We start from the raw sequence: 43396 nt of genomic DNA on the forward strand, positions 1-43396 counted from the left end.
CGGATGCGATGATGGTTTTCATAATGTCTCTTCTTTCATGTGTGTAAGGGGCGTTTGAGAGGCCCGCTTGGAGTTTGTGAGGAACGGTGTGTCGTTCCGATGCAAACGAGATAGGGGCGTGGATTTCGGATTTGAACACACGAAAAAATCGCATCCGTTCACGCGTTTTTGTGCTTGAAATGAATGAATTAGATCAGGTGACTGTGCATCCCTGCAGAGCAAAAGTGCGCGTCAAGAAAACAAGGGGTTCAAGACAACGAGCCCATTCGCGCAGGTCACGCATTTCGAAAAAGCCCGTGACGAAAAAAGACGATGAACAACCGGTGTGCATTCGTGAACATGGCTTTTGTTTCAGCAGCTTCCGCTTCGCGTGACCTCAGGCAACAGGTTTTGTGAGCCAATGACACAAAACTGGGTACTTAGAATGAATTTCGCCGGTTGGATGTCCGGTCGAATGTGATGTTCCAGTCTCCGGTTGGAATGGCGTGCCCGCCCATAAGGCAGTTTTCGCTCTGGCAATTCGTCAAGATCGAGAATGCAATCCGTTTCCCGATCTCCGCATCACTCACGGATGGCTTGAACGGGCTTTTCATCGGCTGCCCCAATATGGCGATTGGCCAAGCGATGTCTCGGACCAACAAATAGCCACCCGGCAATTCCAGAACCGCGTTTTGCGGTGTGTTTATGGAATGCCCGACGCGCGCGTTAAAAGGAAATACATTCAAAAGAGAGTAGTCACCCGTTTCTGTCTGCAGGAATATCACGACGCGGGAATCAAGCTGGAAACTGTCGTGCAAAAAAATACGCATATTGGGCATAGCTATGCCGTCTATGGTAACTGATACGTCTCTTGATAAAGGGCGTAACAGGTAAGCCTCGCCCACAAGATAGCGCGAAATGGGTTCAAATTTGGTTCCGATGGTTTGGAGAGCACCAAATACGATGCCAAAGCCAAGAAAAATGACCGTTACAACAAACTTTATCATACAACATTCACAATCCCGGCGAATTCGCCGAAACAAGGTGTTTGAAGCCTTGTCACACACCAATCCCACATGTATATGCGCGCAATGTCCCGTTGGGATATTTGCGGCGGGGTGATTCCCGCCGTTTGGGTTCGATGAGGGTTTGCGATGGTCGCTTGTCCTCCTCTCAACTCCAATGCCAATAAAAGGCTGTTCAATGAACCAGAACATCCGTATCCGGCTGAAGGCGTTTGATTATCGCGTTCTTGATGCTTCCACACAGGAAATCGTCAACACCGCCAAACGTACCGGTGCCACGGTCCGCGGTCCGATCCCGCTGCCCAACAAAATCGAAAAATTCACCGTTCTGCGTGGCCCCCACGTAAACAAGAAGTCGCGTGACCAGTTCGAGATTCGTACGCACAAGCGTATGCTCGACATCGTCGACCCGACTCCTCAGACCGTTGACGCCCTGATGAAACTCGACCTCGCCGCCGGCGTTGACGTCGAGATCAAAGTATAAGGGGTTATCATGCGCTCTGGTATTATCGCAAAGAAAGTCGGGATGACTCGCGTCTTCATGGAAGATGGCAAGCAAATCCCAGTGACTGTTCTGCAACTCGAAAACCTGCAAGTTGTTGCTCAGCGCACCGCTGAGGAGCATGGCTACACAGCTGTTCAGCTGGGTGCCGGTGCAGCCAAAGCAAAACGCACCTCCAAAGCCATGCGTGGTCACTTCGCCAAGGCGAATGTTGAACCCAAGCGTAAGGTTGCGGAATTCCGCGTTGCTCCTGAAAATCTGATCGAAGTGGGTGCGGAAATCACCGCAGAACACTACAACGAGGGCCAGTACGTTGACGTATCCGGCATCTCGATCGGTAAAGGTTTTGCTGGCGGCATGAAGCGTTGGAACTTTGGCGGTCTGCGCGCGACACACGGTGTCTCGATCAGCCACCGTTCGCACGGTTCCACCGGTCAGTGTCAGAACCCCGGTAAGGTTTTCAAAGGCAAGAAAATGGCCGGTCACATGGGTGCTGCCCGTGTCACCACTCAGAACCTTCAGGTTGTGAAGACTGACGCGGATCGCGGCATCATCATGATCAAAGGCGCTGTTCCTGGCTCCAAAGGTGGCTGGGTCACTCTGAAAGACGCCGTGAAAAAGCCGCTGCCGAATGACGTGCCTACTCCGGCCGCTATTCGCGCAACCGAAGCTCCGGCAGAAGAAGCTCCTGCCGAAGGAGGTGACGCATGAAACTTGATGTGATCAAACTCGACGGCGCAACAGCTGGTTCTGTTGATCTGGACGAAGCACTGTTTGGTGTTGAGCCTCGTGCCGACATCCTGCACCGCGTCGTGCGCTGGCAGCGTAACAACGCTCAGGCCGGGACCCACAAGGTCAAGACCCGCAGCGAAGTGAGCTACTCCAAGAAGAAGATCTATCGCCAAAAAGGCACCGGTGGCGCTCGTCACGGGTCCCGTAACGCGCCGATCTTCCGCAAAGGTGGTATCTACAAGGGTCCAACACCGCGTTCGCACGGTCACGACCTGCAGAAGAAAGTCCGCGCTTTGGGCCTGAAAATGGCACTGTCCGCTAAGGCCGCAAACGGTTCGCTGGTTGTGATCGAGGACGCCGCCACAGACGGCAAAACCAAGACATTGGCCAATCAGGTCAAAGCCTTGGGCTGGAAGCGTGCGCTGGTCATCGACGGGGCTTCGGTTAACGAAGACTTCCTGAAGGCCGCTCGCAACATCGAAGGTCTGGACATTCTGCCAACCATCGGTGCCAACGTTTATGACATCCTCAAGCGTGACACCCTGGTGATCACCAAAGCAGGTGTCGAAGCACTGGAGGCTCGCCTGAAATGAGCGCGAAAGCACAACACTACGACATCGTTCGCAAGCCGATCGTAACCGAGAAAACCACAATGGCATCCGAGAACGGTGCAGTGGTTTTCGAAGTCGCCATCGACAGCAACAAGCCACAGATCAAAGAAGCTGTTGAAGCTCTCTTTGGTGTGAAGGTGAAGGCGGTTAACACCACCATCACCAAAGGTAAGGTCAAGCGTTTCAAAGGCACCACCGGTCGCCGTAAAGACGTTAAGAAAGCCTATGTCACCCTCGAAGAGGGCAACACCATCGACGTGACCACAGGTCTCTAAGCTGGTTTGACAGTTCTATTGAAAAGGCCCTCGGTGAAAACCGGGGGCCTTTTTGCATTGGGGGCACCGAGTGAGTGATCACTTGGGCAATTCCCCTTTTGTTGTCTCCCTTTAGATAAGATGTTTCCGGTCAGTATCTTTTGTGGTGAGGGACCGATGAACAAGTTAATCGCAGAATTTTTAGGGACGTTTACACTGGTTTTGATCGGCTGCGGTGCAGCTGTGATTGCCGGGGCGGACATAGGTTTGACCGGCATTAGCTTTGCCTTCGGCTTGGCTTTGGTCAGCATGGCCTATGGTATTGGCGCGGTGTCAGGGTGCCATATCAACCCGGCGGTGTCGCTCGGAATGGTTGCGGCAGGGCGGATGACCATGGGCGAGGCGGCGGGCTACATCGTTGCGCAGATCGCAGGGGGGATTGCCGGTGCTGCCGTGTTGTTGGTGATCGCATCCGGTAAGGCTGACTATTCGGTAGCGGCCAACGGCCTAGGTCAAAATGGCTGGGGTGCTGGCTATCTAGGGGAATACAGCGTCACCGCCGCTTTCGGTTTTGAAGCGGTCGCTACGTTCTTGTTTTTGATTGTTATTTTGGGCTCAACTGGCGCGGGTGCGCCAACGCAATTGGCCGGTCTGTCCATTGGCCTGTCCCTTGTTGCCATCCACTTGGTGGGCATCAACGTGACCGGGGTTTCGGTCAATCCGGCCCGCTCCATTGGCCCGGCTTTGTTCGTGGGTGCAGGGGCGATTTCACAGCTTTGGCTGTTCATTGTCGCGCCGATCTTAGGGGCGATTGCAGCGGGGCTTTTGTTTCGCAGCGGGCTGCTGTCTGGCGAAGACTGACGTGTCGCTTTGATAGGTGATATGAGAGCTGAGGCCCTTGGTATGAACCGAGGGCCTTTTTGTTTGCCCTGTTAGTCGGCAAATACTTCGTAGAGCAGTTTCAGTGAGACGACGGCTAGGGCGATCTCAATGATAAGAAAGAAGATTTTCTCTGGAAGGAGCCGTGAGACAAACGCCCCACTGCCCGCGCCAGCAAGCGCAAAGGGGGCGAGCCAGAGAGCCTGAAAGGTGCTGTCCCATGTGATCTGTCCAGCAAGGATAAAGGGCGGGACTTTCATCAGGTTGATGGCGGTAAACAGGATCGTTGTGGTGCCAAGATACACCATCTTATCAAGGCGTTGTGGCAGAACGTAGGCCTGATAAGGCGGGCCGCCCGCGTGGGAAATATAGCTGGTGAGTCCGGCAAGCGTGCCCCAAAAGACACCGCGCGGAATGTCGGCGGGTCTGGCGGGGATTTCCTGTTTGGAAAAACGCCCACGCAGAGATTTTGCGAGATAAAACAAACCGATAAGGGCGACCAAAAGTTTAACCGCATCTCCGGAGACGTAGGAAACAGAGGTGAAACCAATCACAATACCAACGACCGATGCGGGCAATAGGATTATCAAGTTTCGAACGGAAAATGCGTTGCGAAACAGATAGATAGCATAGAAGTCCGCGACGATATAGATCGGCAACAAAAGGCCTGCTGCCTGGGCTGACTCCATGAAAAGCGACATAAGCGGCACGGAGAGCATCGCGATCATCGGGACGCCGCCTTTGGAGAGCCCCATCAAGAACGCCGCCAATCCGGCCACAATCCAATATTCCATTATTTCCTTTTGCCACTTGGCTTTGATGAGGGGGGTACAGAATCCGCGCTCGAAAAATGCTGACATACCCGTGTCGGAAAGCGAAGGCAAAACCGCATGTATTTGTGCAATATGGGGTGGGGTTCAATTGGGAGTTTTGCCAACGGACGCAGTCTTAACCATGGGGCTGTCGGCGCTTTTTGATCCCCAATCGGTGCAAAACCCGGCGCATTTGGGGGAGATTGGGGAGGCCTGATCCGGGGCCCCGGATCAAAGGGATCAGCCAATCAGTCGGATTCGGGGTGAGTTTGGGGGAGATTGGTCGCCGGTGTTGATGAAGGGCAGGGTCGGGGCAGTTTCCCCCGATCACGTTTGTGTGATCCGAGGCGGGATGTCGCAGTTGGCTGCGAGTCAGCTCCGCCAAAGGACACCGCGCACCCAAACCCCGAAATTGCAGTGTGGTCCAAAATTTGGAGGGCAAGAAGGGCCGGGCGAGAACCGCCTTTGGCCGCGCCTACCTGTGGTGGGTCGCAGGCCGGTGAGAGGCCGGCCTTAGCGGCATTCGGCCCGGTCGAGAGCTTTCATGATGCGCCTTCTGGGGTGACCGTGATGAGGGGGCTACATCCCACTTGCGAGTGCAATTTGCGCCGGTCCAGTCGCCGGTCCAGTCAAGGACACAGGTTAACACCTGACCTGCTCGGCGGCCACGGTTCCCAAAGGTGTCTAGGCGCTCACTCGAATGATCAGGTTCCCCTGAAACGCATTCAACTGTTTCGTGTGCTTCTTGCCCTCAATGACATCGACCAACGCAGTCGCCATTTCCGTCAAGGGTTGGCGATATGTGGTCAACTCATAATGAGAGCTGGAGGCTTGGGGCACGTCGTCAAACCCCGTGACCGCGATGTCTTCTGGCACGCGTAGGTTAAACTCAAATCGGATCGCGTCGATGGCACCCATGGCCAGAGCGTCGTTTTCACAAACCAGCACATCGGGCAGCTCAGACTGCGCCATGCCACGGAAGCGTTCGGTGATAAGACGATAGGCGATCAGCGGGTCATAACGTTCGACCGAGGCAAATTCGGGACGCGTTCCGGTGGTTTGTTCCCATTGTGACAGGAAGGTTTCTTTGCGTTGAAGGTGGGCCGATTGCGTTTGCGGACCCGCGATGAAAAGCGGATTACGATAGCCCGACGAAAAGATGTGTTCGGTCACTGCGGTCATGGCGGCCCGATCGTCGCAATAGATCGAGATCGTGTTATCATTCTGCGATATGCGGGCAAAAACGATAAGCTTTTTGACCCGTTTGGCACCGAGCGCGGTCTCAAGGCTTTGGTCATTGAAGCTAACACCAATCAAAACAGCAGCGTCGACGCGCCTTTGGCTGGCATTGAGGAGCGCGGCTGAGGCGTCTTCCTCATCGCTCGTATTGACCAATAGGGTGTCATAGCCATGTTTGCGCAAAATGCGCGTTAGGCGTTCCATCATGACCAGTTTGTGTGGGTTGGCGAAATCGTCAACCAGAAGCGCCACCAGATTGGAGCGATCCGTGGCAAGGCTTGTCGCCAGCAAATCGGGCACATAGCCAAGCGTTTCGGCCGCTTTCATGACCTTTTCACGGGATTTTGCCGAGATAGAGGCGTCTTTCCTGAAAGCGCGATTTACGGTCCACCGGGAAACCCCCGCCAGAGCAGCGACGTCATCTGCTGTGATTGAACCGTTCGGGTCTCTCATTTTCTCATCTGCCTTTTCCCCGCTGTTCATGGAATCGCATGCAGTCCGGTTCCGCACAACCATCAATATACGTCAATTTTGCTCCCGCGTGCAGAAAATTCTTGCACGCGGGAGCAAACGCGGTAAATGTCATGGCAACGAGAATCAGGGAGGTCTCTAAATGCGAGTTGGATTGCTCGGTGCTGGGCGCATCGGAAGTGTTCATGCACAGGCCATTTCGTCGCATCCGGAAAGCGAGCTCGTCGCTGTTTCAGATGCTTTTGAGGCGAATGCACAAGCGTTGGCAAAGAGCTATGGCTGTGCGGTTTGCACATCGGATGAGATCATCGCAGACGACTCGATCGACGCGGTTCTTGTCGCAACATCCACAGACACGCATTCGGATCTGATCGAAGCTGCTGCGGCGGCTGGCAAGGCGGTTCTGTGTGAAAAGCCGGTCGATCTTAGTCTTGAGCGCGCATCAGTTTGTCTAAGCAATGTGGGTGCCAAAGCCACGAGCATCATGATCGGGTTCAATCGCCGGTTCGATCCCAGCTTTAGCACGCTTAAATCCGCGATTGATGCGGGCGAGATTGGCAAGACCGAATTGCTGTCGATTACATCGTTTGATCCTGCACCGCCGCCAGTCGAGTACATCAAGGTTTCCGGGGGCTTGTTCCGGGATATGATGATCCACGATTTCGACATGGCAAACTATATCATGGAGCAGGCACCTGTGTCCGTGTCAGCCGTGGGCACATCGGTTGTTGATCCTGCGATTGGGGCCGTTGGAGACGTTGACACGGCTGTTGTCACGCTGACCTATGCGGATGGACGCATCGCAGTGATCAAGAACTCGCGCCGCGCCGTTTACGGCTACGATCAGCGGGTCGAGGTGCTTGGCTCGGACGGGCTGCTTCAGGCGCAAAACATGCTGGAAAACTCGGTGGTCAAATCCACGACCTCCGGTGTGATCAGCGCCAAACCCACCTACTTTTTCCTAGAGCGTTACATGCCAGCCTACAAAGCCGAATGGGCCGCGTTTGTTGACGCTGTTCAGGGGAAATCGGACATGCCTGTCAATTTGCATGACGGTGTAACCGCGCTTGCGATGGCCGAGGCGGCGACGCGGTCCGTGCAAACGGGGCAGCCAGTTAAGATGTTCGAAATATTTGATAAATTGGGCCGCGGGGAGGCGGCCTAAAAGGGACACTCGTTCTGAATGGACGATGTGAAAAGCGCGATCTTATCGCGTGAAGGAGCTGCCGGTTTTGACCGGTATGAAAGAAAATCCAAGGGAGGAAACCCAAATGAAAATGTTTGTAAAAGGCGCTATCGCTGCCGGTGCAATGGCCGTTGCCATGCCCGCCATGGCTCAGGACATCTCGGTTGTTGTCCACGGTCAGGCCAATGATGCGTTTTGGTCGGTCGTAAAGGCCGGTGTTGACCAGGCGGCTGCCGATTCCGGTGCGAACGTCTCCTACAACTCACCAGAAGCCTTCGACATGGTTTTGATGTCGCAGCTGATCGACGCTGCTGTCAATGAAGAGCCCGATGGGCTGATCATCTCGTTCCCTGACCCTGATGCGCTTGGGCCATCGGTTGAGCGCGCGATTGCGGCTGGCATTCCTGTCATCACCATCAACGCCGGTGGCGCACAGGGCAAAGAGCTGGGAACAGCAATGCACGTGGGTCAAGATGAGTATGACGCAGGTGTCGCAGCGGGCAAAGCGCTTGCGAAAATGGGCGGAAGCAACGCGTTGTGCGTGAACCAAGAAGTTGGCAACATCTCTCTCGATCAGCGTTGCGCCGGTTTTGAAGAAGGTTTCGGTGGGACCGTAACCGTTCTGCCAACCACAAATGACCCCGCCGAAATCGAGTCCAAAGTTGCAGCTGCGCTGGCCTCGGACGATAGCGTTGATACGGTGATGGCGCTTGGCGCGTCCACAGCCGGTGAACCTTCGGTGGCCGCAGCTAAGGCATCTGGCCGCGACGTGAACGTTGCCACGTTCGACCTCTCCGCTGGCTTCTTGCAGTCAATTGTTGACGGCGATGCGGCGTTTGCCCTCGACCAGCAGCAGTACCTGCAAGGTTACCTGGCCGTATCCATCATGGCGCTTCAGGGTAAATTTGGCCTGATGCCGGGTGGTGACGTTGCTTCGGGTCCAAACCTGATCACCGCCGACAAGGCCGCTCAGGTGATTGATCTGTCCGCGCAAGGCATCCGCTAAGCCCTGGCAACCTAGAAAGGGAAGCGGCACTATTGGGTGCCGCTTCCGACAAAAATGGGAGAGGGCTCAATGAGCGACACCACACCAAATCCAATGACCGATGAACGGATCAAGGCTGACCCCCTGATTTCGCGCCTCATGAAAAGGCCCGAGTTGGGAGCTATCGCAGGCGTCGTCTTGGTCACGATTTTCTTTCTGATCACCGCAGATTCCGCGATGTTCACCACCTCTGGAATTATCAACTTCATGACTCCGGCTGCCCAACTCGGCATTTTGGCCATTGGGGCCGCGATGTTGATGATTGGCGGGGAGTTTGACCTCTCTATTGGGTCAATGGTCGCTTTTGCCGGGCTCTTTTTCGGGGCTTGCGTCATGGTTTGGGGCTTGCCCCTGATCGTTGCAATTCCTCTTACATTTGCATTTTCCGCCTGTGTCGGGGCCGTCAACGGAATGATCGTGATCCGCTCAGGACTGCCATCGTTTATTGTGACACTGGCCTTCCTCTTCATTCTGCGCGGCCTGTCTCTTGTTGGATTGAAATGGGCATCAGGTGGCTCGACGCAGCTTCGTGGTGTTCGCGATGCAACCGAAAACGACTGGCTTGCTCCGCTATTTTCCGGTGACGCCTTCCCAGGACTGTTCGCTTGGCTGGCAGAGCACGGAATGGTCGAAACTTTCAAGAATGGCACTCCCAAGGTTACCGGCATCCCCGTCGAAATCCTTTGGTTTATCGTTCTGGCTCTGATCGCCACCTACATTCTGTTGCGCACACCTGCGGGCAACTGGATTTTCGCCGCTGGCGGCGATTCAACGGCGGCCTCGAATTCCGGTGTCCCGGTCAATCGGGTCAAGATTTCTCTCTTCATGGTCACGGCGTGCTGCGCGGCATTGGTTGCCATCATCACAGTGATCGACGCAGGTTCGACCGATGCCCGTCGTGGCTTCCAAAAGGAATTTGAAGCCATCATCGCCGCGGTTATCGGGGGCTGCTTGCTCACCGGTGGATACGGCTCGGCGATTGGCGCCTTCTTTGGCAGCATCATCTTTGGAATGGTGGTTATCGGCCTCACGTACACTGATTTCGATCAGGATTGGTTCCAGGTGTTCCTGGGTGGCATGCTTCTGACCGCCGTTCTGTTCAACAATGCCATTCGCAAACGCGTAACTGGGGAGCGTTGATATGACCGACGACAGCAAATTCCACCACGGTGAAGTTGACGACAGCATCGCCCCGATTGTTCAGATGAAGGACATTCAGAAGCACTTTGGCAATATTATCGCGCTTGCAGGTGTCAGCTTTGACATTCGCCCCGGTGAATGCCACTGCCTTCTCGGCGACAACGGTGCCGGCAAGTCGACGTTCATCAAAACTATGTCTGGTGTTCACCAGCCGACGCACGGGGAAATCCTGTTCGAAGGCAAGCCGATGAGCTTTGCCACGCCTCGTGACTCGATGGAGGCCGGTATTGCCACCGTGTTTCAGGATCTGGCGATGATCCCACTGATGTCTGTGGCGCGCAACTTCTTCATGGGACGCGAGCCGACAAAAGGCTCAGGTTTGACCACACGTTTCGACGTGGACGAGGCCAACAACATCACCATGACGGAAATGCGCAAGATGGGGATCAACCTTCGCGGTCCAGATCAGGCGGTCGGCACGCTTTCGGGTGGCGAACGTCAGACTGTTGCGATTGCCCGCGCGGTGTATTTCGGGGCGAAGGTGCTCATCCTTGATGAGCCAACCTCGGCTCTTGGTGTGCGTCAGACCTCCAACGTGCTGGCAACCATCGACAAGGTGCGCTCGCAAGGTGTGGGTGTGGTCTTTATCAGCCACAACGTGCGACATGCGCTTGCGGTTGGCGACAGGTTCACCGTTCTCAATCGTGGCAAGACGCTTGGTACGGCGAAACGTGGTGAGATCAGCCCGGAAGAGTTGCAGGACCTCATGGCTGGGGGCCAAGAACTCGCGCAGTTGGAAGGCTCTCTGGGCGGAACTATCTAAGACAACAAACACCATTCAAACTCCTCCCTGTCGACGTGAATGGTGGTGGGGCTGGCGGACGCAATTCGGCCAGCCCCTTAAAGAAAATACTCAAAACAAATAGGCGCTGCTATGGCAAACCTCGATCTCATTACGATTGGTCGATCCTCTGTTGATCTTTATGGCGCGCAAATTGGCGGCCGTTTGGAAGATATGGGGTCTTTCGACAAATATATCGGAGGCTCTCCGACCAATATCGCCTGTGGCACGGCCCGTCTGGGCCTCAAGTCTGCGGTGATCACCGGTGTCGGTGACGAGCACATGGGACGGTTCATTTGCGAGCAATTGGAGCGTGAGGGCGTCAGCACAGATGGGGTGAAAACAGACCCCGACCGATTGACGGCGCTTGTCCTTCTGGGCATCCGCGATCAAGAGCAGTTTCCGCTGATTTTCTATCGTGAGAACTGTGCCGACATGGGGTTGACGGTCAACGATATTGACCCGGATTTCATCCGTTCGGCGCGCGCCGTGGTGGCAACTGGTACACATCTGTCTCACCCGCAAGTCGAGGCGGCAACGCTCAAAGCGCTGGAGATTGCCCGTGCGGCCGGGATGCAGACGGCGCTGGATATTGATTACCGCCCAAACCTCTGGGGCGTTGCCGGTCACGGCGATGGCGAAAGCCGATTTGTTGAGAGCGAGGCGGTGACCGCCAAGTTACAATCTACCCTGCATCTCTTTGATCTGATCGTTGGAACCGAAGAAGAATTCCACATTGCCGGTGGTTCAACCGACACCATCAAGGCGCTGCGCGCGGTTCGTGCGGTTTCGGGGGCGACTTTGGTGTGCAAACGCGGCGCGGCCGGGGCAGTTGCTTTTACGGGTGACGTGCCAGACAGCCTTGACGCAGGCGAAGCCGGACCGGGCTTTCCAATCGAGGTCTTCAATGTCTTGGGGGCGGGCGATGGCTTTATGTCGGGTCTCCTGAAGGGGTGGCTGGATGGCGAAGATTGGCCAACGGCGCTCAAATATGCCAATGGCTGCGGTGCTTTTGCGGTGAGCCGCCATGGCTGTACGCCGGCCTATCCCAGCTGGGAAGAGCTGCAGTTCTTCTTTGACCGTGGCATCACGCGGGCCGACCTTCGTAATGACGTGGAGCTTGAGCAGGTTCATTGGGCGACAAACCGGCATGGCGACTGGTCGTCGGTTAAGACGTTCGCCTTTGATCACCGGCTGCAACTGGAAGAGATGCCGGGCTATAGCTTGGAAAAGGCGGCGGCATTTAAAGAACTCTGCCTTCAGGCCGCACTTAAGGTGCAGAACGGGCAACCGGGTTACGGGATTCTTTGTGACAATCGGATCGGTCGATCCGCGCTCCACAAGGCGACCGGCACAGGTCTTTGGATCGGTCGCCCGACCGAGCTACCGGGCTCTCGTCCGATCGAGTTTGAACCGGAACTGGGCGACGATCTGGGGCGCCTGCGCGAATGGGCGCGTGAGAACGTTGTCAAGCTTTTGGTCTTTTGTCACCCGGACGATGATGAGACGATGACAAAGACACAGGTGGCGCGCGTCAAGCGTTTGTTCACTGCGGCGCGTCGCAACGGTCTTGAATTCCTTTTGGAGATTATCCCGTCCAAAGTCGGGCCCGTCGACGACGAGACATCGGCAACCCTTATCCAGTTGTTTTATGACGCTGGAGTTTACCCCGATTGGTGGAAGCTCGAGCCTTTCAAGACCGATGCGGCTTGGCACAACGCCGTGGAGGCCATTGAGCGGAACGATCCGCGCACGCGTGGTATTGTCGTGCTTGGACTCGACGCGCCAGAGGCCGAACTGGCGGCGAGTTTTGCGCTGGCGGCCAAGCAACCTTTGGTCAAAGGGTTTGCCGTCGGGCGGACGATTTTTGGTGACGCGGCGCGCGCCTGGCTTAAGAGCGAGATGGCGGATGACGCCGCGGTGGTACAGATGGCCGAACGCTATACTCGGCTCTGTGAGATTTGGGACAAGGCGCGGGCCAATGCCCGCCTGAACGCGGAGTGATCCAATGGGCAAGACAATCCGGCTGACGGCTGCGCAGGCCATGGTGCGCTATATTACGGCGCAACGAAATGATGACGGCGAGCGATTCATCGAAGGCTGTTGGGCGATTTTTGGTCATGGCAATGTGGCGGGCATTGGCGAAGCATTGCACGCCGCCAAGGACACATTCCCGACCTGGCGCGGGCACAATGAACAAACCATGGCCCATGCTGCTATTGCCTATGCAAAGCAGGCGGGACGGCGCAAAGCCATGGCCGTCACCTCCTCGATTGGTCCGGGTGCGGCCAATATGGTCACAGCTGCGGCGCTGGCCCATGTCAACCGTCTGCCGGTGTTGTTGATACCGGGCGACGTCTTTGCTGACCGTGGTCCGGACCCGGTGTTGCAACAGGTCGAAGATTGGGGAGATGGCACGGTAACCGTGAACGATGCGTTCAAGCCGGTGACACGCTATTTTGACCGAATTACGCGACCTGAGCAGTTGTTAACAGCCCTGCCACGCGCGTTCCGCATTATGACGGACCCGGCGGAATGCGGGCCTGTGTGTCTGGCATTCTGTCAGGATGTACAGGCCGAAGCCTTTGACTATCCCGAAAGCTTTTTCGAGCCGAAGGTCTGGCGTCAACGTCGGGTCCGCCCCGATGAGGGAGAACTGGCCGAGGTTGCCGACCTTATCCGCGCGGCAAAACGCCCGGTGATCGTCGCCGGCGGTGGGGTGCATTATGCACAGGCAACCGAGGCTTTGGCGCGGTTCGCCGAAACGCACAACATTCCCGTGACCGAAACGCAGGCAGGCAAGTCGGCGCTGCCTTGGGACCATCCTATGAACCTCGGTCCTATCGGCGTGACCGGCGGAGAAGCAGCCAACACGGTCTGTTCAGAAGCGGATGTGGTGATTGGCGTCGGAACCCGGTTTCAGGATTTCACCACCGGGTCATGGGGGCTTTTTGCCAATCCCAACCGGCGGCTCATTTCGCTTAATGTTGCGGCCTATGACGCAATGAAGCACGAGGCAGTTCCCCTGCAATCGGATGCTTTGGTCGGGTTGAAAGAGTTGACAGACGGTCTTGATGGCTATGTCTCTCCCGGTGCAACGGATGGCTTGAAAAGCGATTGGTTTGCCAAGGTTGATCCGCTGACGGCGGCACCAGAAGACAACAGCCAACTGCCCACCGATATGCAGGTGATCGGCGCGGTCCAACGTGGTTCCGGTGAAAACACCGTGGTTATGTGCGCTGCTGGCACCATGCCGGGCGAGCTTCATAAACTATGGAAATCGGGCAAGCCTGGCTCGTATCACATGGAATATGGCTTTTCCTGTATGGGCTATGAGATCGCCGGTGCCATGGGTATCAAGATGGCCCAGCCGGATCGCGACGTGATCTGTTTCACCGGAGATGGCACCTATATGATGGCCAACTCAGAGATGGCCACCGCGGCGATGATGGGGATTCCCTTTACCATTGTGGTGACCGACAACCGCGGCTACGGTTGCATCAACCGTCTGCAGATGGGGTGTGGCGGGGCAGAGTTTAACAACCTCCTGGATCATTCAATCGGTGGCCAAAATTCGAATATCGACTTTGCCAAACACGCAGAGGCGATGGGCGCAACCAGCCTAAAGGTGGGGTCGATTGACGCCCTGGAAGCGGCGCTGGCCAAACGCGCAGAGGCCAAGGGCCCCTATGTGATCGTTATTGATACAGACCCGTATCCCAGCACGGAACCGGGTGGTACATGGTGGGATGTCGGCGTTCCAGAAGTCAGTGAACGCGACGAAGTGATGGCGGCGCGCGCCAAGTATGAAACCAACAAGAAACTGCAGAGGGCTGACTGATGGCCGTGAAAATAGGTATTTCTTTGATTGCGTGGCAGAACGACGACCTGCCTGAGCTGACAAAGGATTACACCACCGAAGGCGCGATGGAAGATGCCGCGAAGATTGGCTATTCGGGCGTGGAACGCGGTCGCCGGATGCCTGCGGACACAGAAGGCCTTCGGGCCTATCTTGACCGTTATGGCGTGTCGCTTTGCGGTGGCTGGTGTTCAGGAAACCTTTTGGTGACCACGGTCCAAGAAGAACAGGACGCCATTCGCCAGCAGGTGCAGCAGTTCGCCGCTCTGAAAGCGCCCTGCATCGTCTATGCGGAATGCTCTAACACCATTCAGGGCAATATTGCCCAACCCGTCAGCCAACGCCCCAAGATGACCCGTGATGAGGTCATGGCCTATGCTGCGAAGCTTTCGGAGCTGGCCAAATGGGCGCGCGGTGAAGGTGTTGACCTAAGTTATCACCATCACATGGGCGCTATGGTGCAGGATGCCGAAGACATAGATTGGCTTATGGAGGGGTCCACGGAGGATCTGACGCTTTTGTATGACACTGGGCACTTGCATTTTGCCGGGGCCGATCCGGTGGCTGTGTTGGACAAATGGGGCCACCGTGTACACCATGTTCACTTCAAGGACGTCCGTCAGCCGGTTCTGGATTGGGTCAAGGCCGAGGACAAGAGTTTCCTCGATGGGGTTGCCGCCGGGGTCTATTCTGTGCCCGGAGATCCGGCAGGCTGTATTGATTTCCAAGCCATCACCGACAAGCTGAAGGCAATGGATTACGACGGGTGGATTGTTGTCGAAGCGGAACAAGATCCGGCCAAGGCCCCGCCTTATGAGTATTCCAAGCTCGGTTTTGATCACATCACACAAATCTGTGGCCTCTCCGGCCTTACAATTGAAAGGTAAACACCATGCCTGACCTTCTCAGAAAACCCTTTGGTACGCGCGGTAAAGTCCACGAGATCACACCGGAAAGCGCCGGGTGGCGCTATGTTGGCTTTTCGCTTTATCGGCTGAAAGCGGGCGATACCGCCGCCGAGATCACCGGCGACCGCGAGGTTATTTTGGTGATGGTAGAGGGCAAAGCCAAGATCAGCGGAGCTGGCCAGGATTGGGGGGTCTTGGGGGAGCGGATGAATGTCTTTGAAAAGACCCCGCCCCATTGTCTTTACCTGCCAAATGGCACCAACTGGGAGGCCGTCGCAGAAACCGATTGTGTGGTTGCGGTCTGTTCCGCGCCGGGCATAGGCGGTCACGAAGCGCGGCGCATTGGCCCCGATGGCATCACCCTGACCGAGCGCGGCAAAGGGACAAACACGCGCCACATCAACAACATCGCAATGGAAAACGAGGACTTCTGTGACTCGCTTCTTGTCACCGAGGTGTTCACACCTGCGGGCCATTGGTCGTCTTATCCAAGCCACCGCCATGACGAAGATGATTTCCCGCGCATCACCTATCTTGAAGAAACCTATTACCACCGTCTGAACCCGGCCGATGGATTCGGTATTCAGCGGGTCTATACCGACGATAGGCAGCTGGATGAAACCATGGCCGTGAGTGATGGCGAGGTTGTGTTGGTGCCGCGTGGGCACCACCCGTGCGGTGCGCCGCATGGTTTTGAGATGTACTACCTCAATGTCATGGCCGGCCCCCTGCGCAAATGGCGCTTTGTCGCGGCGCCTCCGGTGGAATGGATTATGAAGCGGGACGCTTGATATGACATCTCCCTTTCAGCTCGCTGCCTGTGCCGAAATGCTCTGGCAGGAGAAGCCGATTGCGTGGCGCGCGACAAAACTTCATGAGATGGGGTTTGGCGTTGGCCTTTGGAATTGGCCGGAATGGGATATTGATGCGCTTGAGAAAACCGGTGCGAATTTCACCATTATGAACGGCTATCTTGAAGGTCGTTTGGCGGATTCGGATGGTGCCGAGTTGCTGCTAAAATCGGCGCGGGAGACTGTGCAGATCGGCAAGCGGCTCGGTGTCGACCGGCTGAACCTGCACGGCACCGGCCTTGGCGACGGGGGCATTCCCATCTGGCAACACGATGTGATGCCCGGTGCCATGTGGTTGAAGGCCCGCGACACGCTGACTCGCATGTGCGATCTCGCTGAAGAGGAAGGCGTTGTCTTTACGCTGGAAAACCTCAACTTGATCGACCATCCGGGGTGCCCGTTTGGATCGACCCAAGACGTCTTAGCGCTTGTGTCATCAATTGACCGGCCGCAACTTCGGATCAACCTTGACCTGTACCACACCCAAATCGGTGAGGGCGATCTTATCCGCTGGTGCGAAAAATGCCTTCCTTGGATCGGTGAGGTTCAGGTCGCTGACAATCCGGGACGATGTGAGCCGGGAACCGGCGAAATCAACTATGCAGGTGTGGCCCATGCTTTGGCGAAACTGGGGTATTCCGGCCCAGTTGGCATGGAAGCCTTTGCACAGGGCGATGAAGTCGCCGCCCTAGAAGCCTTCAGAGCGGCGTTCACGCTCTAGCGGGCAGGTCGGTCAGCGCCGCAAGGCACTGGCCGTTTTTGAACCCCAGGACAAAGGTCCGCGGCCCCAGCATTCCCCGAACCTCGGCTACAATCTTTTCGATCCGACCACTGGTTATTGGCGCTTTGAAAACGGGCGTTACAACTTGGTGACGGCGCGCGTCTTGGTCATTTCTGCTCTGAACCCCGGAGACGGGCAGAGCCGCTTTGCGCAGGCCCAAAGACAGTGGCCCAATTTTGGCACTCACAACCAAACCGACCGTCGGGCGGTTTTGCTCTGAATCATCCATCGGGCAAACCGAGATTCTTAGCGATGCACGTCTGATTGGCCGGTGCGCCCCCTGCAATCAGGTTTAGGTCACGACATGACCCTTGCGCGATGCTTGTGCCGGATCGCCATTCGATACCCACAATTGTACGTGCCCCAAGTGGCACCACCATTCGGGCGGATAACGAAATTCGCTGATTTTTTTTAAAACGTCTTCACCACCTAACGTTGTTCGGACCAGCCGACAACACAGATGAGGAACGACGCAATGCAGACGATAAATGCCGTTGACATCCTGCGCCACAAGCCGCCGTTTCGGTTTGTTGAAACCGTTTATCTAACCTCGGAAACGCGTGCGATGGCTCCGGTTCCGGCCAATCCACCCGCCACAAAATGGGCGGCCTGCCCAGAGCTAAGCGTCTTGCCAGTGGAATACGCCGCGCAGGTTATGGGGGTGCTGATCCGCACCCGTTTGGGTGACAAGGGGGCCAGCGGCGTGCTGGCTGGGATCAGTGAATTCGCCTGGGACTTTATGGCCGAAAGCCTCGAAAGCGTCGAGCTGCGCCATACCGGCACCCGAGGAGCGTTTCACGATTTTAAAGCCCATTTTCTCAATTGCGACGGGTTGGTCTGTGCCCAAATGGCGGGCTTTGTGCACCTGTCCCCCGGCGAAGCAAACCGCAAACCGATCCATGTTCCTGTGCCCGAAGATGCACCGATCTATGACATCACCAGCTATGTCTGGGATGGCGACCAGATTTCTATGGGCGTTTTCATGCGCCGGGATTGCCCGGTTTATGCGGGCCACTTCCCTGATGCGCCGCTGACGCCGGGGGTGCTGATTGCGGAAATGATGTTGCAGGCTGCGTGCTGCAACCGCCCCGGCATGGGCCTGCGACGCCTGACCGATCTTGTTTTTAAATCCCCGCTTCTTCCGGGCGATACGGCCGAGCTTAGGCTCAAGCAGATCGCCTCGAACCGCTATTCTGCCACGCTGCTGCGTGACGGAAAACGATTGGCACGCGCGAAACTTGAACTCGACGACGTGCCTGTCGCCTCCTCCTCCCTCTCCTCTGACCTCATCTCATCATAAGGAAACCACTCCATGAACACTTCTGTTTTTGCTCCAGAGACAGCCGAAAAAATCCGCAATGTCGTGATTTTCGAAGGTCTTGAACTCGAAGAACTGGGCATCGAATTGGACGAAATCGAGCTGGACACCATGCTGTTTGAAGAAACCGGCCTGGATCTGGATTCGGTAGATGCGCTCGAAGTTTTGGCCGGTGTTCAGCGCGAATTCGGGGTCACATTCCCGGAAATCGACAGCGATTTCATCGAAAACAATGCATCGACCGTGCGCCAATTGGCCACCACCGTCACGCAGCATCTTGAAGAAACCGCCGCCGCGTAACCGCCGCTTTGCCACACTTCCATCACGGGACAACAGTGAATGATCTTTTTTGAAAACCTCAACCATCCCCTGGCTCGAAGCGTGGCAGATGCCTGCGCAGCCCAAGGGGACGACATCTTTGATGTCTCTGCCAGCAGCGGTGGTTTGGCCGAAGCCATCAAGGCCAATGGCACCCCGCGCGCTCTGGTTCTCACTCCGCCAGAGCGCTGTGAGGCGCTTGCCTTACGCGACGGGTTTGATGATCCGGCCAAGGCGCTGGCATTTGGTCAGGCCATTCACGCGGATGCGATGAATTTCCTGTCCGATTGCCGTCTGGCCACTCAGGCCATGATGACCGCCAAAACCGGCCATGTGCTGTTTTTGGGCATTGACGATGTTGCCGCGCGCCTCGTTGGTCTGCCAGAAAGCCCGATGGCCAACCAGTTGCGTGTTTCTGCGCTCAAATCCCTAGCCAAAGAATATGGCCGCATGGGGATCAAATATAACGCGATCCTGTCGCAACCATCAAAGGAAACTGTCGACCCCAAAACGTGGCGCAGTCAGCGTGACCAACTCAAGGTTTATACGATGCGCTTTTCGCCCAATGAGACCCGCGAATATGCCGATTTCTGTGCGCAGGCTGTGAAAGGGTCGTTGCCGTTGAACGGTGGCCTGCTTTGCCTTGGCAAAGGCGTGATGGAGATGGCGGCATGATCAATAGCTCCAAAGTTGCTCTGATCACCGGTGCGACCCGCGGTATTGGCCGCGCTATCGCCCAAAAATACGCCGATGAAGGGTGCCGTTTGGTGATCGTCTATCGGTCAAACCAGCAAGCGGCGGATGACACACAGGCCGAGCTGGAGGCAAAGGGCACCGAGGTTCTGATGTTGCAGGCGGACCTCTCTGATGCAGATGCCTGTGCCCGAGTTGTGGCCGCGGCCAAGGACCGTTTTGGCGGGATTGATACGCTTATCAACAATGCCGGCGGTGCCTATGACGGTGCCTTTGCCGCCATGAACCCCGAAGAATACGCCAATCTCATTCAGTGCAATTTGGTTGCTCCGATGTTGCTAACCATCGCCGCCAAAGAGGAACTGATTGCCTCGGCCAAAGCCGGGCGTGGCGGTGAAGTGGTGATGATGGCGTCTATGGCCGGTGTCACTGGGAAAGAGGGGCAAGTGCCCTATTCCACCACCAAAGGCGGACTGATGGGGGCCACGCGGTTGCTGGCCCGTGAATTGGGCGCGCAAGGTGTGCGTGTCAACGCGTTGGCTCCGGGTTTTATCCGTACCGAGATGGTCGAGATCCTTGAGCCGAAAATGTACGAACATGTGCTGTCGGCCTCGGCGTCACCGCGCATGGGGGAACCGTATGAAGTGGCCGATGCGGCCTGGTTCCTTGGGTCCTCCAACTCGTCCTACCTGAATGGCGTCATCCAACGGATTGACGGCGGGTTCCTTCGCTAAAGGGTTATCATGAAACATATTTCTACTGCTAACGAGGCTGCGCCTGTGGTGCGTGGCATGGGTGTCTATTGCCCACTTGGCACCAATTGTGCCCAACTTGAAACCGCGCTGCTTGACCAGCGTGACAGTATCGCAACGATCACCAGCTTTGACGCCTCGCGCTTTTTGTCCGATCAGGCATCAGCCTTTGGCAAGGACGTCGATGTCAACCTTGAGACGGGCGAAGCGGAGTGGATGGACCGCGCCACTCTCTTTACCATCGCCGCCTATCGCGAGGCTTTGGAACAGTCCGGCGTCAATCTTGACGACATTGATCCGGGTCGGATCGGCGTATGTCTTGGCTCGTCTCATTCGGGTCTTGTGCGTACCGAAGACGTCGCCCGCGGCGTGATTGATGATGCTATCGACACCATGGATCCCAAGGTGATTTCGGCGACTCTGGTGTCACATTGTACCGCCGTGATCAAACGCATGTCCGGGGCGCGGGGGCGGGTTCTGACAATCTCGTCGGCCTGTGCGAGCTCAAACTCCGCCATTGGTGTCGGGGCGGATATGATCCGCAAAGGCGAGGCGGATGTTGTGATTGCAGGCGGTGCCGACACGGTGTCCTTGTCGGTCATGGCGGGGTTCAATGCTTTGCGTGCTCTGGCCGCCGAAAAATCCGCACCTTTTGGGCAAGACATCGGTTTGTCGATTGGTGAGGGGGCGGGGATCGTCATTTTAACCCGCGCCGACGTGGCGGGTGCCGAAGATCACGGCCGTATTCTTGGCTATGGTCTGTCCGGTGATGCTCATCACGCCACCGCGCCCGATCAAGACGGGGCCGGGGCCGCCAATGCCATTGTTGCCGCGCTGAAAGACGCAGCGGTTGAGGCTGCAGAAATTGGCTATGTCAATGCGCATGGCACCGGAACGGAAGCGAACGATGGTGCCGAAAGCCGCGCCATTGCCAAACTGTTCGGCGACAGCGTGCCTGTCAGCTCGACCAAAGGCTACTACGGCCACACCCTGGGCGCGTCTGGCGTGATTGAGACGATTTCCTCAATCCTTATGGCCAAACATGGCAAAGCCCCGGCCAATTTGCGCATTGAAACCCTACGCGAGGGCGTTGAAGCGCTGAACTTTGCCAAGGCAGATAGCACGGCCGGTCCTGATACGACCTTGCTGGTGAACAATTTCGGTTTTGGTGGCAATAACTCGTCGCTTCTGGTGCGTGTCGGGCACGAGGCCGCCGAAAGCCTTTTACCTGCGTCAAACTTGGATGAGATCGTCATCACCGGGGCGGGGGCCTGTAGCGCGGCCGGTCTGGGACGGGACGTGTTTGAAAAAACCATGCTGACCAATGAACCGATTGCCGAGATCGGTGCCAGCGGCTTTGCCACGGCCAAAGTGGGGCCCCTGAAATTTAAAACTCCGGATCTCAAACCTTTTGCGCGCACGTCGCCCACCACCAAACATGCGCTGGTCGCTTTGAAAGAGGCCATGGGGGATGATGCTGACATCTTTGCGGAAAATCAGCGCTCTGGTCTCATTGGCGGCGCAGTGTTTGGGGCGCAGAAACCAACCGAAAAGTTCATGGAATCGGTGTTTCAGGGCGACCCGGCTTTGGCCAACGCCCACTATTTTCCGATGATCACCATGAATGCGACCGGTGGCGCGACGTCACTGGCCTATCAGATCAAGGGCTATACAACGACTGTGTGCGGATCTGCGGCAGCTCTGGCTTACGCGGCGGATCTTGCTGCGGTGAACCGTCAAGATCGTGTCGCCGTGGTTGCCGGAGATGAGATGACGGAACGGCTGGAACGTATCTATCACCGAACCGGCGTTGTGGCGCACCCTGACACGCCTCGCGCTGGCCGAGCTGAGGCATTGGGTGAGTTTGGCGGGGCCATTACGTTGGAACGGCGTGGCACAGCCGAGGCGCGCAACGCGCATGTCATCGCACGGCTAAGAGGCTGGGCCACCCGTCAGGACCCCGTCGATTTGTCGGTGGAAAAATCTGGCGAAGCCTTGATCCGGGCGCAAAAAGCCGCGTTGGAACAGGCCGGTCTTAGCGCCGAAAACATCACGCGTATTGTGGTGCTGGACAAGGGGTTGGCCCCAACCCACCGCGCAACGGCCAATGCGTTGAAGGCCACATTTGGCCCGAAAACACCACCGGCGATCCGCCCGGCCGATGTCTTTGGCTATGCGCCGTCCTCGGGACCTTTGATGACCGTTATCGCCGCGCTTTTGCCGGAAAAAGGCATCACCATGGCCACCGGGTACGACGTGATCGGCGACGCCTTTGCCTTTGTTCTGGAAGGTGGTGACGCATGACCATTGTGGCACGCAACACCTTTCCGATCACCCAATATCGCGTGATATTTGGCGACACGGATGCGGGGGGGATCGTGTACCACCCTCGCTATCTGGAACTGGCCGAACGCGGGCGCAATGAAATCATGCGCCATCTGGGGCTGGATGTCGGGCATTTGTTCGCCAAGGAGAACTATGGTCTCGCCCTGCGCAGTTGCGAGATGAAGTTCCACACCCCGGCGCTGTTTGACGATCTTCTGACCATTCAATCGACGCTGGGCAAGCTGAAAGCCGCCAGTTCGGTCTGGGTCACCAAGATCAAACGTGGCCCGACCGAGATTTGCACGGTCAGCGCCGAAATCATCTGCATGGACCGGATCAAACACCAACCGGCCATGTTCCCCCCCCATGTCATGGCCGCCTTTCAAGCCGCCGAACATGCCAAATCCAAACCCGTCGCAGAGGTGACACCATGAAATTGCTGCAAGGAAAAACCGCCCTGGTGACCGGAGCCTCACGCGGGATCGGACGCTCGGTTGCGGTGGAATTCGCCAAACAGGGGGCCAATTTGGTTCTGAATGCGTCGCGCACATCCGCTGCGATGGATGAAACCGTCGACTTGGTCAAAGAGACCGGCGCACAGGTCATCACCTCGATCGGGTCGGTTGATCAAGAGGCCAGCGCCCGCGCCATGGTTGGCGCAGCGGTGGACACATTCGGCAGCCTGGACATTCTGGTCAACAATGCCGGAATTACCCGCGACAAACCGCTGATGATGATGAGCGAAGAGGATTTCGACGAGGTCATTTCGGTCAATCTGCGTGGCACCTATCAGTGCTCCCGTGAAGCAGCGCGCCAGATGATGAAACAGCGGTCCGGGCGCATCATTCAGGTGAGTTCGATCTCGGCCCTGTCCGGGCGTCCGGGCCAGTGCAACTATGCGGCGTCCAAATCTGCGTTGGTCGGGTTCACCAAATCTCTGGCGCGGGAATTGGGCAAATTCAACGTCTTGGTTAACGCGCTTTATGTCGGTGTGATCGACACCGATCTGACCAAGAAAATGCCCGCTGCGGCAAAGAAAACCATCACGGCCAATATCCCCTTGGGTCGTGTTGGCACCCCCGAAGAAGTCGCGGGCCCATGCGTCTTCCTCGGCTCTGACCTGTCCACATTCGTGAACGGCACAACCATCAACATCTCTGGCGGAGGCTATGTATGACCCCCTTGACCCTTGAACAGGCGCGCGCCCAGGCGGCGGCGCGTCAGGAAACCACCCTGAAACTCAAAGAGGCGCTGATTGATTGCCTCGCGCTGGATAAGGAGCCAGCGGATATCCCTGATGACTGCCTGCTTTTTGGCGTTGGTCTGGGCTTGGACAGCGTTGATGCGCTGGAAATCGTTGTCGCGATTGAAAGCGAATTCGGCCTGCGTGTCGAAGACGAACACATGAAGGAAATCCGTTCCATCAACTCCATCGTCGATCTTGTGATCTCGGGTGGTGAATTGAAAGAAGAGGTGGCGTAAATGTCTATATCGTATGAAAAAATCCGCAATCGGGCCGGTTTGATTGATCTGGAAAACTGGGTGCGTTTCGATGTTAGCGGCGCGGATGCCGTTGACGCATTGGATAGCATCGTCGGTGGCAATGTTCTCGACCTGTTCGAAGGCAAAGCCATGAACACGCTGATCCCGACGATCGAAGGTGGTGTCGAGGCCATTTTGTGGCTTATCGCTACTGAAACCGGCTTTCTTGTTGTTGCCGAGCCAGAAGAGGCGGCACCCGTGGCTGCGGTTCTAACCGGGTTGGCCGACAGTTTTGACGTCACTGTTACCGATCAAAGTGACACGCAATTCCATATGGTTCTGACCGGCCCCGAAGCCGAAGCCATGGCCGAAGCGGCGTTTGGCGATGATATCCCTGCAATCGCTTTCCTGAACGCGTTTGAATTGCCTTCGGGCGTGTTGGCGGCGCGGATCGGTTTCTTTGGTGAATATGAATTGCACCTGTTTGGTGCCGCCGAGGCCAAGCCCGACACCGTCGCCGCCCTGACCGCAGAAGGCGGACAGGACATCATCACCGATCAAAGCGCCTTTCCGGTCATGATGGCGGAAATGCGGATCCTGAACCGGGCGCGGGACATCACCGCAGAGGCCTCTGTCTTTGATGCGGGTCTGCAATGGATGATCGACTTCCAAAAGGACACATTGCGCGGGGCCGAGGCTCTGAATGCGCGGCGTGACGACAACGGCCGTAGCTGTGTCTTGATGGTGCTTGACGGCGATGCCGCCACCGGGGCGCTGGATGTTGACGGTGAAAACGTTGGCGAAATCCGCTCGGCCTATGCCTCAGCCACGCTGGGGAAGACTGTGGCGCTGGCCTATATCGACGCCGATCTGGCGGTGCCCGGTCTGGTTTTGGGCAGTTCTCTCGGGGTGGCTGAAACCGTGTCGGCCCCGGCCTTTTTGTCCAAATCGGTCACCAACGCATTGGGTCAGGCTGCATAACCATGGCACAGGTTTCCGACGATACCACATTACATGACGGCCCGTTTCTACGGGCCGCCACACGGCTGATGTTGATTGGCCTCGCCGTTATGGTGCTGGCTCTGATGAGCCTGTATTTCGCTCCGATGGAGCTGGCACCCTTCGTATCGTTGGGCCTGTATGCCATGCTATTCGGGTTGGAGCGCCGCCATGGGGTTCTGTCCCCGGTGACGGCTTTGATGACTGGCTTTTACGCCATCTTATCGGGCGCGCGTCTTTATGCGCCCGATATCGCCTGGTCGGCCTATGCTGCACCCGCCGTTTACTTTCTCTTGGCGGCTTTGGTCTGGGGGCTTTTGCTGGCAAAACGTCCTTTCACCAAGGTTTATAGCCGGGGTGTCGGCTATGCGCCGCTGCATAGCTCTATGTCAGTCATGTGGGGCAGCCTACATGTGCTTGCGGGCTTTGCGGCGCTCTTGCTGATGCCCAATATTGCCTTTTTGATTATGCCAATGGGTCTGATGATCCTGGGTGCGGTGGGTACTCTGGTGTTGAACTTTGTCAGCATGGGCCCGACTCATGGCCGTCAAAAGGTTCACACCTCCGGAAAATTCACCTTTCGTCAGGTGCAAACCGAACAGGATCACGACCTTTTCTATGCCACGATTGCCGAAGCTTACCGGGCTGATCTGCAACGCGCGGCTGGTCCTCGTCGCAAGATCGACAAGGCCCAGATCGAAGCCGAGCACCGCGCTTCGGATGCGAAACGCGACGGTCATTCCATGCCGTTTCTGGTGTTTGATGGCGACAAGGCGGTGGGTGGGATTTGCATGTTCCTGGATCACAAGACCCTTGGCCTTCCTGTCGAACATGAGGCACATTTCAGCGCCGATGAATACCGCAAACGCGGTGGTGTCGTCGAAATGGGGCGGCTGGGCATTCTGCAACGGTACCGTCTTGAGCGCGGGTTGCTGACTGGTCTGTTCAAATGCGTGATAGAGGCCGCCGCCGAACGACGGGTTCACACGATCCTGAATGATAGCTTCACTTGGCAGATCAAATTGTATTCCAAGATCGGTTTCTCACCGATCACCGAGACCCCCTATTCCTGCGAAGATAGCTCGACTGGCTATGGTCTTTCGGCCCAACCCTTGGCGATGGATCTGGCGCGGATGGTGCGGTTGGATCAGCAAAGCACGACGGGCAGCGAAGTGCGCGACATGCTGAATGACTACGTCATTGAACGGTTCTTTAAGTTGCTGGCTGTGCAGGAGATTTTCCACCTGCGCCCGCTCGATCCCAAACCCCAACCCTATGCTCATGAGGTGGCTCATGCAGCTGAATAACCCAACATCAACCAAACCTTGGACTATAGGACGCGTATTAAAAATGACCTCTCGGACTTGGATCAGCATGGGCGTTTTGGCGGTGGTTTACGGCCTGACGGTCACCGGATGCAGCCCGGTTGCCGACCCTGACGGCACCCCGCGCATCACTGCCATCGCTGCCGAACAGCCACGTCTGACCCAAGCCAGCGCGCTGTGGTCTGACGAACGTGGCAAGTTTGGTGACCCCTTCACAGCAGGCAAAGCCGCCTATGATATTGCGCAATTGACCCATGATCCAAAGTGGGCCCGTGAGGCGATCAGCCAACTGGAGCAGGCCCGGATTGACATGCCAAGCTTTCCTTCGGCAACGGCCTACCTTGGATCAGCGCATTCGCTCATGGCGCGGGACTTTCCGCTCAAAGGTGCCTGGCAGGCGCTGCCCGGACCAGGGTTTGTGCGGATCTATCATGTCGAACGGGCCGAAGCGCTTTTGTCCGAAGCTGTTGCGATCGACCCAACCGATCCGGTCGCCCGGCTCATCCGCGCCGCCACGGTGATCAATATGCCCGGCGTCTTGGCGGATCATGATTTAGCACTGTCCGATTTCAACCAATTGGCCAAGTGGGACGCCAATCCAGAGCTAAACCCGAAACATGCGGATGTGTTGCGGTCAAAGAAATGGCGTGGGGATTTCTATAGCGCCTACGCCGAAGTGCTGCGCGCACAAGGCAAACCGGAATTGGCTGCCACCTATCAGCAGAAACTGACCGCTTTCCAGAAGGAGTTCGGATAATGACCACCGACAATACAATTGCCATTACCGGGCTTGGTCTGGTTGGCCCATGGGGCACAGGGCTTGATGCGCTTTGGGATGCCCAAACAGCGGGGACTGCTAACTTTGTCCCTTGTTCGCGCTACGAAAATGGCTTGCCTGCCGCCGAGGCGCAAAAGATCGACCTGCGCCGCATGTTGAAATCAGGGCAATTGTCCCGCGCGCCTTTGGTGTCCCAATACGCGGTCGCGGCAACCCATCTGGCGGTGAGCCAAGCCGGTATCCTTCCAGAACGCGGCGCGAAAAACGGCGGTGTCGGGATTGTGTTTGGCACGTCGAACGGGCCGGGGGCTGCGACGCAGCAGATCTATGACGATCTGATTGATACCGGCCCCTCTGGCGTCAAACCGCGGGTGTTTCAGGAAAGCGTGTTTAATGCGCCTGCATCGTTGGTTAGCATCCATTTCGGCTTTGCCGGTCCTATTCAGGTGGTTCCAGCGGCGGGCTGTTCCGGCACGGCCGTGCTGTTTCAGGCGCAGATGATGCTCGCTCAGCCGGGGATCGAAACCGTGATTGCGCTCTGTTCCGATGAAATGTGCGACGCGATCCAGAAAGGTCTACGCGATCTGAAATGGCACGCGGATTATGACGGGCAGGGCGGTTTGACCGATGGCGCGGTTGCCGGCGAGGGCGCTGTGGCGCTGATCTTGGAAAGCCGCAACCATGCCGAGGCCCGTGGCGCAACAGTATTGGCCGAATTGGCGGGGGTTGGCCTTGCCAATGACGCCGCAGCTTTGGGGCGCCCGGCCAAAGATGGGCGCGGTTTGGTGGCCGCCATCGAAACAGCACTTGAGGACGCGCAATCCGATGCGACCAGCATCGACATGATCCTAACGGGGTCTGCCGCCACCAAAGTTGAAAACCAGTTGGAGGGCGCAGCCATCGCCACGGTGTTTGGCGATCAAAACCCGGCACAGGGCAGTTCCAAACGCTCCACCGGTTTTGCCATGGGCACCGCCGCACTGGTGGAAATTGCGCTGGCTGTAGAAGCCATAACCCGCAACGCCGCCCCGGCTTCGGTGCAGGGCAATGCAGCACAGATCGACACCGTACTTTGCAACGCCATCGGCCTAAACGGCCAATTTGGTGCAACCCTAATCAAAGGAGTGGCCGCATGACCCAAACAGGTTGGATTTTTCCGGGCCAAGGGGCCCAATCGGCCCGCATGGCCGCCAAATTCATCGGCCGTGGCACGTTTGAAACCGTGCTGGATACGATCGAGGATATCTCGGGCAAACCGGTGCGTGCGTTCACCACCAAAATGGCCGACCAGGAGTTGAAACGAACGGATCGGGCGCAATTGGCGATATTTGCCATGTCCAGCGCCATCGCCGCTTGCCTGCGCGAAGAGGGGCTCAGCCCCGCATTTGTTGCCGGGCATTCGTTGGGGCATGTCTCGGCCCTTGCGGCCTCGGGGGCGTTGTCGCTTGAGGATGCCACGCAATTGGTGGTCGAACGTGGTCAGCTGATGTTGTTTTCCGGCGAACGAGTAGCGGGTGGTATGGGCGTTGTTCAGGGGTTGGCCGCAGATGTCGTTGCAACCACCCTGAAAGATGCCGGGCTGAAAGTCTGGCCCGCAAATCTGAACTTGCCTGACCAGATTGTTGTGTCGGGTGCCGTTGATGACCTTGAACCGGCGCGCGCCGCTTTGACCGAAAAGGGCGGCAAATGGGTGGGATTGAATGTGTCGGGCGCATTCCACTCCCCGCTTTTGGCGAACGAGGCTCGGGCCTTTGCCGAACGGATCAAGGATACGACGTTCTCCACGCCCGCTTGCCCGGTCCTGTCTAACAAAGACGGCGCGACAATGACCAATCCGCAGGAGGTTATGGATGACTTGCTCACCCACATGACCGGTCAGGTAAACTGGACCGCAGTGATGGCCCAGATCGCCGTTCAATCCCCCACCAGCTTGATCGAGGTTGGTCCGGGCAAGGTTTTGACCGGCTTGATGCTTCGGTTCAACGCCGCTCTGAAACCCGCCAGCACCGGCGTTCCCGCGCTGATGGATCGCGCCATCAACGCGCACAAACCCCAAATGCAAGAGGTCGCAGCATGATCCCGCATATGTCCAATCGCGGCGCAGTTGTCACCGGATGCGGTGTCATCAATGCCATCGCCAATGATTTCAATAGCTTCGGTGATGCAATGGTCCGGGCCGAAAGTGGCCTTGGCGACATCTCAAGTTTTCCTGCCGACGGGTTGCGCAACCCGCGTGCTTGTGAGGCCAAAGGTTTTGACGCCGAGGCCATTCGCATCGCACGCGGTGACAAGCGCATGGACCGCAGTTCTGCCCTGACTTTGGCTGCTTTTGATCAAGCGATGGAAATGGCCCAACTGGACCCTGCCGCCGTCAATCCACGGCGCGGTGCAGTCCTGTCGGGGTCAACGCTTGGCGGGGCGCGCACCGGGATGGGTTACTACCGTGGTCAGCGGGCAGGCAAACGTCGCCCGAGCACCCTGCGGGATTATTCCCTGCATTCGCCGGGGTACCGGCTCTGCATCGAAACCGGGTTTATGGGTCCGAACCTCGTGTATTCGACGGCGTGCACCTCGTCCAATCTGGCGCTGGCCACGGCGCAGGATTTAATCCGTGCGGGCAAGGCCGATGTGGTTTTGGTCGCTGGGTTTGATCCGATGTCCGAAGTCTCTGCCGCTGGGTTTTCGGTGATGCGCAACGTGTCGCCCGACCTGTGCCGCCCCTTTGACAAGGATCGTCAGGGGCTGGTTCTTGGCGAAGGCAGTGCGCTGATGATTGTCGAGGCCGAAGATTTCGCCGCCAAACGGGGGGCCCCCGTGATGGCCAAGCTGCGAGGCTATGGATTGTCATCCGACGCCCATCACATGACCGCGCCGGACGTCACCGCCCAGGGCCCAATGGCCGCCATGCGAAAAGCGTTGGATATGGGCGGTGCGAGCAGTGGCCAGGTGGATTTTGTCTGTGCCCATGGGACCGGGACCCTGCACAATGATGCGATTGAGGCCAAAGCCCTGCATGGTGTTTTGGGGGATCGTGCCGCCGAAGTGCCGGCCGCTTCGATCAAATCCATGGTCGGCCACACTCTGGGGGCGGCGGGCACGATGAACGCCGTCGCAGCCATGGCCGCCCGAGCGAAAAACATTATCCCGCCCACGGTGAATTTCCGCGAGGCCGAAGCCAATAACCCGCTGTCCTGTGCACCCAAAGCCCGCAATGGCGCGCCCTCACTGGTGCTGTCCAATACGCTGGGATTTGGCGGCTCTAACTGCTCGGTCCTTTTGGAACTGGCCTAACCCAAGGAATTGATGACATGAAAGACATGGTAACCACCTCCTATGACATTCAGGCCATCATGGCCCGCTTGCCGCATCGCTACCCGTTTCTGATGATTGACAAGATCGAAGACAGCGGACCGGGCTTTGCCGTGGCGATCAAGAATGTGTCGATCAATGAGCCCTATTTTCAGGGCCATTTCCCCGATTATCCTATCATGCCCGGCGCGCTGATCACCGAAGCGGCGCTTCAGGCCTCGGCCTTTATGGGGCCGACAGGGGATGAGGTCGGCGATGCGCCGGATGCCTCCAACACTCGGTTCTTCTGTGTTGGTTTCAACATGAAATTTTCCGGCACCGTTCAACCCGGCGATCAGCTTCGCCTTGAGGTTCGGCTGGTCAAACGCATGGGCCAAATGACCAAGGTCAAAGCCCGCATTTCAACCGAAAACGGCCTTGTCGCCACCGGTGACATGAATCTCGCCACAGCCCCAAAGGAAGACTGATATGAGTAAGATCTCCACATTCTCGCGCGCGCTTTGCCTTGCCTCCTTTGCCGCCTATGCGCCGGTGGTGGCCGTGGCGGTTTTGACTGCCACCCCGGTATTTGCGGCGCAAACCGCATTAGAAAGCGCTATTGCACTACATGATGCCGGCCGTGCCGGTGACAGCAAGGCTACATCACAGGCGGTTGAGGCCTTTCTTGACCTGATGAAAGCCGAGCCAGCCAATGCCATGGCGGTGGCCTATTTGGGGTCCAGCTATGCGATCACCGCGCGCGATAGTCGGTCAGTCACCGACAAGGTGAGGTTCACCAATCGTGGGCTGCGTTTCCTTGATCAAGCGGTCTCGATGGCACCAGATGATTTTGTCATCCGGCTGATCCGCGCCAATGTTGCGGGCAACCTTCCGGCGATGTTTGGGCGCTCGGAAACCGCCGTAGAAGATGGGCTCGTGCTCGACAAGATATTCAGCGCCGCACAGGCGCCATCCATGGCACCGCATATGGCTGGGATTTACGATATGCTGGGTGAACAGGCCGCTGATCAGGGTGATTGGGCAAGCAAAGCTGCCGCCGCGCGCAAATTGGCGGGGTCCTGATCATGGGTCAGATTTCGCTTAGATCGGTGAGCCGTACCTATGCCAGCGATGCCTATTCGCTGACGGTGCTGGACCAGGCCGATCTGGATATTCCCGACAGCGCCTTTGCGGTGATTTGCGGCCCGTCCGGGTCGGGTAAATCCACGCTTTTGAACATGATCGGGGCGTTGGACCGTCCCGATAGCGGGACCATCACCATTGCCGGTACCGAGATCGCGACATTGAACGAACGCCAATTGGCCAAGTTCCGCAATGACACCATCGGCTTTGTGTTTCAAAGTTTCCATTTGCTGCCGGTCCTTACGGCGGCGGAAAACGTCGCTTGGCCGTTGTATTTTCAAGGGGTTAAGCGCCGTGACCGAATGCGCATTGCGCGCGAAAAGCTGGCTTTGGTCGGTTTGACCGAACATGCTGACAAACTACCGGGCAAGCTTTCTGGCGGTCAACGACAGCGTGTTGCCATTGCCCGTGCGCTTGTCTGCAACCCGCGGATCATCCTGGCGGATGAACCCACCGCCAATCTGGATCGCAAGACGGCCCAAGGCGTGTTGGACCTGATGAGCGAGTTGAACGCCCATCACGGGGTCAGCTTTCTCTGTGCCACCCATGACAATCTGGTTGTCGACCATGCCCGTCAGGTCATTTCACTTAGCGAAGGTAAATTGCACATGCAGATTGTCCCTAGCCTAAACGAGGTGGCCCACCATGCTTGACCTCTTTTACATCGCGGCTCTGAACATCTTTCGCAATGCGCGCCGATCCACGATCACCATCCTGTCGATTGCGGTGGGCTGCTGTGCGCTGACCTGTTTTGGGGCCTTCATTAACTTTACCTTTGAAGGGCTGCGCGAAACCACCATCCGTACCCAGCTTGGCCATATGCAAATCTATGCGGATGGCTATTGGGAAAAACATGTTTCCGATCCGGCGTCGGTTATGATCCATGACGTAGGGGCGCTCGAAACCGCGCTGGAAGACATCGAAGGCATCTCGACCGTCACCCATCGCGTCAGCTTTTCCGGGATTGGCACAACCGGGCAGGCCTCGGTCAATATGTCGGTCACGGGTGTAGATCCGTTGCGCGAAATGGATTTCGCGGATTTCGAAATCGTGGTGAAAGGCCGCAATCTCTTGCCCGGAGACACCCAAGTCGGTGTGATTGGCGATGAGCTTGCCAAGGGGTTGGGGGCCAAGATCGGCGATTGGGTCACCGTTATGACAACCTCTCTGGATGGGATGTTGAACGCGGTTGATTTCGAAATCGTTGGCATCGTGCGCACCGGTTCAACCGAATATGACAGCGTCTTTGCCAAAGTACCAAGCGATCTTGTGCAAACTGTTATGGATACTTCGGCCGTGGAACGGGTGGTTGTCATGCTGGACAATACCGCCGAACTGCCGACATTACGGCCCCTTATCGAGGCGAGAATTGCCGCGCTTCCGGAAGCTTATGAAACCCGTCAATGGGATGAACTGGCCGGGTTCTATGAGGCGGTTGTGTCGCTCTATAACGGGCTGTTCCGCATCTTTTCAGGCATCGTTGCGGTGGTTGTCATGTTCTCGGTTGCCAACACCATGACCATGGCTGTTTTTGAACGCATGGGCGAAAGCGGTGCGCTGCGCGCCATTGGGGCCACCCAAGGCACCACCATGCAGATGTTTCTAAATGAGGGTCTCTTTATCGGGCTGCTGGGCGGCACGGTTGGGGTGATCCTGTCACTGCTCATTTCCTGGGGGATCGAGATGATCGGGGGCATTCCTATGCCGCCTCCGCCCTCCATGTCGCAAGGCTATCAGGCCTTCTTCCTCATGACACCGGCTGTGCTGGCAAAAGGCTTTGTCGTCTCGGTCGCTGCGGCGCTGGTGTCTTCCATTTATCCTGCCTGGGCTGCGTCCCGTGTGAACATTGTAGAGGCTTTGCAAAAACCATGCTGAAATCCATCATCAAACCCGCCTTAATCGCCCTGTCTTTGTCCATCGCTGCCGCGAGTTCGGCTTTGGCTGCCGATGGCAACGCTCTGCTGCGAAAAGTGGATGACATCCGCGCGCCGGGTGCGAATTTCACCTTTGATCTGAAATTGAACTCTGGTGGCAAAACCGAACAGCTTGAGGTTGCGGTGCAAAACTCCAGCAAAGGGCTGGTTCGTTACACCAAACCGACCAAAATGGCGGGCCGTTCGATCCTGTTTGTTGACAAGAACATGTGGGTCTATGTGCCCGGAACGCGGCGCGCCTTGCGCATCTCGCCGCAACAAAGGGTGCTGGGCGGTGTGTCATCGGCCGATGTGGCGCGTACGGTCTATTCCACCGACTACAAGGTGGCCAAGACCTCAGGGTCGGGCAACAGCATCGTGTTGCAATTGGTGCCCAAAACCAAATCTGCTGCCTATGCCCGCATTGATCTAACCGTTGCCAGCAGCGGTGCGCCAAAGCAGGCGGTGTTTTATGCCGGTGGGGGGCGCAAGCTCAAGACCATGCATTTCGGGGGCTATAAAACTGTGCTGGGTGCCAGCCGCCCAACGCAGCTGAAAGTGGTCGATCATTTGGAAGGCGGCAAAGTCACCACCATGACCTATAGCCGCTTCAAAAAGGCCAAGACACCTGCCTCTTGGTATCAGCCCGGCAATCTGAGCCGCCTCTAAACCTAGTTGCCCGCCCCATTGGACCCATTTCGGAGATTTGACATGACCATGTCCCCCCCTTGCGCTACCGCGCTGGCGACCTGTCTGACCTTGCTAAGCACCGGTCCGGCCCGCGCTGCCGAACTGGACCTTGATCTGACGGGGCGGGCCAGCCTTTTTGGCCAACGCAACACAATCAGCGCCACCGATCTGGTGCCAGACCCGGACGGGTCAGGGTATCAGGAGGCGCTATCCGGTCTGACCGGAACGATGGGTGCCAAGCTAAGCTACGGTCGCTTGAGCATCACAACCCAGTTTCGGGCCGAGGCCCAAGATAGCCAAGTCGAGACGTTTACCGATGAGGCCTATGCCGAAGTCCTCCTTGGGGACGCCCTGTTCCTATACGGCGGTCGGCGTATTCTGTCCTATGGTCAGGCCTATGGGCTGAATCCGGCGGACATCCTGCATGATCCGCTGGCGGAAAACCGGATATTTCCAACCGGACAAGCGCGAAGCGATGTGAAAGGCACAGACCTGATCGGTGCGGATCTGTTGTTAGACAATGGGTCGTCGCTATCTCTGATCTATGCCCCCGACCGCGATGACCCTCGACTTGGTGTCAAAGAAGATTTCGCCATGTTGCGCTTCTCCGGCCTTATGGCTGATGGGGCGGCGGATTATACGCTGGCGTTGATCGGTGGTGAACGTCCTGGAGCTGCAGTTTCGTTCAGTTGGGGTTTGGGGGACGCTTCGGTTGTCTATATGGACGCCACATTCCGAAAAGGCCGAGAAAAACAAACCGTTGCGGGCACATCCCCCATGGGGCATCTGCTTCTTGATCCGCTGGAAACGGACAAAATCCAACCTTTTGTCACGCTTGGCTTTGGCCACACCTTTGAAAACGGGATCTCGCTGAATGCGGAATACACCCGCGATGCGGGAGGGTATAACGATGCTGAATGGGACCGTATCATTGATGCGCTGGACACAATCACTCCGACGCAATCCGCCGTGCATGGTCAATCTCTAGGCCGCCTGAACGGCGTTTTGAATCACTACACCCTGCGGCAGAATTACGGCTTTCTCCGCGTTAGTCATGACGCCTTGTTCGGAAAGCCAATCAGCGGCGAGCTGACGGTTTTACATGGGCTGGATGACGGTTCGGGCAGTCTGGCCCTGAGGCTGGAAATGCCATTGGGTGACCTTGCGACAATCGGGCTACAGGCCAGCCAAAAATACGGAGGCGAAAATACCGAATTCAATCTGCGTCCAATGCGCGATTCCCTTGCCATCTACACCACAATGAAGTTCTGACCATGACCCTGATTGCAACTCCTAAAACCGGTACCAAAATCACCCCGCTGCCTGCGCAACCAAAACTAAACTGGCCCGGTGGCCCGGCGCAGCTGTACATGCAACGTCTCAATGGCACTTATCGACTACCCTCGCACTTGATGGATCAGCTGACTAAACGTGACCGTCAACGACTAGAGCGTAGCCCCCGTCCCGACAAAACGCACCGCGCCCTTGCCGCGCGGGTGCATGTCCGCCAAATGTTGGGGTCCGTTTTGGGGATTCACGGCCAAGATGTCGAGTTGGTCAGTGACGCCGAAGGCCGGCCTGGCCTGCATCGTCGGTATGGCATTTCCCGCGACAGGCTGGATTTTTCGATCAGCTATGGCCCCTATGGCTATGCGGCCTGTATGGCCGCGGGGCATCACGTTGGGCTTGATATTGAGCGGTTCACCCCCAAGCAGGAAGACAGTTTTGACAAGCTGTTTGGCAGCCGTCAGGCGCGACGTGCGCAAACCCATTTTAGTCCACAAGTGCTTTGGACGCGCATGGAAGCCTATGGAAAGATGCAAGGCGAAGGTCTGGGATATGGCATGAAGAAACTGTTCAAGATCGCCTTGGACCCGGCGCGCGCGCCTATCTCAAGTCACTTTCTGGATTTCCGAATGGGGCAGGGGGTTTCCGCCGCTGTTTGCCTGTCCGGCTCGGCCTGTGGGCCGTTGAGTTTGTTGCATCTTTAGGGGCTGCAAGAGAGGTCTGAAATAGGTCGGCCCTCGCCTTTTGGGGCGAAACAGGGCCGGACATATTCTTGTTAGATTAGGCCCATCTGGGTCGCCTTGGTTACGGCCTGAGCAAGGGTCACGCTATCAAGTTTGACCCGTGCCATTTTCAAATAGGACCGGATTGTGTGCTCGGACAACGACAGGATAATCGCGATTTCGGAATAGGATTTCCCAAGCGAGGTCCATTTCAGACACTCATATTCGCGTGGTGACAAATGCGGCACATCCCCCGCTTCGGCAAAGGCTTCGGACACGCCCTTCATATGGAGGTCCGAGGCCAACAGGCCCAGTTGATCGCCTTTCTCGTCGATGAAGGCGCGCCATTCGGGTTCATCGAGGTGGGAATTTAGGGACAAAACGCTTTTGCGGCCAAGTTCATCGACACATGGTATGGAATAGCCACTTTGGCCAATCTTGAAATCCTTGGATTTGGCCAAAAACGCTTCCTCAGGGCCCGTCAGATCGAGTGAGGACCAGACAAAGGGCTTTTTGGCGGCTGTCGCGGCTTTCAGAATTGGATCACTGCCCACCAAATTGTTGAGCAGATAAAAGCTGACCCATTCCGGCGGGTAGGTGGTGCGGACAAACGGGTTGTCCATCTGGGCCGACACATTGTTCATCAAATGAAATGTGACAAAATCAATGGCGCTGCATTCCTGTAAAACGGCAATCGCATCGGCGATCGAGTTCGACATCAACAGGTCATTCAGAACACTCTCATAATCAAACGGCATAACCCGGTCACTCCTTAACGATTCGCTTGGTACAGATACCAAGTACACTCGAAAGGATTATGACAAAACATGCAATCTACGCGTGAGTTTTTCCTCGAAATTATTTTTTGAGGCAATCCCCCCAATTGTACGTGGCGAAGGTGCTACCATCAGGCGGGCGGATATTGGTAAAAGGATGTTGGCGGTAGCGTTTTCTCAAGCTGCAAGGGACTTGAGAAAATGTTTACAACCATACAACCACATGAAGTTGCTTCTAAAATTGAAATGGTGATGGAGATATTCAAGCTGCGCAAGAAGGTTTTTGCTGACCAGTTGAACTGGGAGGTTCCGGTGAAGGGCGATCTGGAAATTGACGAATACGATGCGATGAACGCCAGCTACTTTGTTTGGGCGAGTGATGACGGTAAAACCCTCTATGGTTGTGTTCGACTGATGACCACCGCCGGCCCAACCCTTTTGCATGACGTCTTTGGCCGCACGCATGACTTTGACACCAATTTGCAACAAATTGACGTATGGGAAGGGACCCGCATGTGTCTCGACGAAGACGCGATTGCCCGCGACTTTCCTGATATGGATGCTGGCCGCGCCTTTTCTCTACTGCTCCTAGGGTTGTGTGAGGTCGGTCTGCATCACGGTATCAGTCGCCTTGTCTCAAATTTCGAACCTTGCATGAGCCGTGTCTATCGTCGGGCCGGTTTGAAATATGACCTTCACGGCAAGGCCGACGGATATGGCAAACGCCCGGTCTGCTGCGCCTCCTTTGCGGTGAACACCACAGTATTGGCTGAGATGCGGGCCAAGCTGGGGGTCGATTTGCCCCTGTATCAGGCACCGGCCACGGCGACCCGTATGGTGTCACCCGACAATTCCGGCGCTCCGGTGCAACAGGTGGCATGAGCTATAAAACAAGAAGAAGACCAATATGAAACAAAGCTACAGAAACGCTATTGAGCAGGGGGGAGACCTGATTGTCTCCGCCTTGGGCAAAGCAGAACGCCAGCTGTCAAAGTCGCCGGACGATCCCCGCGCGCTGGCATACAAAGGTAGTCTGCTTGTCCTGACCGCAACGGCATTGCACCACCCAAAGCAAGCGGTTTACCGAAAAAGCGGTCTCACCCTGTTGTGTGACGCCTTGAAAAACAGCGACGCAAGCAAACCTTGGTTTGCCGAACTGGTGTTTGTCGCGGCGGTTTCGCTTCTGAATGAACCGGAAACAGCAAAAAGCGATGATCAGGCTCGTGTATTGATCGGTCAGGCAATTGAAGGTGTGGGATTCGCAGATTTGACGCCATTTGAGCGTGTTGGTTTGCTTTGCGCCGCAGCCCGAATTGCACGGCTAGACGGTGACAAAGACAAAGAGCAGCGACTGTTGAGCAAAGCCCGCCAAACGGATCCGGGACTGGTAGAACAGGCCCTGCGCAGGCAGGTGCAAGGGGCCTGAGACCACAGGATTGCAGCGCGGGGGAGGGCGTTTGGTGGGGCGGGTTGTGCCCCCTTTCGCATGAGTTCGGGTTGAAACGCAGGTATCGAGCAGGTCCAGACCTCAGGTCGCGAACCAATAGGCTGGTGTTGCCCTAAATATGTTGCCCTATATATAGGGACTATTATTAACGAATACCCGCGTCTTGGTTTTCGGCGCACCACAGGGCCAACCGGGCCTGTTTTCCGGGCAAACCGCAAAACCCCCTAGACGCCCACGACCTTCCCTGTTACCTACGCGCAGTCTCAAGGCTCCAGATTCGTTCTGGGGCCTTGTGATCTTTTTCGCCGGGCACCTACGGGGGCCTAAACTCCTGAGGCTAACACCTCATTACATAGGCGGGGGAAACCCTGCTGTTTTAAACGGAAGTCAGAAAGCATGGCATTAAAGTCGTATAAGCCGACGACGCCAGGCCAGCGTGGGCTGGTTCTGATCGACCGTTCGGAGCTGTGGAAAGGTCGTCCTGTCAAAGCCCTCACCGAGGGTCTGACAAAGTCGGGCGGTCGTAACAACACCGGACGTATTACCTCACGTCGCCGCGGTGGCGGGGCAAAGCGCCTCTACCGTATCGTAGATTTCAAGCGGAACAAATTCGACGTATCGGCCACCGTGGCCCGTATCGAATATGACCCTAACCGGACCGCTTTCATCGCACTCGTTCAGTATGACGATGGCGAGCAGGCCTATATCCTGGCACCTCAGCGTCTCGCCATTGGCGACCGTATCGTTGCCAGCGCCAAGGCCGACATCAAGCCCGGTAACGCAATGCCTTTCTCCGGCATGCCAATCGGTACGATCGTTCACAACATCGAGCTGAAGCCTGGTAAAGGTGGTCAGATCGCACGCGCCGCGGGCACCTATGCCCAGTTTGTTGGCCGTGACGGTGGCTACGCCCAGATCCGTCTGAGCTCCGGTGAACTTCGCTTGGTACGTCAGGAATGCATGGCCACCGTTGGTGCCGTGTCGAACCCAGACAACTCCAACCAGAACTTTGGTAAAGCCGGCCGTATGCGTCACAAGGGCATCCGCCCAAGTGTTCGTGGTGTCGTTATGAACCCAATCGATCACCCACACGGTGGTGGTGAAGGTCGTACATCGGGTGGTCGCCATCCGGTAACACCTTGGGGCAAGCCAACCAAAGGCAAGCGTACCCGCAATACAAACAAAGCGTCGCAAAAGCTGATCATCCGCTCGCGCCACGCCAAGAAGAAGGGACGCTAATTAATGTCTCGCTCTGTTTGGAAAGGCCCCTTTGTCGATGCTTACGTCCTGAAAAAGGCCGAAAAAGCACGCGACTCGGGCAAGAACGAAGTTATCAAAATTTGGTCGCGTCGTTCGACAATCCTGCCGCAATTCGTCGGTCTGACTTTTGCTGTTTATAACGGTCAGAAACATATCCCGGTCAACGTGACCGAGGACATGATCGGCCAGAAATTCGGTGAATATTCGCCAACGCGGACCTACTACGGTCACGCGGCTGACAAAAAAGCCAAAAGGAAGTAAGCCATGGGCAAGGATAAAAATCCCCGCCGCGTGGCGGACAACGAAGCGATGGCCAAGCTGCGCATGCTGCGCACAAGCCCGCAGAAACTCAACCTTGTTGCCGGTCTTATCCGTGGCAAGAAAGTTGATCGCGCTCTGACTGATCTGACCTTCTCCAAGAAGCGGATCGCCGAAGACGTGAAAAAGTGCCTGCAGTCCGCCATTGCAAACGCTGAGAACAACCACGGTCTTGATGTTGACGAGCTGATCGTCGCAGAAGCCTATGTTGGTAAGAACCTGATCATGAAGCGCGGTCGTCCGCGGGCACGTGGTCGTTTCGGTCGTATCAACAAGCCGTTCTCGGAACTCACCATCAAGGTGCGTCAGGTTGAGGAGCAAGCCTAATGGGTAATAAAACAAACCCGATCGGTATGCGTCTGCAGGTGAACCGCACCTGGGACAGCCGTTGGTACGCTGACACCAAAGACTATGGTGATCTGCTGTTGGAAGACATCGCAATCCGCGATTTCATCCACAAAGAGTGCAAGCAGGCTGGTATTGCCCGCGTGATCATTGAACGCCCTCACAAGAAGTGCCGTGTGTCTGTACACACAGCGCGTCCTGGCGTGATCATCGGCAAAAAAGGTGCTGACATCGAAGTTCTGCGCAAGAAACTGGCGGCGATGACCGACAGTGAAGTGCACCTGAACATCGTTGAAGTGCGCAAGCCCGAGCTGGACGCCCAGCTTGTTGGTGAGAGCATTGCTCAGCAGCTCGAGCGTCGTGTTTCTTTCCGTCGCGCAATGAAGCGCTCGGTTCAGAACGCCATGCGTATGGGTGCCCTTGGCATTCGTGTGAACGTTGCTGGCCGTCTTGGCGGTGCAGAAATCGCGCGTACCGAATGGTACCGCGAAGGCCGAGTGCCTCTCCACACGCTGCGTGCAGACATCGATCACGCCCAGGTCAAAGCTATGACTCCCTATGGTATCATCGGGATCAAAGTTTGGATCTTCAAAGGCGAGATCATGGAGCATGATCCAGCCGCGCGCGATCGCAAGTCGCAAGAAGTTCAAGACGGTCCGGCCCCTCGTGGTGCTGGCGGCCGTCGTGATAATCGGGGGTAACTATGCTTCAGCCAAAGCGTACTAAATTCCGCAAGATGCACAAAGGCCGGATCAAAGGCCTTGCAAAAGGCGGTTCCGGTGTTGATTTCGGCACCTATGGTCTGAAGGCTCTTGAGCCTGAGCGTGTTACTGCACGTCAGATCGAAGCCGCTCGCCGTGCCATGACGCGTCACATGAAGCGTCAAGGTAAGGTGTGGATCCGCATCTATCCTGACACGCCGATCACTGCCAAGCCTATCGAAGTTCGTATGGGTAAAGGTAAAGGTTCGGTTGACCGTTGGGCCTGCAAAGTGAAGCCGGGCCGCGTCATGTTCGAAATCGACGGTGTTACCGACGAAGTCGCACGTGAAGCCCTGCGTCTTGCCGCGATGAAACTGCCGGTGAAAACCCGCGTTGTTGTTCGCGAAGACTGGTAAAGTGGTGGGGTAAAACCCCACCCTACCGCAAAATTGACCCCCGGCGTAGAGATGCGGCGGGGGTTTTTCTATGTACTTTGCGGGCATAAGTTTTTTGGTTTTGAAGACATCCATGTATTGTGCCGCTGTGTCTTCTTGGCGATCGCCACCTCCCCAAAAAGCGCGAGTGTACAAAAGGTTAACGTACCGTAAATTATGCCTACTACGGCTGTGGAGTGGTCATGCTTGAGTTCATCAAAGGAAAAATCAGCGTTTTGGTATCGAACGCGGCCAAGCGGGGGAACCCCTTGGCGCAAAAGCTTGTCGCCAATGAATTGCGCAGGTTCTACGGCTCGATGGCGGTGTCCCCGATTGTACCGGGCGCGTTTCGCATTCCTGATCCCGATGGCGACCCGGATGACGAAGATGATTTTGCCACGGTGCCATTGGACCCAGTGCCGGTTGATCCCGACCGGTTGATCGGAGAGCGTGTTTCCGACGCCTCGGTCAGCCTTGGGTTTTATGGCATGGGAAGCTGTGAGTTCTTTGGGCTTGAATTGCCCCAAGGCTGGCTGATCCTGCCGATCCGAGGGGCGGGCGGTTGGCTGCATCTTGATGGCCGCATCGTTCAGGATGAGAGCTATGACACGGGCGAGCCGCGCCCATGGATCGTTGACGCCGATGACCGCGCTTTTCTGGAACGCATGCAAGGGGCGGTGATCACGCAGGCGGATTTGGGGCCGATTTCATTGGTGCTTGAGTTCGACAACGGTGCGCGCTTGTGCCTTGAGGCCGATCCGGCGACCCGACCAAATCAACCCGGACTGGACACGCCGCGGGCTTTTGCCGAGGGGGATGACCTTGCCGATGCGGTGTTCCTTAGCCCGTCGGGGTTGATTTACGTCTAAAACAATCAATTCTGGACTGTTTCCAAAACGGCAGCTTGTCCTGGGGCGCTTTGGCCTGCAATATCAGCCGCATATTTGAGTATGCGAGGAAAAGCGATGTTAGCCGCAGCCCTATTAGGACTTCTTTCCATTGGCCTTTTGGCGACCCTGATTGACTCGGGGTCGGACAGTGATGACAGCTCGGATGACGTGGCTGAGCCTGATTTCGCGCTCGATGAAGAGGGCAACTTGGTCGGAACCGATGGCGATGACATCCTGACACGGTCTGAGCTAGAGGCTTTTGTCACGGCCGAAGTCGTGTCTTTGGGGGCTGGCAACGACCTGATAGATACCACATCGCCTGAAGGTGAGCCCAATGTGGGAATTTCTGCGGAATTTGAGATAGATCTGGGCGACGGGGATGACACCTTGCTCGGGCCGTTCTTCGGATCGACTATCCTAGGGGGCGACGGCGAAGACCTGATTGATGCCGAGGAAACCTACGGTGAAATCATGTCAATCGACGGTGGGGAGGGGAATGACACCATTGATGTGAACCTGTCGCCGAATGTGCATGTGCATGGTGGAGCCGGAGATGACGAAATTCTGGGCATTGGACGCGGGGCTTTGGGAACCGGTTACGCCACTGGTGTCACGGGCGGAGATGGAGATGACACGCTAAGCGTTGAGGCGTTAACCGAGTTTGGCGAAGGCTTAACAATGACGGATGTTTGGACCGTAGAAGGCGGTGCAGGGTCCGATCATTTTGTTGTGCAATTGGACGAGGGGGAGCGTGCGCCGGACGGTTCCGACTGGGATGATCTTGAGACCACTGATGGCACCGCTTGGCAAGTTGAGGCCGCGCGGTTCGATGATTTTGACCCGGTGACCGAAACCATCGAATTGCGGGTCGAGTCGGTGAATGACGATTATGCACTGGGGTCCGTTCGCATGACGGATGACGGCATTGTTGTACGGTACGAAAACACCTCGGGTGATCAGCTCGATCGTGAAGTGTTGATCCGGGTCGAGACGGAGGGGCTCACCTGGGATCAGGTGACGTTGATTGGCGCCGAGCGTTCGGTTCTTGAGCCGATTGCGGCGTAAGGTCGGCTTGAA

General features: G+C 56.7%; 49 protein-coding genes. 44 read left to right on the top strand and 5 right to left on the bottom strand.

What is annotated here, in order from left to right:
- Window positions 1-419: 419 nt before the first annotated feature.
- On the bottom strand, window positions 420-986 hold the full coding sequence (locus tag AC5EFR_RS00870) for a hypothetical protein (RefSeq protein ID WP_493574095.1): 567 nt from the start codon (window positions 984-986) through the stop codon (window positions 420-422).
- A 196-nt stretch (window positions 987-1182) separates the two neighbouring features.
- Between AC5EFR_RS00870 and rpsJ the strand changes: the two genes are divergently transcribed.
- The 5 genes from rpsJ to AC5EFR_RS00895 all read left to right on the top strand — a co-directional run bounded on the left by rpsJ (window position 1183) and on the right by AC5EFR_RS00895 (window position 3964).
- Window positions 1183-1488 (top strand): 30S ribosomal protein S10, encoded by a 306-nt coding sequence (gene rpsJ / locus AC5EFR_RS00875; protein ID WP_121631216.1) that lies wholly within the window; start codon window positions 1183-1185, stop codon window positions 1486-1488.
- 9 nt (window positions 1489-1497) lie between these two features.
- The gene (rplC, locus tag AC5EFR_RS00880; protein WP_493574096.1) at window positions 1498-2217 is read left to right on the top strand and encodes a 50S ribosomal protein L3; all 720 of its coding nucleotides are present in this window, start codon (window positions 1498-1500) and stop codon (window positions 2215-2217) included.
- On the top strand, window positions 2214-2831 hold the full coding sequence (rplD, locus tag AC5EFR_RS00885; protein WP_493574097.1) for a 50S ribosomal protein L4: 618 nt from the start codon (window positions 2214-2216) through the stop codon (window positions 2829-2831). The genes rplC and rplD overlap by 4 nt, the downstream gene beginning before the upstream one ends.
- On the top strand, window positions 2828-3124 hold the full coding sequence (locus AC5EFR_RS00890; protein ID WP_299930652.1) for a 50S ribosomal protein L23: 297 nt from the start codon (window positions 2828-2830) through the stop codon (window positions 3122-3124). The genes rplD and AC5EFR_RS00890 overlap by 4 nt, the downstream gene beginning before the upstream one ends.
- A gap of 156 nt (window positions 3125-3280) precedes the next feature.
- A complete protein-coding gene (locus AC5EFR_RS00895) occupies window positions 3281-3964 on the top strand; it encodes an aquaporin (protein ID WP_493574098.1) in 684 nt (227 codons plus the stop codon).
- Between the two features lie 71 nt (window positions 3965-4035).
- On the opposite strand, the gene AC5EFR_RS00900 is transcribed toward AC5EFR_RS00895, so the two are convergent.
- Together AC5EFR_RS00900 and AC5EFR_RS00905 are read right to left on the bottom strand one after the other, a co-directional pair.
- On the bottom strand, window positions 4036-4842 hold the full coding sequence (locus tag AC5EFR_RS00900; protein ID WP_493574099.1) for a sulfite exporter TauE/SafE family protein: 807 nt from the start codon (window positions 4840-4842) through the stop codon (window positions 4036-4038).
- Between the two features lie 636 nt (window positions 4843-5478).
- Window positions 5479-6486 (bottom strand): LacI family DNA-binding transcriptional regulator, encoded by a 1008-nt coding sequence (locus AC5EFR_RS00905; protein ID WP_493574100.1) that lies wholly within the window; start codon window positions 6484-6486, stop codon window positions 5479-5481.
- 160 nt (window positions 6487-6646) lie between these two features.
- Here AC5EFR_RS00905 and iolG point away from each other — a divergent pair, with 160 nt between their 5' ends.
- From iolG to AC5EFR_RS00950, 9 genes are all read left to right on the top strand, one after another.
- Complete coding sequence (gene iolG, locus AC5EFR_RS00910) at window positions 6647-7669, top strand: inositol 2-dehydrogenase (protein WP_493574101.1); 1023 nt, start codon at window positions 6647-6649, stop codon at window positions 7667-7669.
- A 106-nt stretch (window positions 7670-7775) separates the two neighbouring features.
- Window positions 7776-8696 (top strand): substrate-binding domain-containing protein, encoded by a 921-nt coding sequence (locus AC5EFR_RS00915; protein WP_493574102.1) that lies wholly within the window; start codon window positions 7776-7778, stop codon window positions 8694-8696.
- A gap of 69 nt (window positions 8697-8765) precedes the next feature.
- Window positions 8766-9875: an ABC transporter permease gene (locus tag AC5EFR_RS00920; RefSeq protein ID WP_493574103.1), complete on the top strand. Its 1110-nt coding sequence runs from the start codon at window positions 8766-8768 to the stop codon at window positions 9873-9875.
- Window position 9876: 1 nt separating this feature from the next.
- Complete coding sequence (locus AC5EFR_RS00925) at window positions 9877-10698, top strand: ATP-binding cassette domain-containing protein (RefSeq protein ID WP_493574104.1); 822 nt, start codon at window positions 9877-9879, stop codon at window positions 10696-10698.
- A 111-nt stretch (window positions 10699-10809) separates the two neighbouring features.
- Window positions 10810-12720, top strand: a complete 1911-nt coding sequence (locus tag AC5EFR_RS00930) for a bifunctional 5-dehydro-2-deoxygluconokinase/5-dehydro-2-deoxyphosphogluconate aldolase (protein WP_493574105.1) — start codon at window positions 10810-10812, stop codon at window positions 12718-12720.
- A gap of 4 nt (window positions 12721-12724) precedes the next feature.
- Window positions 12725-14557, top strand: a complete 1833-nt coding sequence (gene iolD / locus AC5EFR_RS00935) for a 3D-(3,5/4)-trihydroxycyclohexane-1,2-dione acylhydrolase (decyclizing) (RefSeq protein WP_493574106.1) — start codon at window positions 12725-12727, stop codon at window positions 14555-14557.
- A complete protein-coding gene (gene iolE / locus AC5EFR_RS00940) occupies window positions 14557-15462 on the top strand; it encodes a myo-inosose-2 dehydratase (RefSeq protein WP_493574107.1) in 906 nt (301 codons plus the stop codon). The genes iolD and iolE overlap by 1 nt, the downstream gene beginning before the upstream one ends.
- A 5-nt stretch (window positions 15463-15467) precedes the next feature.
- Window positions 15468-16274 carry a 5-deoxy-glucuronate isomerase gene (iolB, locus tag AC5EFR_RS00945; RefSeq protein ID WP_493574108.1) on the top strand — a complete coding sequence of 269 codons (807 nt, stop codon included), beginning with the start codon at window positions 15468-15470 and terminating at the stop codon, window positions 16272-16274.
- 1 nt (window position 16275) lies between these two features.
- Complete coding sequence (locus AC5EFR_RS00950; protein ID WP_493574109.1) at window positions 16276-17055, top strand: TIM barrel protein; 780 nt, start codon at window positions 16276-16278, stop codon at window positions 17053-17055.
- Here AC5EFR_RS00950 and AC5EFR_RS00955 read toward each other — a convergent pair.
- Complete coding sequence (locus AC5EFR_RS00955) at window positions 17045-17344, bottom strand: hypothetical protein (protein ID WP_493574110.1); 300 nt, start codon at window positions 17342-17344, stop codon at window positions 17045-17047. The two genes, AC5EFR_RS00950 and AC5EFR_RS00955, sit on opposite strands and share 11 nt — an antisense overlap.
- 246 nt (window positions 17345-17590) lie before the next feature.
- Here AC5EFR_RS00955 and AC5EFR_RS00960 point away from each other — a divergent pair, with 246 nt between their 5' ends.
- Genes AC5EFR_RS00960 through AC5EFR_RS01060 form a run of 21 tightly spaced genes read left to right on the top strand, consistent with a single transcriptional unit; the run spans window position 17591 to window position 36130 of the window.
- Entirely contained in the window at window positions 17591-18415 is an 825-nt protein-coding gene (locus tag AC5EFR_RS00960; RefSeq protein WP_493574111.1) for a 3-hydroxyacyl-ACP dehydratase FabZ family protein, read from the top strand.
- A gap of 12 nt (window positions 18416-18427) precedes the next feature.
- The gene (locus AC5EFR_RS00965; protein ID WP_493574112.1) at window positions 18428-18733 is read left to right on the top strand and encodes an acyl carrier protein; all 306 of its coding nucleotides are present in this window, start codon (window positions 18428-18430) and stop codon (window positions 18731-18733) included.
- Window positions 18734-18772: 39 nt separating this feature from the next.
- Window positions 18773-19426, top strand: coding sequence for a hypothetical protein (locus AC5EFR_RS00970; protein ID WP_493574113.1), 654 nt, complete (start codon window positions 18773-18775; stop codon window positions 19424-19426).
- Window positions 19423-20178 (top strand): SDR family NAD(P)-dependent oxidoreductase, encoded by a 756-nt coding sequence (locus tag AC5EFR_RS00975; protein ID WP_493574114.1) that lies wholly within the window; start codon window positions 19423-19425, stop codon window positions 20176-20178. The genes AC5EFR_RS00970 and AC5EFR_RS00975 overlap by 4 nt, the downstream gene beginning before the upstream one ends.
- A gap of 9 nt (window positions 20179-20187) precedes the next feature.
- Window positions 20188-22500, top strand: coding sequence for a beta-ketoacyl synthase N-terminal-like domain-containing protein (locus tag AC5EFR_RS00980; protein ID WP_493574115.1), 2313 nt, complete (start codon window positions 20188-20190; stop codon window positions 22498-22500).
- Complete coding sequence (locus tag AC5EFR_RS00985; RefSeq protein ID WP_493574116.1) at window positions 22497-22955, top strand: YbgC/FadM family acyl-CoA thioesterase; 459 nt, start codon at window positions 22497-22499, stop codon at window positions 22953-22955. The genes AC5EFR_RS00980 and AC5EFR_RS00985 overlap by 4 nt, the downstream gene beginning before the upstream one ends.
- Complete coding sequence (locus AC5EFR_RS00990) at window positions 22952-23698, top strand: 3-oxoacyl-ACP reductase family protein (RefSeq protein WP_493574117.1); 747 nt, start codon at window positions 22952-22954, stop codon at window positions 23696-23698. The genes AC5EFR_RS00985 and AC5EFR_RS00990 overlap by 4 nt, the downstream gene beginning before the upstream one ends.
- On the top strand, window positions 23695-24003 hold the full coding sequence (locus tag AC5EFR_RS00995) for an acyl carrier protein (protein WP_493574118.1): 309 nt from the start codon (window positions 23695-23697) through the stop codon (window positions 24001-24003). The genes AC5EFR_RS00990 and AC5EFR_RS00995 overlap by 4 nt, the downstream gene beginning before the upstream one ends.
- The gene (locus AC5EFR_RS01000) at window positions 24004-24984 is read left to right on the top strand and encodes a glycine cleavage T C-terminal barrel domain-containing protein (protein ID WP_493574119.1); all 981 of its coding nucleotides are present in this window, start codon (window positions 24004-24006) and stop codon (window positions 24982-24984) included. It abuts the gene before it with no gap.
- Between the two features lie 2 nt (window positions 24985-24986).
- A complete protein-coding gene (locus tag AC5EFR_RS01005; RefSeq protein WP_493574120.1) occupies window positions 24987-26309 on the top strand; it encodes a GNAT family N-acetyltransferase in 1323 nt (440 codons plus the stop codon).
- A gap of 43 nt (window positions 26310-26352) precedes the next feature.
- Window positions 26353-27084: a hypothetical protein gene (locus tag AC5EFR_RS01010; protein ID WP_493574121.1), complete on the top strand. Its 732-nt coding sequence runs from the start codon at window positions 26353-26355 to the stop codon at window positions 27082-27084.
- On the top strand, window positions 27084-28241 hold the full coding sequence (locus tag AC5EFR_RS01015; protein WP_493574122.1) for a beta-ketoacyl synthase N-terminal-like domain-containing protein: 1158 nt from the start codon (window positions 27084-27086) through the stop codon (window positions 28239-28241). The genes AC5EFR_RS01010 and AC5EFR_RS01015 overlap by 1 nt, the downstream gene beginning before the upstream one ends.
- Window positions 28238-29182, top strand: coding sequence for an ACP S-malonyltransferase (locus AC5EFR_RS01020; protein WP_493574123.1), 945 nt, complete (start codon window positions 28238-28240; stop codon window positions 29180-29182). Before AC5EFR_RS01015 ends, AC5EFR_RS01020 begins: the two co-directional genes overlap by 4 nt.
- Window positions 29179-30396, top strand: a complete 1218-nt coding sequence (locus AC5EFR_RS01025; RefSeq protein ID WP_493574124.1) for a beta-ketoacyl-[acyl-carrier-protein] synthase family protein — start codon at window positions 29179-29181, stop codon at window positions 30394-30396. The genes AC5EFR_RS01020 and AC5EFR_RS01025 overlap by 4 nt, the downstream gene beginning before the upstream one ends.
- Window positions 30397-30413: 17 nt before the next feature.
- Window positions 30414-30881, top strand: coding sequence for a 3-hydroxyacyl-ACP dehydratase FabZ (gene fabZ / locus AC5EFR_RS01030; protein WP_493574125.1), 468 nt, complete (start codon window positions 30414-30416; stop codon window positions 30879-30881).
- Between the two features lies 1 nt (window position 30882).
- Entirely contained in the window at window positions 30883-31476 is a 594-nt protein-coding gene (locus AC5EFR_RS01035) for a hypothetical protein (RefSeq protein ID WP_493574126.1), read from the top strand.
- 2 nt (window positions 31477-31478) lie between these two features.
- A complete protein-coding gene (locus AC5EFR_RS01040) occupies window positions 31479-32189 on the top strand; it encodes an ABC transporter ATP-binding protein (RefSeq protein WP_493574127.1) in 711 nt (236 codons plus the stop codon).
- Window positions 32182-33411, top strand: a complete 1230-nt coding sequence (locus tag AC5EFR_RS01045) for an ABC transporter permease (RefSeq protein ID WP_493574128.1) — start codon at window positions 32182-32184, stop codon at window positions 33409-33411. The genes AC5EFR_RS01040 and AC5EFR_RS01045 overlap by 8 nt, the downstream gene beginning before the upstream one ends.
- Window positions 33405-34118 (top strand): outer membrane lipoprotein-sorting protein, encoded by a 714-nt coding sequence (locus AC5EFR_RS01050; RefSeq protein ID WP_493574129.1) that lies wholly within the window; start codon window positions 33405-33407, stop codon window positions 34116-34118. Before AC5EFR_RS01045 ends, AC5EFR_RS01050 begins: the two co-directional genes overlap by 7 nt.
- A gap of 42 nt (window positions 34119-34160) precedes the next feature.
- Window positions 34161-35411 carry a hypothetical protein gene (locus AC5EFR_RS01055; protein ID WP_493574130.1) on the top strand — a complete coding sequence of 417 codons (1251 nt, stop codon included), beginning with the start codon at window positions 34161-34163 and terminating at the stop codon, window positions 35409-35411.
- A gap of 2 nt (window positions 35412-35413) precedes the next feature.
- A complete protein-coding gene (locus AC5EFR_RS01060; protein ID WP_493574131.1) occupies window positions 35414-36130 on the top strand; it encodes a 4'-phosphopantetheinyl transferase family protein in 717 nt (238 codons plus the stop codon).
- Between the two features lie 71 nt (window positions 36131-36201).
- Here AC5EFR_RS01060 and AC5EFR_RS01065 read toward each other — a convergent pair whose 3' ends face one another.
- A complete protein-coding gene (locus tag AC5EFR_RS01065; protein WP_493574132.1) occupies window positions 36202-36906 on the bottom strand; it encodes a helix-turn-helix transcriptional regulator in 705 nt (234 codons plus the stop codon).
- Between the two features lie 219 nt (window positions 36907-37125).
- Between AC5EFR_RS01065 and AC5EFR_RS01070 the strand changes: the two genes are divergently transcribed.
- From AC5EFR_RS01070 to AC5EFR_RS01110, 9 genes are all read left to right on the top strand, one after another.
- Window positions 37126-37806: an acyl-homoserine-lactone synthase gene (locus AC5EFR_RS01070; protein ID WP_493574133.1), complete on the top strand. Its 681-nt coding sequence runs from the start codon at window positions 37126-37128 to the stop codon at window positions 37804-37806.
- A 25-nt stretch (window positions 37807-37831) separates the two neighbouring features.
- The gene (locus AC5EFR_RS01075) at window positions 37832-38350 is read left to right on the top strand and encodes a hypothetical protein (RefSeq protein WP_493574134.1); all 519 of its coding nucleotides are present in this window, start codon (window positions 37832-37834) and stop codon (window positions 38348-38350) included.
- Between the two features lie 417 nt (window positions 38351-38767).
- Window positions 38768-39610, top strand: a complete 843-nt coding sequence (rplB, locus tag AC5EFR_RS01080) for a 50S ribosomal protein L2 (protein ID WP_299925055.1) — start codon at window positions 38768-38770, stop codon at window positions 39608-39610.
- A 3-nt stretch (window positions 39611-39613) separates the two neighbouring features.
- Window positions 39614-39892 (top strand): 30S ribosomal protein S19, encoded by a 279-nt coding sequence (rpsS, locus tag AC5EFR_RS01085; protein ID WP_299925058.1) that lies wholly within the window; start codon window positions 39614-39616, stop codon window positions 39890-39892.
- Window positions 39893-39895: 3 nt separating this feature from the next.
- Window positions 39896-40276, top strand: a complete 381-nt coding sequence (gene rplV, locus AC5EFR_RS01090) for a 50S ribosomal protein L22 (RefSeq protein WP_299925061.1) — start codon at window positions 39896-39898, stop codon at window positions 40274-40276.
- Window positions 40276-40995 carry a 30S ribosomal protein S3 gene (rpsC, locus tag AC5EFR_RS01095; RefSeq protein ID WP_431374484.1) on the top strand — a complete coding sequence of 240 codons (720 nt, stop codon included), beginning with the start codon at window positions 40276-40278 and terminating at the stop codon, window positions 40993-40995. The genes rplV and rpsC overlap by 1 nt, the downstream gene beginning before the upstream one ends.
- A 2-nt stretch (window positions 40996-40997) precedes the next feature.
- Window positions 40998-41411, top strand: coding sequence for a 50S ribosomal protein L16 (rplP, locus tag AC5EFR_RS01100; protein WP_431374483.1), 414 nt, complete (start codon window positions 40998-41000; stop codon window positions 41409-41411).
- 221 nt (window positions 41412-41632) lie between these two features.
- The gene (locus AC5EFR_RS01105) at window positions 41633-42298 is read left to right on the top strand and encodes a hypothetical protein (RefSeq protein WP_493574135.1); all 666 of its coding nucleotides are present in this window, start codon (window positions 41633-41635) and stop codon (window positions 42296-42298) included.
- 96 nt (window positions 42299-42394) lie between these two features.
- Complete coding sequence (locus AC5EFR_RS01110; RefSeq protein ID WP_493574136.1) at window positions 42395-43384, top strand: hypothetical protein; 990 nt, start codon at window positions 42395-42397, stop codon at window positions 43382-43384.
- The last annotated feature ends 12 nt before the right edge of the window (window positions 43385-43396 follow it).

This window comes from Pelagimonas sp., from assembly GCF_058892305.1.

Coding starts and splice junctions, on each gene's coding strand:
- AC5EFR_RS00870 (WP_493574095.1), bottom strand. CDS start 986: ATGATAAAGTTTGTTGTAACGGTCATTTTTCTTGGCTTTGGCATCGTA.
- rpsJ (WP_121631216.1), top strand. CDS start 1,183: ATGAACCAGAACATCCGTATCCGGCTGAAGGCGTTTGATTATCGCGTT.
- rplC (WP_493574096.1), top strand. CDS start 1,498: ATGCGCTCTGGTATTATCGCAAAGAAAGTCGGGATGACTCGCGTCTTC.
- rplD (WP_493574097.1), top strand. CDS start 2,214: ATGAAACTTGATGTGATCAAACTCGACGGCGCAACAGCTGGTTCTGTT.
- AC5EFR_RS00890 (WP_299930652.1), top strand. CDS start 2,828: ATGAGCGCGAAAGCACAACACTACGACATCGTTCGCAAGCCGATCGTA.
- AC5EFR_RS00895 (WP_493574098.1), top strand. CDS start 3,281: ATGAACAAGTTAATCGCAGAATTTTTAGGGACGTTTACACTGGTTTTG.
- AC5EFR_RS00900 (WP_493574099.1), bottom strand. CDS start 4,842: ATGTCAGCATTTTTCGAGCGCGGATTCTGTACCCCCCTCATCAAAGCC.
- AC5EFR_RS00905 (WP_493574100.1), bottom strand. CDS start 6,486: ATGAGAGACCCGAACGGTTCAATCACAGCAGATGACGTCGCTGCTCTG.
- iolG (WP_493574101.1), top strand. CDS start 6,647: ATGCGAGTTGGATTGCTCGGTGCTGGGCGCATCGGAAGTGTTCATGCA.
- AC5EFR_RS00915 (WP_493574102.1), top strand. CDS start 7,776: ATGAAAATGTTTGTAAAAGGCGCTATCGCTGCCGGTGCAATGGCCGTT.
- AC5EFR_RS00920 (WP_493574103.1), top strand. CDS start 8,766: ATGAGCGACACCACACCAAATCCAATGACCGATGAACGGATCAAGGCT.
- AC5EFR_RS00925 (WP_493574104.1), top strand. CDS start 9,877: ATGACCGACGACAGCAAATTCCACCACGGTGAAGTTGACGACAGCATC.
- AC5EFR_RS00930 (WP_493574105.1), top strand. CDS start 10,810: ATGGCAAACCTCGATCTCATTACGATTGGTCGATCCTCTGTTGATCTT.
- iolD (WP_493574106.1), top strand. CDS start 12,725: ATGGGCAAGACAATCCGGCTGACGGCTGCGCAGGCCATGGTGCGCTAT.
- iolE (WP_493574107.1), top strand. CDS start 14,557: ATGGCCGTGAAAATAGGTATTTCTTTGATTGCGTGGCAGAACGACGAC.
- iolB (WP_493574108.1), top strand. CDS start 15,468: ATGCCTGACCTTCTCAGAAAACCCTTTGGTACGCGCGGTAAAGTCCAC.
- AC5EFR_RS00950 (WP_493574109.1), top strand. CDS start 16,276: ATGACATCTCCCTTTCAGCTCGCTGCCTGTGCCGAAATGCTCTGGCAG.
- AC5EFR_RS00955 (WP_493574110.1), bottom strand. CDS start 17,344: ATGGATGATTCAGAGCAAAACCGCCCGACGGTCGGTTTGGTTGTGAGT.
- AC5EFR_RS00960 (WP_493574111.1), top strand. CDS start 17,591: ATGCAGACGATAAATGCCGTTGACATCCTGCGCCACAAGCCGCCGTTT.
- AC5EFR_RS00965 (WP_493574112.1), top strand. CDS start 18,428: ATGAACACTTCTGTTTTTGCTCCAGAGACAGCCGAAAAAATCCGCAAT.
- AC5EFR_RS00970 (WP_493574113.1), top strand. CDS start 18,773: ATGATCTTTTTTGAAAACCTCAACCATCCCCTGGCTCGAAGCGTGGCA.
- AC5EFR_RS00975 (WP_493574114.1), top strand. CDS start 19,423: ATGATCAATAGCTCCAAAGTTGCTCTGATCACCGGTGCGACCCGCGGT.
- AC5EFR_RS00980 (WP_493574115.1), top strand. CDS start 20,188: ATGAAACATATTTCTACTGCTAACGAGGCTGCGCCTGTGGTGCGTGGC.
- AC5EFR_RS00985 (WP_493574116.1), top strand. CDS start 22,497: ATGACCATTGTGGCACGCAACACCTTTCCGATCACCCAATATCGCGTG.
- AC5EFR_RS00990 (WP_493574117.1), top strand. CDS start 22,952: ATGAAATTGCTGCAAGGAAAAACCGCCCTGGTGACCGGAGCCTCACGC.
- AC5EFR_RS00995 (WP_493574118.1), top strand. CDS start 23,695: ATGACCCCCTTGACCCTTGAACAGGCGCGCGCCCAGGCGGCGGCGCGT.
- AC5EFR_RS01000 (WP_493574119.1), top strand. CDS start 24,004: ATGTCTATATCGTATGAAAAAATCCGCAATCGGGCCGGTTTGATTGAT.
- AC5EFR_RS01005 (WP_493574120.1), top strand. CDS start 24,987: ATGGCACAGGTTTCCGACGATACCACATTACATGACGGCCCGTTTCTA.
- AC5EFR_RS01010 (WP_493574121.1), top strand. CDS start 26,353: ATGACCTCTCGGACTTGGATCAGCATGGGCGTTTTGGCGGTGGTTTAC.
- AC5EFR_RS01015 (WP_493574122.1), top strand. CDS start 27,084: ATGACCACCGACAATACAATTGCCATTACCGGGCTTGGTCTGGTTGGC.
- AC5EFR_RS01020 (WP_493574123.1), top strand. CDS start 28,238: ATGACCCAAACAGGTTGGATTTTTCCGGGCCAAGGGGCCCAATCGGCC.
- AC5EFR_RS01025 (WP_493574124.1), top strand. CDS start 29,179: ATGATCCCGCATATGTCCAATCGCGGCGCAGTTGTCACCGGATGCGGT.
- fabZ (WP_493574125.1), top strand. CDS start 30,414: ATGAAAGACATGGTAACCACCTCCTATGACATTCAGGCCATCATGGCC.
- AC5EFR_RS01035 (WP_493574126.1), top strand. CDS start 30,883: ATGAGTAAGATCTCCACATTCTCGCGCGCGCTTTGCCTTGCCTCCTTT.
- AC5EFR_RS01040 (WP_493574127.1), top strand. CDS start 31,479: ATGGGTCAGATTTCGCTTAGATCGGTGAGCCGTACCTATGCCAGCGAT.
- AC5EFR_RS01045 (WP_493574128.1), top strand. CDS start 32,182: ATGCTTGACCTCTTTTACATCGCGGCTCTGAACATCTTTCGCAATGCG.
- AC5EFR_RS01050 (WP_493574129.1), top strand. CDS start 33,405: ATGCTGAAATCCATCATCAAACCCGCCTTAATCGCCCTGTCTTTGTCC.
- AC5EFR_RS01055 (WP_493574130.1), top strand. CDS start 34,161: ATGACCATGTCCCCCCCTTGCGCTACCGCGCTGGCGACCTGTCTGACC.
- AC5EFR_RS01060 (WP_493574131.1), top strand. CDS start 35,414: ATGACCCTGATTGCAACTCCTAAAACCGGTACCAAAATCACCCCGCTG.
- AC5EFR_RS01065 (WP_493574132.1), bottom strand. CDS start 36,906: ATGCCGTTTGATTATGAGAGTGTTCTGAATGACCTGTTGATGTCGAAC.
- AC5EFR_RS01070 (WP_493574133.1), top strand. CDS start 37,126: ATGTTTACAACCATACAACCACATGAAGTTGCTTCTAAAATTGAAATG.
- AC5EFR_RS01075 (WP_493574134.1), top strand. CDS start 37,832: ATGAAACAAAGCTACAGAAACGCTATTGAGCAGGGGGGAGACCTGATT.
- rplB (WP_299925055.1), top strand. CDS start 38,768: ATGGCATTAAAGTCGTATAAGCCGACGACGCCAGGCCAGCGTGGGCTG.
- rpsS (WP_299925058.1), top strand. CDS start 39,614: ATGTCTCGCTCTGTTTGGAAAGGCCCCTTTGTCGATGCTTACGTCCTG.
- rplV (WP_299925061.1), top strand. CDS start 39,896: ATGGGCAAGGATAAAAATCCCCGCCGCGTGGCGGACAACGAAGCGATG.
- rpsC (WP_431374484.1), top strand. CDS start 40,276: ATGGGTAATAAAACAAACCCGATCGGTATGCGTCTGCAGGTGAACCGC.
- rplP (WP_431374483.1), top strand. CDS start 40,998: ATGCTTCAGCCAAAGCGTACTAAATTCCGCAAGATGCACAAAGGCCGG.
- AC5EFR_RS01105 (WP_493574135.1), top strand. CDS start 41,633: ATGCTTGAGTTCATCAAAGGAAAAATCAGCGTTTTGGTATCGAACGCG.
- AC5EFR_RS01110 (WP_493574136.1), top strand. CDS start 42,395: ATGTTAGCCGCAGCCCTATTAGGACTTCTTTCCATTGGCCTTTTGGCG.